Origin of the sequence: Longimycelium tulufanense (assembly GCF_014645795.1) — a bacterium.
Lineage (GTDB): Bacteria > Actinomycetota > Actinomycetes > Mycobacteriales > Pseudonocardiaceae > Longimycelium > Longimycelium tulufanense.
The window spans coordinates 1-57,671 of record NZ_BMMK01000016.1 but is presented as its reverse complement, the minus strand read 5'-3'; the positions used below and the strand labels follow the sequence as shown (position 1 = coordinate 57,671).

Here is a 57,671-nt window from a genome sequence, read left to right as displayed (position 1 = left end):
GTTGAGTTTGGCGGCCAGGTCCTCGAGCGTGGCGAGCACCTCGCGCTGGTTCTTGCCGAGCCCGAAGACGGCGTGGCGCCGGCCGACCCACGTGGCCCACAGGTCGACGTTCTCCCGGTGCCCGTACGCCTGCGCCTTGAACTGGTCGCGCCAGATCCACTCGGGGTGTACGGCCGAGTCCAGCACGCTGCGGTTGAGGTGTTGCGGGAAGAGGCTGCCGTAGACGGCGCCGAGGTAGGTGCCGTAGGAGTAGCCGAGGTAGTTGATCTTCTGCTCGCCGAGCACGCCACGGATCACGTCCATGTCGCGGGCGGTGTTGGCGGTGTTGACATACGGCCGCATGCCGCCGGCGGCGCGCTCGCAGCCGGCCTCGACGGCCTGCGCGTCCGCGGCCCAGGCGGCCAGCTCGCCGTCGGTCGGCCGGGTGTTGAACTTCATCAGCTCCGGCGTGAGCTCACACAGCAGCTGGGTGGACCTGCCGACACCGCGCGGGTCGAACCCGATCAGGTCGAATGCCTTGGCCGCCTTGGTGTGGGTGAGCACGCGGGGCAGTGTGAGCCCGCTCCCGCCGGGGCCGCCGGGATTGAGCAACAACACGCCGCGGCGCCGCTCCGGGTCGGCCTTCTTGCGGCTGACCGCAAGGGACAGCCGTTCTCCGTCGGGGTTGGAGTAATCGAGGGGAACGGTGATGTCGACGCACTCCAGAATTCCGTGGCACGGTTCCCAGGTGACCTGCTGGTCATAGAACTGTTGCAGCCCGGCGGGCACCGCATTCGGTTGTGCGGCCGCGGTCCCCACGGAGAGCTGCGCGCCGAACAGCGCAGCAACACCTGCGACAACCGCGGTCCCGCGACTCACCCGGGTGGATAACTTCCTGCGTCTGATACCCGATGGCAAAACGGACCTCCTCGCTGGCGGGGTTTCACCAGATCCGTGTTGCCGCAATCTATTGGCCAATTCCGGGCGCGGTCACTAGGCATATCCAGCAATAGTCATAAACACGCAGCGCGACGAGTGGGCGGTTTTATGACAGAAATCCAACGATCGGACTGGAACATGTGGGTCGCGGGGTGAGCGCAGGCGGCCGCAACCATCACGACGGGTGCCGGGCGGACGGGTGGACCCGCCGGCCACGCCCCCGGTCCGCGCCGGGCCGGCACCGGTTCGGCTCGCGGGGCGCGGGGATCTCGGACCGCATCGGGTCGAGCCGCGGGCCCGGCCGCACATCGGCGCCGGCACCAACCTACGTCGGCGCCCGGGAGGGCTCATTGTTGACCCATTCGGCTAACGGCGTCCCGCGGAACGGACCCACGACGACCGCGGCGGGTGTGGTGCCGCGTTCCCAGCTGCTGCAGCCGTGGGAACGGTGAGGACCCCGCCGGCCGGCGCGCGATATGCGGCCGCGCGTTCAACCCCCGGGCTGAGGTGGCCCCCCGCCGGCCGGGGCCCGGGGGTGGCCGCGTGCCATGCTGGCTGCTATGAGCAGAGCGGCCACCTCCCACCCGAGCAGTGGCCATCCCGAGGTGTCCGCGGAGACCCTGCGGAAGCTGGAGCGGGCCTCCGGCGGGATGGCCGGCGCCAGCGTGGCCGCCATGGAGCGGGAGCTGCCGTGGTTCCGCCGGCTGTCGGCCGACCAGCGCGCCAGCGTGTTGCTGGTCACCCAGACCGGCGTGGCCGGGTTCGTGGCGTGGCTGCGCGACCCGCAGCAGGCGATCCGGCTCACCGCCGAGGCGTTCCGCGGGGCACCCCGCGACCTGGCCCGCTGGGTGAGCCTGCGGCAGACCGTCGAGCTGGTGCGCATCGCCATCGAGGTCTTCGAGGAGCAACTGCCGGCACTCGCGGCCGACGACGCCGAGCGCGCGGTGCTCACCGAGGCGGTGCTGCGCTACGGCCGGGAGATCGCCTTTGCCGCGGCCACCTCCTACGCGGCCGCCGCCGAGGCGCGCGGCGCGTGGGACGCCCGCCTGGAGGCGCTGGTGGTGGACGGCATCGTCCGGGGCGACGCCGAGGAGTCCCTGCTGTCCCGGGCCGCGGCCCTGGGCTGGGACCCGGTCGCCGAGGCGACGGTGCTGGTCGGCAACCCCCCCTCCGAGGACCCGCCGGAGGTGATCTACGAGGTGCGCAGCCGCGCGGCCCGGGTCGGCCGGCCGGTGCTGATCGGGGTACAGGGTTCCCGGCTGGTCGTGGTGCTGGCCGGGCCGGTGGAGGGGGCGACCGGGCGGGAGGTGCTGCCCCGGATGGCCGAGGCGTTCGGCGAGGGGCCGGTGGTGGCCGGGCCGACTATGGCCAGCCTCGCCGACGCGCACCGCAGCGCCGCGGACGCGTTGTCCGGCCTGCGGGCCGTCGTGGCGTGGCCGGCCGCGCCCCGGCCGGTGCGCTCCACCGACCTGCTGCCGGAGCGGGCGCTGGCCGGTGACCCGGAGGCCGAGCGCCAGCTAGTGGAGCGGGTGGTCCGCCCGCTGGTGGAGGCCGGCGGGTCGCTGCTGGAGACGGTCGACGCCTACCTGGAGGTGGGCGGGGTCCTGGAAAGCTGCGCCCGCCAGCTGTTCGTCCACCCCAACACGGTCCGGTACCGGCTGCGCCGGGTGACGGAGCTCACCGGGCGCAACGCCTCCGACCCGCGCGACGCCCTGGTGCTGCGGGTCGCGCTCGCCGTCGGTCGGCTGGCCCGCGCACGCGGGTTCTGGTGACCGCGGCCGCACCCTTCGCGATCCCTCGCAGAACGTGCTGCGACGAGCCGAGGCACCCTCGGTTGCGAAACCTCGGTCGGGGCGTGCTCACCAGGAGTCGAGGTGGCCGGTGGACCAATGGGCAACCGGGCGCCGGCCGCCTGCTGGCGCGCCCGGCACCCCGCACCGCATTGGTTCGAAGCTTCCCGCCCCCGGACCCACGCCCGGGCTGGCCCGGCTGTCCGTAACGGCGCGCTTCGGGGGAGAGAAACTCGGGCGTACGCAAGAGTTTCTCTCCCGTCCGGTTACTCCCCTCCTGGGCGGGTTCGAGGAACACCATGACGATCTTGGAGTGCTCCGGCTCACCCTTTGCCCGTGGATTGCCAGAAGGTTTCGAACCAACAAGGAAACCCGTGGTCAACCGCCTGATAGGGGGAGTAGGTTGTAGACACTCCACAAGTTCGCCCGCTCGACTTAGTCCGCGTCGGCATCCCTGCCGACGGGGTTGACCGTGTTCAGTTGACGGCGTGATCGCGCTACTCGCGCCTGGGCAGGGCTCGCAGGCACCCGGCATGCTCTCCCCCTGGCTGGAACTGGACGGTGCCGCCGAGCGGGTGGCCGGCTGGTCGGAGACGACCGGCCTGGATCTCGCTCGCCTGGGCACCACCGCGGACGCCGAGGAGATCAAGGACACCGCCGTCACGCAGCCACTCGTCGTTGCGCTGGCCGTGCTGGCGCACGAGGAGCTGGCGCGACGCGGTGTGCTGCCGGCCGAGCTGCTGGTCGCGGGACATTCCGTGGGTGAGCTGGCCGCCGCCGCGGTGGCCGGGGTGCTCACCGCCGACGACGCGGTCGCGCTGGCCGCGGTCCGCGGCCGGGAGATGGCCGCCGCCTGCGCCCTGGAGCCGACCGGCATGTCCGCGGTGCTCGGCGGCGAGGCGGACGTCGTGCTCGAGCACCTGGAGGGCCTCGGGTTGACCCCGGCCAACATCAACGGCGCCGGCCAGATCGTGGCCGCCGGCCCGCTGCCCGCGCTGGAGAAGCTGGCCGCGGACAGGCCGGAGGGGTCGCGCACGGTCAAGGCGCTTCCGGTTGCGGGCGCGTTCCACACCCGTCACATGGCGCCCGCCGAGGCGGTCCTGCAGGAACGCGCCGCTGCGGTGCGCGTCACCGACCCGCGGCATACCCTGCTGTCCAATGCGGACGGCGCGGTGGTGACCGAGGGCAGGGATGTGTTGCGCCGCCTGGTGAATCAGGTCACCCGGCCGGTGCGGTGGAACGCGTGTATGGCCACCATGTCCGGACACGGGGTCACCGCCATCGTGGAGCTGCCCCCCGCCGGGACCCTGGTGGGGCTGGCCAAGCGGGAGTTGAAGGGAACCCCGACGCTGGCGGTGAAAACCCCGCAGGATCTGGACGAGGTCGCCACCCTGGTGGCCGAGCACGGAGGGACGACGTGACGCGACCCCAGCTTCGGCAGCACACCGGCCCCGCCGCCACCCGCCTGCTCGGGTTCGGCAGCTCGCAGGGCAACCGCGTCGTCACCAACGACGACCTGTCCCGGCGCGTGGACACCTCCGACGAGTGGATCCGGCAGCGGGTCGGCATCATCGAGCGCCGGCTGGCCGATGAGGACCAGTCCCTGGTGGACATGGCCGTGGAGGCCGGGGCCAAGGCGGTGGCCAACTCCGGGCTGGCACCATCCGATGTGGACACCGTCATCGTGGCGACCTGCACGCTGCCCGGCTTCATCCCGAACGCCTCGGCGCAGACCGCGGACCGGATCGGGGTGAAGGCGGCCGCGGCGTTCGACCTCAACGCCGCCTGCGCGGGCTTCCCCTACGCGGTGAACGTCGCCTCGGAGCTGGTCCGCGGCGGCTCGGCGCGGCGGGTGCTGGTGATCGGCGCCGAGCGGTTCACCGAGTGGATCGACTGGGACGACCGGGCGAACTGCATCATCTTCGCCGACGGGTCGGGTGCGGCGGTGCTCGGTCCGGCCGACGAGCCGGGTGTCGGCCCGCTGGCCGCGGGCAGCGCCGGGGACCTGGTCGACATGATCGGGCTGACCGAGCGCGGTCACATCTACCAGGAGGGCCGCTCGGTCTTCCGGTGGGCGACCACCCGGGTGGCGCCGATCGCCGAGCGCGCGGTCGAGCTGGCCGGCCTGCGGCTGTCCGACATCGACGTCCTGGTGGCGCACCAGGCGAACCTGCGGATCGTGGAGTCCCTGGCGAAGAAGTTGCGGGCCAGGGGCGCGCGGGAGGACATGGTCGTCGCCGACGACATCGTCCATTCCGGCAACACCTCGGCCGCGTCGATCCCGATCGCCCTGGACCACATGAAGTCCGCCGGCCGGATCAACACCGGGGACGTGATGTTGCTGGTCGGCTTCGGTGCGGGGCTGTCCTACTCGGCGCAGGTCGTGATCTGCCCGTAGGAGCGGGGAAGGAACTTTCCGTTGCGGGCGGGGCGCCCGGGGCGGTGGGAGCGAACGAGAAAGGGAACAGCACAGTGAGCAACGAGGAGATCCTCAAGGAGCTTCGGGCGATCGTCGAGGAGGTCGCCGGGGTCAGCCCCGAGGACATCACCGAGGAGAAGTCCTTCGTGGACGACCTGGACGTGGACTCGCTGTCCATGGTGGAGATCGCGGTCCAGGCCGAGGACAAGTTCGGGGTCAAGATCCCCGACGACCAGCTGGCCAACCTCAAGACCGTGGGCGATGCGGTGAGCTACATCGCCACCAACAAGTGAGCACCACCAATGACGTCGTCGTCACCGGGCTGGGCGCGACCACGCCGCTCGGTGGCGACGTCACCACCACCTGGCAGGCGCTGGTCGCCGGGCGCAGCGGCGTCCGGAAGCTGGAGGCGGACTGGGTCGACCGCTACGAGCTGCCGGTGCGCATCGCCGCGCAGCTCGTCGTCGAGCCGACCGAGGTCATCCCGCGCGTGGAGGCGCGCCGGATGGACCGCTGCGAGCAGGTCGCGTTGGTCGCCGCCAAGCAGGCGTGGGCCGACGCCGGCCTGGACGGCGAGCAGCCGCAGGTCGAGCCGGAGCGGCTCGGCGTGGTGATCGGCACCGGCATCGGCGGGGCGATGACCCTGCTCCAGCAGGACGACCTGCTGGAGACCCAGGGCATCCGCAAGATCTCGCCGCTGACCGTGCCGATGCTGATGCCCAACGGTCCGGCCGCCTTCGTCAGCCTGGCGTTGAACGCCCAGGGCGGCGCGCACGCCCCGGTGTCGGCATGTGCCTCCGGGGCCGAGGCGCTGGCGTGGGCGTGGCGGATGTTGCGGGCCGGTGAGGTCGACGTCGTCGTGGCGGGCGGGGCCGAGGCGTGCATCTCGGCGCTGCCGCTGGCCGGCTTCGCCCAGGCCCGCACCATGAGCACCCGCAACGACGAGCCGGAGAAGGCGTCCCGGCCGTTCGACGCGGAGCGGGACGGCTTCGTGCTCGGTGAGGGTGCCGGCGTGATGGTGCTGGAGCGTGCCGAGTTCGCCCGTGCCCGGGGTGCCCGGGTCTACGGTCGGCTGGCCGGCGCGGGCACCAGTGCCGACGCCTACCACATCACCGGCCTGCAGCCGGAGGGCAAGGGTGCGGCGCGGGCGATCGCGGCCGCGCTGCGCACCGCCGAGCTGGACCCGAAGGAAGTGGGGCACGTCAACGCGCACGCCACCTCCACCCCGGTCGGTGACGTGGCCGAGGCGGCCGCCATCCGCCTGGCCATCGGCGACCACCCGGTCGTCACCGCGCCCAAGTCGGCGCTGGGCCACCTGCTCGGGGCGGCCGGTGCGGTCGAGGCGATCGCCACGCTGCTCGCGGTCCACGACGGTGTGGTGCCACCCACCCTGAACCTGGAACACCAGGACCCGCAGGTCCGGCTCGACGTCGCGGCCGGCACGGCGCGACGCACGGAGCTGTCCGCCGCGGTCAACGACTCGTTCGGTTTCGGCGGGCACAACGTCGCGCTCGCCTTCACCTCGGCGTAGCGGGGCGCGGCACCGCGCCTGCGCCCCGGCGCCGGGAGGCGATATCGCTGCCCGCCCGATTCCCCACGCGAGGAGCACCCATGACCGCTGTGGTCACCCGACCCGACCCGAAGGACACCGCCGGCGAGCCCGATCCGCGGGACCCGGAGGTCCGGCTCGCGCAGCTGCTGGACGTCGACTCGATGGCGCCGTTGCGCCCGAAGGACGCCAGCGGCGTGTATGCCGTCCGAGGCCGGATCAACGGGGCCAAGGCCGTCGCCTACTGCACCGACGCCACCAAGATGGGCGGTGCGATGGGTTCCGAGGGCTGCCGGCACATCGTCGAGGCCATCGACACCGCGGTGAAGGAGCGGGTGCCGGTGATCGGCCTGTGGCACTCCGGTGGTGCCCGGCTGGCCGAGGGCGTGGAGGCGCTGGACGCGGTCGGGTCGGTGTTCGCCGCGATGGTGCGCGCCTCGGGGAAGGTGCCGCAGATCTCGGTGGTGTTGGGCCCGGCCGCGGGGGGCGCGGCCTACGGCCCGGCGCTGACCGACATCGTGATCATGGCGCCGACCGGCCGGGTGTTCGTCACCGGGCCGGACGTGGTGCGCAGCGTGACCGGTGAGCAGATCGACATGGAGGGGCTGGGCGGCCCGGACGCGCACGCCCGTAAGTCCGGCGTGGTGCACGTGACCGCCGACGACGAGGCCGACGCCTATGCCCGGGCGCGCCGGATCACCAGCCTGTTCTCCCTGCCCGGAGTGTTCGACCTGCACCGGGTCCGCAACGACAACGCCGACCTCAAGGCCATGCTGCCGGCCTCGGCGCGGCGGGCCTACGACGTGCGGCCGCTGGTGCGGCGGATCCTGGACCACGACGAGACCAGCTCCAGCTTCGAGGAGCTGCAGCCGAGATGGGCGCCCAACATCGTGGTCGGCCTGGGCCGGTTGGCCGGGCGCACGGTGGGCGTGATCGCGAACAACCCGCTGCGGATGGGTGGCTGCCTGGACTCGGCGAGCGCGGAGAAGGCGTCCCGGTTCGTACGGATGTGCGACTCCTTCGGGGTGCCGCTGCTGGTGCTCGTGGATGTGCCCGGGTATCTGCCGGGCGTGGGCCAGGAGTGGGACGGCGTGGTCCGGCGGGGTGCCAAGCTGCTGCACGCCTTCGCCGAGGCGATCGTGCCGCGGGTGACCCTGGTGACCCGCAAGGCTTACGGCGGTGCCTACATCGCGATGAACGCCCGCTGCCTGGGTGCCACCTCGGTGTTCGCCTGGCCGGACGCCGAGGTCGCGGTGATGGGGGCCAGGGCCGCGGTGGGCATCCTGCACCGCAAGAAGCTGGCCGCCGCGCCCGAGGAGGAGCGCGAGGCGTTGCACAACCAGCTGGCCGAGGAGCACGAGCGGATCGCCGGCGGGGTGAACCGCGCGTTGGCGATCGGCGTGGTCGACGAGGTCATCGAACCGACCCAGACCCGGTACCGGTTGGCCGAGTCGTTGGCCGCCGCCCCGGCGGGTCGCGGCGCCCACGGCAACATTCCGCTGTAACGCGATCTGACGCTTCCGGGCCCTCGTTCCCTGTTTCCGCAGGGAACGAGGGCCCTTTCGGTTGGTGGTGCCATTGCCGCTGAACCGATCGGCACGGCGGTGCGTACCTCGTGGCGAAGGATCACTCGTGATCCGCCCGCGGTGTCGTGTCCGCCGTCCGGCGCCGGCGAGCGGGCGAGGCGCGGCAGCCGATGAGGAGAGTCCATGGGATACCGCCGGCAGACCGGGCACGTCCTTGTCGCCCTCGCCGCGCTCGGCGCGCTTTCCGCCGGGTGCGGCACCGGCGGTCAGGGACACTCCGGCCAGTCCCCCGCCGAGCTGTTGCCGTTCAACTCCGAGCAGTTCGCCCCGGCCAACCTCGAGGAGCTCGCCGCCAGGGCGGGTTGTGAGGACCTGGAGGTCCAGGTGAACGCGGAGTCGATCCGATCGGGGTACTGTCACAGCGGGCAGGATCAGTTCGTGCTGACGACCTTCACGACGCAGAAGGGTCAGCAGGAGTGGACCGACCAGGCGCTGGGCAGCGGTCAGGTGCTGATCGGGAACGGATGGGCCGCCGGTGCCGAGGCGGAGATGCTGCAGCAGCTCCGCGACAAGCTGGGTGGCAGCCTGCAGGGCGGTGGCCACCACTGAGCCGGCGGGGCGTCGTGGTCGCGCGGATCGCCGCCGATACCCGGGCAGGCGGCGCGGTCGCGGACGGCGCTGTGTCAGTGGCTGCCCGGGCAGCGATCTCAGCAGCTCTCCTCCACGACGTTGTTCCACCTGGGAGAGCCGAGCCGCAGCTTCCCGTTCTCGGTGGCCAGCGGGAACACCGCGCGCGACCGGTGACAGAGGACCGCGGGGGCGGACGGGTCCTTGCCGGGCTGGGTGACACGGAAGGTCACCAGCACGCGCCCGTGGGGGCCCGGTGCCGACTCGACGCGACGGATGACGACATCGTGGGTCTGGATGCCGCCGACGGCGGCGAGCCACTGCTGCACGGACATGGAGCGTGCCTCCCGTGTGGTCACGGTGTCGCGCCACATCGCGTAGTCCTGTCTGTTCCGGGACGTGACGTAACGCTGTACGAGGTCGCGTACCTCCTGCCCGTCGGGGTGGGCGAAGGTGTCCGCGCTGACCCGCACCTTGGCGTTGCCGTCCGCGTCGGCCGCATCATCGGCGCCCGACGGGGCCACGGCCACCGGGTCGCGCGCCATCCGGTACAGCTGCTGTGCGGCGAGTCCCCCGCTGACCGCGAGCAGGGCTGCCGCCATGACGACGGGCAGCAGCCACCGCGTCTGCGAGGACATCCTGATCCGCACGTCAGGAGCGTGCCACACGGCACGGCGACGGCGGCGCCGGTGGCGGGGTACCGGTGGCGCGGAACACGCCGCGGGACGCCCTCGCGGTCCGGGATCAGCCCACCCGGTGCAGCCAGGTGACCGGGGCGCCGTCGCCGGCGCGCCGGAACGGTTCCAGTGCGTCGTCCCAGGCCGCGCCGAGCAGCTCCTGGACCCGGTGGCTGAAGTGCTCGCCACCCCGAGCGGTGTCCACCAGGGACCGCAGCTGGTCCTCGGTGACCACGATGTCGCCGTTGGCGCTGGTCCGTGCCCGCCACAGCCCGAGTCCGGGCACGTAGCAGAACCGCTGCCCGTCGACCCCGGGGCTGGGGTCCTCGGTGATCTCGAACCGGAGCATCGGCCACGAGCGCAGTGCGCGGGCCAACTCGCCGGCGGTGCCGGCGTCACCGGTCCAGGCGCACTCCGTGCGCAACTGCCCCGGGGCCGCGGGCTGCGCCGTCCAACGCAGTTCCGCGCGAGCCCCCAGGGTGCCCGAAATCGCCCACTCGACGTGCGGACAGACCGCAGACGGCGACGAGTGGACGTAGACCACGCCACTGGTGCTGCCACGGGTGCTCACTGCTGACCTCCGCTGCTCGACGAGGGACGTCTTCCCCTACGACCTCGCCGGCCACGGTGGCCGATGCCGGTAGCGATCACCCGTGCGGCAATTCTGCCGTGCCGGTGGGCATTCCGCCACAAGAACGAACATCACACGAACGTGGCGGTGACCAACCGTGTTCATCGGCACGACGACGAGTGGTGATCACAGGACGTGATCACGGTTGCTCTCTGTGGGTGGTCGCACCCCGTGACACCGCCCCGGGTCGTGCCTTCCTCCACTCCGGTGCACTTGCCCGGCCGTCGGGTGCCACCCGGCGGCACGTGGTATGGCGCAAGGCGACGCGCCGTTGTCCACACCGGACAGTTGAGTTACACCCGACCGTGCGATACCAGCCCACCCGACCCGGTCAGCACGATCCAGAACACCACGCGAAGTCAGGACGCCCCACCCGTGCCCGATAATGGGTGGCACCCTGAAGAATGACATAGGTCACTCCGGGTGAGAGCTACCGGCCACCGGCACCGCACCCGTCCCCGTGGCGCTACGGTTCCGGCCGACAATTCCGGCTTGACGGGCGGAACACCCGCGAACCACGCCGCGGGAGGAACTGCCCGGCCAACGGTTGCGTGCGCGAGCACTGGGAGGTAGGAGTGCGGCTGGTCCGACTCGGGACGGAGGTCTCCGGCGTCGGCGCGGACCTGCGTGGGGTGCTGGCCGCCTGCGGCGCCGGCGACGGCGTGCTCGGCGGAGTCGCGGTGCTCGGCTGTACCCCGCGCGGCTGTGACCGCCGGCTCGATGCCGTCCTGGTGCACCCGCGCGGCATCCTCGTCGTGGTCGGGGTGGACCTGCCGGACCCGGCGTTGAAGTTGTCCGCACCGCTGCACGGAACCTGGCGGGTGGACGGGTGGGAGCTGGTGCGCCCGGACGGTGTGCTGAATCCGGCCAGCGAGGCGCTCGCCGCGACCAATGCCGTCGCGCAACTGCTGCAGGACGCCGGTGCCGAGCCGCTGCCCGTGAGCACCGTGGTGGCGGTCGGCCCGTACGTGGAAAAGGTGGTGCAGCCCACCGCGGACCTGCTTCGCGGGCTGCGCGTGCTCCATCCCACCGCGCCGTCGCTGATGGCCGCCGCGCGTGAGCTGGCCACGGCGGATCACCCGTGCAACGTGGAAGAGGTGCAGCACATCCTGAACATCCTCGGTGCCCCGGCGGATGCGGTCCGCGTCGCCGAGCTGACCGCCGAGGGGTTCCCGGACTGCGTGAGCCCCACCCTGGCCACCGCCAGCACGCTGATGATCCCCCGCGTCGCCGAACTGCCGGTGCCCACGCCCACGCCCGGGACGGGGCGCGTGGTGCCCCGCTGGATGCCGGTGACGATGCTCGGCGCGGCCGGCGTGTTGCTGGCGGCCGTGCTCGTGTTCGCCGTGACCACCGCGCGCGGGGAGAACCAGCAACAGAACGCCGCCGCCACCCCCACGGCCAACGAGTCCACTGTGGACGGTGTCCGGTTCGTGCGGCACTCCTCGGTGCGCGACGACGAGTGCGCCGGCCACGCCTATGGCGATGTGCAGGTGTGGCTGGCCGGGAACCGGTGCGTGGGCATGGTGCGCGGCCTGCTCGAGGCGACCGGTCCGGCGGGGCGGGCCGGGGTGTCCGTGGCGGTGCTGGGTTTCGCCAACGCCACGGCGGCCGAGGAGTTCCGCAAGGTGCTGGCGGTGCCCGGGGGTGGCGGGATCGTCGACCTGGTGCGCGAGGGCTACGGGTGGCCGGCTGGCCCGCGCTCGTTCTCCGACGCCGCGTTCGTGGTGACCCGCGACGGGGAGCACGTGCGGGTGGCGCAGGCGGTGTGGCTGGCGGACTCGTCGAGCCCGGACGACGCGAGCCTGCGGTGGGTCGCCGAGCGCGCGCTCCGGGTCCCGCTACCCGGCTAGGACATCGTGCTGGGCGCACCGTCCTGTCCCCGAAGGGCCACTAGCGCTTCTCGAAGGCCACGAACCGCGTTTCGTCGGGCTTGCCGCCGGGCACCGGAACGAGGGTGATGCCGGAGCGTGTGGCCGCCACCGGCGGCGCCCAGGTGCCTTCGGCGCGGACCTCGCCGGACCGCTCGTCAACGGCCACCGCCCGGCTACCGGTGGTGCCGTAGGCGATTCCCTGGGAGGCGAAGGAGAAGGTCACCGGCTCGGGGTCGACCGGTCGTCGCCACAGCAGGTCCCGCGAGGCGCGGTCCACGCCGAACACCGTGCCGGTGCCGGAAATCCCGTACACCACGACCTTGTTGGTGGCGCGGTCGGCGACGGCCATGGCATCACCGCCTCCTTCGGGCACATCGGTGACCAGGGCTCCGGTGTGCATGTCGTGGATGCTGTGGCCGACCACCCGGTCGTCGTCACCGACAACCCACTCGACGAAGAACAGCCGGGGATCGCCCGAGGCGGCGGATCGATAGCGGGGGCGGGCGTCCTGCCCGGCCACGCTGTCCGGTGCCAGCAGAGCGGCGGGTCCCCACCGTTCCGCACCGTCGCGCGCGTCGATGGCGAGCAGCTTCCGCTCCCGATCGACCAGCACGGTGCCGTTGTACTCCTGCAGCACCGTCGTGCCCGGCTGGGATTCCACCACGACGCGCCCGCTGTGGCTGTCGAGAGCGGCCCGGGGGCCGTCCGGCCCGCCGCCCCTGCTCACCAACAGGCCCGGGCCGACCAGCTGGCCGGGCACCTGCACGGGCCCCCAGACGCGGGTGCCGTCCTCGGCGTCGTAGCCGCTGGCCACGGTGTGTGCGACCACGTCGCCGGACCGGCCGGGCTCCTGGTCGAGCACGACCACCACGTTGCGGTCACCGGCCCGGCTGATGCCGAAGTTGGCGCAGCTGGGGTTGGTGTGCACGACCCATCTGGTGCGCCCTTCGGCGTCGACGCCGGCGACCGTCAGCTTGGGCTCGGCAGGGGTGGGGTGGATCAGGCCGACGAACATGTCGTCGACGGCCCGGGGCGGGCTGGAGAAGGGCGCCTGCCACAGCGGGTCGGGGCGCAGGGTCGCCGGGACGGCGGCGGTGGCCACGGACGGGGGCGGGGTGGGTTCGGCGACCACCGCGGCCGGGGTGTTCTCGGGTGTGCTCGGGTGGCCGCAGCTTGCGGACAGCGCGGTGAGCAGGGCACCGATCACCAGGCGGTAGCGGGGCACGGTCGTCCTCTTTCGGAGGTCGGGGATGGTCGGCTGTTGTGGACTACGGCTGCTCAGTCCCGGGAACTGGCGTGCTCCCGGTGTGGCGCCGCAGGTGTCTCCCCCGTCGTGTCCTCGTCGGCGTGGCTCGGCCGCCGGCGACGCAGCCGCAGCACGGTGACCACCGCGGCGATCACCGCGATGGTCAGCAGCACCGCCGTCTGCGGCACCGCCTCGGCCACCCGACGCACCCACAGCTGGGCGGCGTACTGCTGGTCGACGTCGAACAGCCCGCCCAGTCCCCCTGTGCCGTCGGTCAGCAGGAACACCAGACCGATGGCGATGAACAGCAGCCCCGACGCGAGCGAGGTGCTGTGTGTGCGCAGCGGGCCGAGCCGGAGCTCGCGCCCGCGCAACCAGCCCTTGCGGCCGAGGTCGAAGCGATCCCACAGCGCGGCGAGTCCGAACAGCGGCACGACCATGCCCAGCGCGTAGATCGCGAGCAGCGTGGCGCCGTAGGCCGGGTCACCGCCGGCGGCCGAGATGGTGAGCACGCTGCCCAGGACCGGTCCGGAGCAGAAGCCGGCCAGCCCGTACACCGCGCCCAGCGCGAACACCGAGGCGGCCGACGAGATGCGCACCCGGCCGGCCAGCCGCTGCGCCGCGCCGGAGCCGAAGCCGCGACCGGCGATCTGGAGCACGCCGAAACCGACGAGCAGCAGGCCGCCGACCAGCACCACCTGGTCGCGGTGGGTGTTGAGCAGCCCGCCGACCAGCGAGGCGGCCGCGCCCATCGGCACCAGCGTGGTGGCCAGGCCGAGGTAGAAGATCCCCGTGCGTGCGGCCAGCCGGCCCGGCCGGTCGAAGGCGTAGGCGAAGAAGGCCGGCAGCAGCAACGCGGAGCAGGGGCTCACCAGGGCCAGCACGCCGCCCAGGAACGCCCCCAGGTAACCGATGCCGGTCACCGACCGCCCCGGGTCTGCTCGATGAGTGCGACGAACTCCTCCAGCGGCTGGGCACCGAGCAGCGGGTGGCCGTTGACCAGGAACGTCGGCGTGCTGGCGACCCCGATCCGGTGGCCCTCGGCGGCGTCGGCGCGGACACCGGCGCGCAGCTCGGGGTCGGCCAGGTCGGCCTCGAACCGGGCCATGTCGCCGACGCCGATCTTGCCGGCCAGCTCGAGGAGCCGCTCCTTGGGGAAGCTGGCGTGCCCGGACCGCGGGGCCTCGGCGTAGGCGAGGTTGTGGAACTCCCAGAACTTGCCCTGCTTGCCGGCGGCGCGGGCGGCGACCGCGGCGGTCTCCGACTCCGCACCGAAGATCGGCATGTCCCGCCACTCGATGCGCAGCACGCCGCTGTCGACGTACCGCTTGATCAGCTCCGGCTTGGTGTCGGTGCTGAACTTCGCGCAGAACGGGCAGCGGTAGTCGGCGTACTCGACCAGCACCACCGGGGCATCCACCTTGCCCAGGGCATACGGGTCGTTGGCGTCCCGTCGGGCGAGGCCCTTGACCGGGCCCTCGCCGGGCCGGGACGAGCCGCTGGCCTCCGTTTGCCCGGCGGCCTGGTGGGGGGCTGCCTGCCGGGTGTCGTCCTGGGCGCCCCGGTTGGCACCCAGGTAGGCCAGTGTCACCGCGACGACCACGATCAGGGCCGGCACCAGCCAGCGCCACGTCTCGTTCCGTCTGTTGCCCTGTGAACTCATTTCTCCCACTCATCGCGATCGCGCCAGACGGTCACCACGGTAGTAGGACCACCAACGCTCGGTACCGGTGGTGATCCGTCGGGGTGAGTTGTCCCACCCCGGGGACCCGGAAGATCAACCGGATGCCGGATCGGCTATGGTGCTGACACCGGGACCGCCCGCTTCGTGGCGAGGCCGCGTCTTTCCCAGGTAGGTAAGGGTGTTCTGGGTGAGCGCAGGGAGCCGCGCCGGGCGGGAGGGCAGGCCGGTGTCGCCAATTCCCTGTATTCCGCCCTACGAAAGTTGGGGTGCTGACCCGACGCAAGACGGTACTGCTGCCCCTTGTTCGCTCCCTACCGTCTTTGCACCCGGTTCGAGGGCACCGGGGCGGTAAGGGAAGAGACGGTAGGAGACCGCCTCCACCACGCAGCAGCGGCATCCCCTGCCGGGCACAACCGACGCTGTGCCCGGCCGCTGCTGCACCGACCGCGGCCACGGCGCCCGCGGTCGACGCGGAGTTTCCTCACCCGGGCTCGCCGCGGCGTTTCCGGTGCGAGACCCATGCGAAGTCGACGATCCCCACCACGGCCAGCACGGCCATGATCACGGCCAGCCAGCGGATGCCGAGGGTGTAGGCGAAGATCGCGGCCAGGGTCCAGACCACCACCCCGATGCCGGCGAGCCACAGCCGCAGGGTCAGGGCGCTGAGCGCCGGAGGCGCGCCGCCGAACCCGGCGGTGGGGTCGTGGTAGCCGTACAGCCCGCGCTGGTACTCCTCGCGGGTCGGCCTGCGCCGCCGGTCCCTGGCCATGGTGGAGGGGTACCCCGCGCGACCGATGTGCACGCCGTTGCCACTGGCGATGGTTGCCGGATTACTGCTCGGCTGCTCGGCGGAAAAACCGTGCCCGGGTTGTCGGTGTCCGATGAGATCATTCTTTGCGCGATTTGCACTGAGGGCTCAGATCTGAGCGTAGAGTTCGTCGGGATCGAGCCAGACCGGCACACCGTCGATCTTGACCAGGGCGGCTCCCCCAGACCGGCCAGGGCCTGCTCGACGTAGGTACCGTCACCGTCCAACTCGAAGCAGTGGACGGTCGGGGGAGTTCCACGGCTGGGCTCAACTCGCCAGAAGTGGGGAACACCCGCCTCCGCATAGGCAGTGGGTTTGATCATAAGGTCCTGTTTGCGGCTGCGCGGGCTGACAATCTCGACAGCAAGAACGAGGTCCCTGGCTACGACGGCCACTGTGCCGTCCCTTTGCCTACGAAGGACGAGAACATCAGGGATATACCCATGTAACGTAGCGATCTTGGCGCCGACGGCGGTACCTGCGCGCAGATCGTGACGACCATGTTCACGCAGAGCCGTGGCGAGGACGGTCCGAAGCTCGTCACCGATGGCTTGATGGGCGTAGCTGGGTGCTGGCGACACGCGGAGCACTCCGTCGATCAGCTCGACGCGCGGCCCATCTGGGTCGTGGGGCAGTTTCTCCCACTCATCGACCGTGAGCCGGCCGCGGGGCCGATGCTGGTGTGCACTCGTCACGAGACTGCTCCCGCCTTCGGTCGTGGGACTGGTTCCAGTGTGGCGCGCGCGATGTCGACGGAACGGACACCAGTCGCGCACGCTCCGTGACAGCTTTCTTCGCTCAAGCTGATCGACTCGCTCGAACCACTGCTCGATGTCGGTCGCACCACGGCGACCACTGAACGATTCGACCTTCAGGTACGGCGAGGCCCCTCGTCCGCGTGGGGGACGGGCGAGGGGCCTCGGGAACCCGGTTCAGGCGGGGCGTTGCCGGGCAAGGCCGACCCGCTCGGCGAGGTCTTTCGCGGCTCGCCCGGAGCGCAGCGCGGCGCGCTGAAGCGGCACGAGCCGATCCCGGGTGCGCTGGGAACGGAGCGTCCCGGCAAGGTCGAGGGCCTTCATACCCAGGCGGCTGCCCTCGCCGATGTCACCATTGCGCAGGTGCGCGGCGGCCAGTTCGGTGAGATCGATGCTGTTGCGGCGCACGTTCGTTTGGTTCTTGCTGCTCAGGCAGGCGCGGAGCGCGATGATGGCACGGTCTTCGTTGCCGAGGTGAGCCCAGGCCAGTCCTTCGGCCACGGCCAGTTGGGGGAGCCCGAAGCGCATCCAGCGGGGTGTGTTGTCCGGGGTGGCCCGCTCGAAGTGCTCTCGGGCGTTGTCGATCGCGCGGAGGGCGGCATCTCGGGCGTGGAGTTGGGCATAGGCACGGGCCTGGTTGATCTCGAGGAGAGCGAGTAGCAGCGGCATGCGGGCGCCCATGGCCGGCACGTGGGCGAGTTGGTAGAGCTGCAACGCTGCGTCAGGAGCGCCGTAATGCGTCTCCACGCGGCCAGCGGTGTAGAGGAGATGCGCTTGGAGTGCGGGGTGTTCGCCTGCCTTGGCGTGTTCCATCCCCTTGAGCAGGTGGTCGCGAGCAGTGTCTCGCGAGCCCGCATCGAATGCGGCTTCTGCGGTCTTCTCCTGGAGTCGGGCGAGCGAGCCGAGCAGCGCGCGGCGGACCGGGTCACTGGTACTGGCCCAGAGCAGTTGCTCTGCCCAGGCACCCTGCGCCCGGAGCGCGGGGAGGACAAGCTCGCCGCCATGCTGGCCGGCCAAGGAGTGGAGCCTCGCGGTGGCTGCCTCGATCTGCTGTACATCGGCCATGCCGACACGGTCCGGAACCGGGGCACAGGGAATGCGCGGCTGGAAACTGGCGTCGACCTCACCGAAAACGGCCACGCCGAGGACGATTCGACCCGCATGCGCGAGGAACCGTCGTCGCTTCACATCCTCGTCCTCCTCGTCCTGCGGACATGGTCCGCAGCCAGGGGAATAGGCGAGACCCATGTAAGCACGAGGGATCCCGAGGCCGGTAGCGATGCGGTCGAGCAGGTCGTATGCCTGGACCTTGCGGGTGCCGGTGACGATCTCGGACACCGATGACTGGGCCACTCCGGTGAGTGTGGCGATGTCGCGCTGGGGCAGTCCTGCGGCCGCCAAGGCGCGGAAGACGGTGCCCACGTCCCGAGCCGCCAGTGCGTCGCGGATGTCGGGGCGCTCCCAGAACAGAGCAAGGTTCAGGCCCATGGGCCGACGGTAGCGACGCGGAAAGCGCTGTGACGACTCGGTTTCAGAGAGCTGATCAGGACTCTCGAACCAAAGATCGCCCTTCAGCGCGCCCTACCGACCACTCGTCGCAAAGATCCAGGACACGACCCGGGAATGTCGGGCTCAGCAGCCCGGAATTTTCGGCTCGGGCAGCGGCACGCCCGGCTTCAGGCCGCGGCGAGGCTGGCCGCCATGCCGAGCAACGCGATCCCGCACCCGCGCTCGAAGAGCCTGCGCGGCCGGGGCCGGGACAGCCATCGGGTCAGCAGCCGGACCGAGGCCACAACGAGCGCCAGGAAGAGCCCGAACAACACGACCACGGTGGCACTGAGCGCGGCTGCCTGCGGGACCGGGTCGGCCGCGGGATCCATCGCCTGCGGGACGATGGTCAGGAACAGCAGCAGCACCTTCGGGTTCAGCACGTTGTTGGTGAGCCCGCGCAGGAACGCCGCGCGTGGCGTGCGGACCTTCCCGGTCCGGACCGCGGCGCTGGGAGCCGCACCGCGTCCGGCCTTCACCAGCACGCTGATCCCCAGGTAGATCAGGTACGCGGCACCGATGATCTTCACCGCGGTGAACGCGGCGGGCACCGCGACGAGCACGGCGGACAGCCCCGCGGTGGCGGCCACCGAGTGCACGACGAGCCCGCTGGTGCAGCCGGCCGCGGTCCACCATCCCCGTCGCCGGTCCAGCACCGCGTTGCTGGTCACCAGGACGAAGTCGGGCCCGGGCACGATGAGGATCACCAGCATCGCCGCCAGGAACGACCCCCAGTGGATGTGCCCCCACACCAGATCCATTCCGACACACCTCCCCGCACGCTCGTCTCGACATGGGGAGGATGCGTGCCCGGAGCGGTCCTTCGCCCGGTTGCCCGTACCGTGCACGACTATGAGCGATTTCGTCGAACTGGATTCGGTCGACTGGCGAATCTTGGAGGAGTTGCAGAACGACGCCTCGATCGCGAACAAGGATCTGGCCGCCAGGGTGGGCGTGGCTCCGTCGACGTGCCTGGACCGGGTGCGGCGGTTGCGGGACAGCGGGGTGGTGACCGGCTACCGCGCGGAGATCGATCCGCGTGCCGTCGGGTTGGGGCTGGAGGCGATCGTCTCGGTCAACGTACGGCCGCACTCCCGGGAGGTGGTCGACCCGTTCCGGCGATTCGTGCTGTCGCTCCCGGAGACCCGGGCGTTGTTCCACGTCAGCGGGCAGGCGGACTTCCTCATCCACATCGCGGTCGAGGACAGCCGGCACCTGCAGCGCCTGCTGGTGGACAAGGTGGCCAGCCGCCCAGAGGTGCGGAACCTGACCAGCTCGATCGTGCTGGAACGCGTCCACACCAGCGCGCTGACCGTGCCCCCGGGACGCCTGCGCGCACCACGCCGCCGCCGGGCCGCACGCTGACGGCTACGGGTCAGACCGCGTGGGCCTCCGGCGGCGCGGTGCGAACGATCACGTCGACCGCGTGGTCGATGTCCGCGACGGTCAGGTCCGCCCGCGCCGTCAACCGCAGTCGGGAGACCCGGTCCGGCACCGACGGCGGGCGGAAGCAGCCCACCGCGACCCCGTGGTCCCGGCACGCCGCGGCCCACTCCACCGCCGCCTGCGGCGAGGGCGCCCGCACCGACACCACGGCCGCCGCCGGCTCGCTCACCGCCAGGCCCGCCGTACCCAGTCGGCACGCCAGCTCCCGCGCCACCGCGCACACCCGTTCGGCCAGCTCCGGCTGATCACGCAGCAGATGCAACGCACCCAGCGCCCCGCCAGCGGCAGCCGGTGCGAGCCCGGTGTCGAAGATGAACGTGCGAGCCGTGTCGACGAGATGGTCGATCACCCGTCGCGGGCCGAGCACCGCACCGCCCTGTGCGCCCAGCGACTTCGACAACGTCACACAGGTGACCACGTCCGGCGCTCCGGCCAGTCCGGCCGCCCACACCGAACCGCGGCCGCCCTGCCCGAGCACTCCGAGCCCGTGCGCGTCATCGACCACCACGGCGGCGCCGTGCTCCCGCGCGACGGCGGCCAGCTCCCCCAACGGCGCCAGGTCGCCGTCCACCGAGAAGACCCCGTCGGTCACGACGAGGGCCCGCCGCAACGTCCGCCCGGCAAGGGCGTCCCGCACCGCGTCCGGATCCGCGTGCGCCGCCACCTGTGTGTGCCCGCGCGACAGCCGGCAGCCGTCGATCAGCGAGGCATGGTTGTACTCCTCGGACACGATCAGCGTGCCCGGGCCGGCGAGCGCCGCCAGCACCCCGAGATTCGCGGTGTAGCCGGAGGAGAAGACCAGGGCGGCCTCGGCCCCGCAGAAGTCCGCCAGCTCGCGCTCCAGCTCGGTGTGCAGCGTGGTGGTGCCGGTGACCAGCCGGGATGCCGTGGCCCCCGCGCCCCATCGGCGGGCCGCCTCGGCCGCGGCCTCGCACACCCGGGGGTCGCGGGCCAGGCCGAGGTAGTCGTTGCCGGCCAGGTCCAGCACCGGATCGACGACCGGACGCGACCGCAGCCGGCGGGTCAGGCCGGCGCGGGCCCGCGCGGAGGCACGGACGTCGAGCCAGTCGAAGGCCGCGGCGGGGTTGACGGAGGTCACCTGGCCGGCTTCTGTCATGCGCGACAGTGTGGCATCGGTGACGTCCTCATCCGAGTGGCGGGCGTCACGACGGGCCGCGCGGCCGATCGGGTTACGGTCCCCAGGTGCGGACCGTGGACCTCTTCGACGACGCCTTCGTTCGCGATCCGTATTCCGCCATGTCGGCACTGCGGGAGCACACGCCCGTCCACTACGACGACGCCACCGGGTTGTGGCTGGTCAGCCGATACAACGACGTTCGCGACGTCCTGCTGGACGCCGAGACCTTCCGCCCGGACAACGCGCTGACGGCGGTCACCCCGATCCCGGTGCCCGCGCTGCGGGTGCTCGCCCGCGCCGGGTTCGCCCTCCCGCCGACGCTGGCCAACAACGGGACCGAGACGCATCCGGGCCTGCGTCGGCTGGTCGCCCGGTTCTTCACCGTGCCCCGGGTCGCCGACGCGGTGCCGCTGGTCGAGCGGATCGCGGCCGACCAGCTCGCCGCGGTCGAGGCGGAGCTGACCGTCACCGGCGAGTGTGACCTGGTTCCCGCGCTCACCCGGGACCTGCCGTGCCGGGTGCTGCTGACGATGCTCGGCCTGTCCGATGTCGACCTACCGGCGTTGAAGGCGTGGAGCACGGCGTCGCTGGAGCTGTTCTGGGGCAACCCGGACGCCGAGCGGCAGCAGGAGCTGGCCGTGGCGGCCGGCGAGTTCCACCGCTGGCTGGCGGGCCGCGTGCGGGCCGCCGGCCCGGCCGGTGACGACCTGTTCTCCGCCCTGGCCCGGCATCGGCTGCCGGACGGCAGCCCGCTGGGTGTCAAGGAGGCCGTGGGGGTCTGCTACTTCCTGCTGATCGCCGGCCAGGAGACCACCACCCAGCTGCTGTCCACGGCGTTGCGGCGCCTGGTCGCCCGCCCGGAGCTGTGGCGCGCGCTGCCCACCGAGGCGGGGTTGGCCGAGGCGTGCGTGGAGGAGGTGCTGCGCCGGGAGCCACCGGTCACCACGTGGCGGCGGGTCACCTCCCGGCCGACCCGCCTGGGCGGGGTCGACCTGCCGGCCGGCGCACAGCTGTTGCTCATGCTCGCCGGAGCCGGCTCGGACCCGGAGGTGTTCGACGACCCGGAGCGGTTCTGCCCGGCCCGCCCCAACGCCCGCCGCCACCTGGCGTTCGGCCTGGGACGGCATCTCTGTCTGGGTGCGGAGCTGGCGCGGGTGGAGGCCGCCGTGGTGGTGCGTGCGGCTGCCGAGCGCCTACCCGACCTGACGTTGGTCGACGACGACCCGCCCATGCTCAACCTGGTGTCCTTCCGGGCCCCGCTACGCGTCCGAGTCGCATACGAATCGTCATCCGATGGTTAGCAAGGACCACTACCTTTTGTGATCACCTACGCAGAGCCGCATGGGTGCTGACGGAGGGCGGCCATGACGAGGACCACCGACCCGACCATGGCCCTGCGCGACCGGCTCGTCAGCAGACTTGTCGACAAGGGAGCGCTCACCTCCCCGGAATGGCGGGCGGCGTTCCGCGCGGTACCCCGCCACCGGTTCGTCTCCCGGTTCTGCGTCCCCGGCCCGGTCGGGCACTACCTGCATTACGACGCAACCGATCCGGACCGTCGCGGCCGCTCGCTCGCGGCTGCCTACGACGACGTCGCGCTGGTGACCCGCTTTGATGCCAAGGGCGTCGCGACCAGCAGCAGTACGACGCCGAGCCTGATGGCGATCATGCTCGAGGCGTTGGGTGTCGGCGAGGGGCACCGCGTCCTGGAGATCGGCACCGGCACCGGCTACAACGCGGCGCTGCTCTGCCATCGGGTCGGCGAGGAGAACGTCACCACGGTGGACATCGACCCCGAGGTCGCCGACGACGCGCGGAACGCGTTGGCCGCTTTCGGTTTTCGGCCGACCGTGGTGTGCGGGAACGGGGCTGCCGGCTATCCGGATCGGGCTCCCTACGACCGCGTGATCGCCACCTGTGGTGTCAGCTCCGTGCCTTATCCATGGGTGCGACAGGTCAGGCAGGACGGCTCGATCGTGGTCAATGTCGGGTTCGGCCTGGTCCGGCTGCTGCGGTCCGCCGACGGCACCGCCACCGGAGGCTTCCTGCGGGCTCCAGCCGGGTTCGTCGCCATGCGCGAGAGCGCCGATCACGTGGTGTGGACGGGGCGGGACGTGCTGCGTGTCGGATACGGGGAGGGGGCGGTGCGTGGCCACGAGCTGCCGGAGGGCCTGCATCACCCGACGGTCGCCTTTCTCGCCTCGGTGCTGCTGCCCGGTGTCCATCGGGTCACCGTGCACCGCGATCCCGCGGTGCACGTGCTGGTCGACCCGGTGACCGGCTCGTGGGTGCGGGCCGAGGTGACCGCGCCCCGCCACGTCACGCTCGTCGAGGACGGCCCGCGCCGGCTGTGGGACGAGCTGTGCCGGATGGTCGGCGACTGGCACCGGCTCGGCCGGCCGGCACATCACCGCTACGGGCTCACCGTGACCGAGGACCGCCAGTGGCTGTGGCTGGACCGGGCCGACGGGGAGTATCGCTGGGAGATCCCGATCCAGCCGCGATGAGCCGGCCCCCGGGGATTCCTGCCGGTCGGCCGCCAGCGGAGGGCTGTCCGGGCGGGGAGCGGCCAGGACCGGCCGCGGTACCGGCTGGTGCGGCTCGGTGCCGCACACTGGACGGCGTGGTAGCGCTGCGGCGGGTGGTGGAGTCGGTCGGGCCGCCCCTGGCGACGGTGGTGGTCCCGCCGGCCGGCCTGGACGCGCCCGTCGGTGACGTGGTGATCGCCGAGCCGGACGCCCGGCCGGAGACCCACCCCGGCGACCTCGTGCTCGGGGTCGCCGTGACCGGGGTCCCGGCGGCGACCAGGCTGGTCGAGCAGTGCCCCGAGGCGGGCGCGGTGGTGCTGAAGGAGCCCCTGGCCGCCGAGGAGGCGGTGCGGCGCGCCGCCCGGCGATCGGGGGTCGGTCTGCTCTCCGTCGCCCGGCACGCCGCCTGGACCCAGGTGCTGTGGCTGCTGCGCTCGCTGCTGGACCTGGAGGCGACCAGCGCCCCGGACCTGGCCGGGGGCGGTGAGTTCTCCGACCTGTTCACGCTGGCCGACGCGATCGCCGCGGTGGTGGACGCGCCGGTGACGATCGAGGACGCCGGTTCCCGGGTGCTGGCCTACTCGTCCCGGCAGGACCGTGCCGACCCGGCCCGGGTGGCCACGATCGTGGGCCGCCGCGTCCCGGACGCCACCCTGGCGCAGTTCCGGCGGCGGGGCGTGCTGCGCGAGGTGGGCAAGGGCGCCGAGCCGGTGTTCGTGCCCGGGCTGGAGGACGGCACCCTGCCGCGGCTGATCATGCCGGTCCGGGTGGGCTCGGAGCTGCTGGGCTCGATCTGGGCGGTGGTCCCCGGACCGGTCTCGGCCGAGCGGGCCGCGGCGTTCGCCGACACCGCCGCGGTGGTGGCGTTGCATCTGCTCCGGCTGCGGGCCGGCACCGACGTGGAACGCCGGTTGATGCGGGACCGGGCCGTCACCGTGTTGCACGGCTCGGGCGATGTGGCGTCGGCGGCGGCCAGGCTCGGCCTGCGCGCGGGCTCGCACCGGGTGGTGGCCTTCGGGCTGCGCGGGTCGGGCGCCGCCCTGGCCGAGCAGGACGAGGCGTTGCGCCTGGCGCTGTGGGAGCGGCTGCGCTCGGCCAGTGGCCTGCCGGCGCGCACCCCGCTGGCCGAGGTCGGCGGCACCGTGTACGCGATCGTGGAGTGCGAGCGGCCCTCGGACGTGGTGCCGAGGTGGGAGTGGTTGTCGCGGGCACTGGCCGAGCTCGCCCCCGGCGTGCAGGTGGTCGCCGGGATCGGTGGCCCGGCCGCGGAGTTCGCCGGCCTGGTGCGGTCCCGGGCGCAGGCCGACGAGGTCGAGGCCCTGCTGCGCTCCTCCCCCGGCCTGGGCCGCTGGGCGCGCTACGAGGAGGTGTGGGCGCGGCTGGTGGTGCGCCGGGTGGCCACCTCCGAGGTGTTGGCCGCGCTGCTGGACGCGGGTCCGGTGCGTGCGCTCCGGGAGCACGACGCTGTCCACGGCACGCAGTACGTGGAGACGCTGGCCGCCTGGCTGGCGCACGCCGGCGACCAGAGCGCGGTCGCGCGCCGGCTGCACGTCCACCGCAACACCCTGCGGTACCGGATGCGCCGGATCGGCGAGATCGCCCCCATGCGCCTGGACGACCCGGACGTGCGGCTCGCGGTCCAGCTCGAGCTGGCTGCGTTCGGTGCCCGGTCCGACCGGGCGTGAAGCGACCTGTGCAGGTTGCACCAACGGCCCCGGGCAGGTTGGTGCGGCCGCGCCGATGACACCCCGCTCGGGTGAACCGACCATCGGGGCAACCAAGAGTTGAGTCTTTTTCCCACAAGGAGTCCCCCGATGAAGGTCGGCGTCCCCCGCGAGGTCAAGAACCACGAGTACCGGGTGGCCATCACCCCGGCCGGCGTGCTGGAGCTCGTCCGGCACGGCCACGAGGTGTTCGTCGAGCAGGGCGCCGGCCAGGGCTCCTCGATCAGCGACGCCGAGTACACCGCCGCGGGTGCGCGGATCCTGCCCACCGCCGACGAGGTGTGGGGCACCACGGACCTGGTGCTGAAGGTCAAGGAGCCGGTCGCCGAGGAGTACCACCGGATGCGGCCCGGCCAGACCCTGTTCACCTACCTGCACCTGGCGGCCTCGCGCGAGTGCACCGACGCGTTGCTGGAGCGCGAGGTCACCGGCATCGCCTACGAGACCGTGCAGCTGCCCAACCGCGCGCTTCCGCTGCTGGCCCCGATGAGCGAGGTTGCCGGCCGGCTCGCCACCCAGGTCGGCGCCGAGACGCTGATGAAGTCCCGCGGCGGCCGCGGGATGCTGCTGGGCGGTGTGCCCGGCGTGCACCCGGCCAAGGTCACGATCCTCGGTGCGGGCGTGTCGGGCATGAACGCCGCCGCGATCGCGGTCGGCATGGGCGCCGACGTGACGGTGCTCGACCTGTCGGTGGACAAGCTGCGCTCCGCCGACGCCCTCTACCACGGCCGCCTGCGCACCGTGACGTCCAACGTCTTCGAGGTGGAGCAGGCCGTGCTGGAGGCCGACCTGGTCGTCGGCGCCGTGCTGGTGCCGGGTGCCAAGGCGCCCAAGCTGGTGAGCAACGACCTGGTGAAGCGGATGAAGCCGGGCAGTGTGCTGGTGGACATTGCGATCGACCAGGGCGGCTGCTTCGAGGACTCGCGGCCGACGACGCACGCCGAGCCGACTTTCCCGGTGCACGACAGCGTCTTCTACTGCGTGGCCAACATGCCGGGCGCGGTGCCGCGCACCTCGACCTTCGCGCTCACCAACGTCACGCTGCCCTACGCCGTCGCGCTGGCCAACTGCGGCTGGCGGGAGGCGTTGCACGCGGACCAGGCGCTGGCGCTGGGCCTGAACACCCACGCCGGCCGCGTCACCAACCAGGCGGTGGCGGAGGCGCACCGCCTCCCGCTGACGACCGTCAGCGAGGTGCTCGCCGGCTGACTCAGTCCATTGGGGGCGCTTCCCCTCCTGCGCCGGGGGGGAAGCGCCCCGTGCGCGTTTCCGGGCCCGGGACCGGGTGTCCGAAGTGGACTTGATCACTCGCGCTGTGTCGGGCGTTGCGTGCTGTCCTGCCGGCGCGGCAACGGGATACCCGTGGGGTCGGGTTGCGGTGGGCGGGTGAGGTAGGGCCCGGACAGCGTGGTGAGCGCGAGCAGTGGTGCGGAAAGGGGTATGAGGACCACGATCGCGGCGGCCCGCCCCGCGGCGAGGAACACGTCGCGCGGCAGCAACCGGGCCCGGCGCACGACAGGCCGGCGCCGCCACGGGACCGACAGCAACAGAAGTAGCCCGACGACCACCACGAAGGCGAGAACGGCACGGCTGGATGCGCCCGGATAGCCCAGCGCATCGGCCACGGTCAGCACCACCAGCCAGCCGAGCGCCGCGGGCAGCACCGCCCGCCGATGAGCGATCGCCCAGAGCGCACCACCGGTCCAGGCGGCGATCCCGACCACCGTCCCCCGGTGCGGGGCGGCGAGCCAGCCGCGCACCGCATCCAGCCAGGCGGTGGGCGCGTCCGCCCACACCAGGCCGGCACGGACGAGACCGAGCGGGGAGCGGCCGCCCCGGAACTGGTCGACCAGCCAGCACAGCCACACCACCGAGAGCAGGGCGCAGAACACGCGTTGCCAGCGGGGCGCGCCGAGGACCCGTTGGACCAGCTCGACCCACTCCGCCCAACCCAGTCGCCCGGACCACGCCACCGGCACACCCCCCGACCCCGCGTCCGGCCACCCCGGGTGGCCACCCTTCGTAGTGTGCCGGTCACAGCACGGATTCGCAGCACCGTTGCGCGAGACACGAGTGCCCCGAGGCCGGTCTCGGTCCGGCCTCGGGGCACGTCGTTTGCGGTGCTCGGGGTCAGTCACCGGTCGCTGTCCGGACAGTGCCGTCGCTGTCCGGACGGCGTCCGGCCAACCGACCGGCCCGTGTCGGATCAGTTCCGGCGACGCAGAACCGCCCGCACCCGTGGGAAGGCGAGCGCGGCAACGCCACCGGTGAGCAGCACCGCGGCGAGAGTGATCAGCCAGCCGGGGTCCGCGCCGGTGGAGGCGAGCCCGCCGCCGGGCGGCGCGTCGTCACCCGGCGCCGGGGCGGCCATCGGGGTGGGTGATGGGTTGCTCGTCGAACCGGGCCGGCTGGAGGCGGTGGGCGGGGTGCTGTTCGGGGTGACGGCCTCCGCCGGAGCGGCCGGGGTCGTGTCGGCGGGCTCCGCGGGGGAACCGGGCCGCTGCGCGGGCGTGACCGGCACGCTCGTCGGCGCGGGACGGGCCGGCTGGGCACAGGCGAACCAGTGGCTGATTTGAGCGGGCTTGCCGCTGGGGTTCATCGGCGAGTGCAGCCGCTTCCACGGCAGGTCACCCAAAGCGGAGGGCAGGTAGCTGTTGTAGGCGTTTCCGCCCTTCACCACGACACCGGTGATCGTGTGGCCATCCGGGACCTCGGTGATGTCGAGGTAGGTGTTGGTCTCGTCGACCGTATAGGTCACGTCGATCTTCTTGCCGACGAGGTTGACGTCGGAGCAGCTGGTCGCGTTGCCCGGGGAGGCCACGGCGCGGGGGTCGCCGGACTTCGGGGACGCGATCGGGTCGGCGAGGGCGAGGCCGGGCGTCAGGCCGGTGCACACGAGGCCGGCCACGGCCAGCGCACGGCCGAGGGCGGACAGCACGGAATGGTGCTGCATCGGGGTTTTCTCCTGAGATGTCGGGTTTCAACGGTGTCCGGGGGGGGCGGACTCCGGGAAGCTTCCGCCCAATCAATGGATTCGGCACGCAGAAGGTTCGACGGTTGACCGGTTCGTTAGTCCTTTGTTGCAGAACAGGACTGCGACCGGGTGAGGACGGGGTGCTCCACCCAGCGGCGACCGGGTGGGCCGGGGTGTCGGGGACGTGGTGGCTGAGCCGGCGTTGCGGGAGCGCTGGAGGTCACGGCGGGCGCGCTCCTGGCTCGATGGAGCGCACCCGGAGGACAGGCCGAGGTGTTCACTCCGGCCGGCAAACCGAGAATCGCGCTGGTCGCCGCAGTACGCGCTCGGTGGCGGCCCGGTCGACCGTGCTCAGCGCCTCGGTGTGCAGGTCGCGGGGCGCGTCCTCGGCCAGTTCGCCCCGCGGGAACCAGTAGCCAAGACGGTCTGCGCGCACGGCCTGAACGCCGGGTTCGGAGGGGCTGGCCCGTCAGGACGCGGCCTGCTCGCGCGATGCCTCGCCGTTGCCCGCGGTGTCCGGCCGGGCCCGCTGGGCGGTCTCGTCCAGTTTCTCGGTCAACCGGTTGACGAGCTGCTCGACCCGCTCGGGGTCGGCATCACCGAGCGCCTCGCGCACGACCGTCGCGACGGTGGGCTTGAGCTCCTCCACCAGCCTGTGCACCTCGATCAACCGCTGTTCCACGCGATACAGGGCCAACGCCTGCGCACCGGCGTGCCGGACCCCCTCGATGCCGTGCTGCCACCACTCGTAGATCTCGACCAGGCGTCGGCGGTCGTCTTCGGTGAACATGTCGTCCTCGCCCTCCGTCAGCTCGCTCAGGGGACGCATCGCCCGGTTCATGTCCACGCTCCCGGCGATGCCGTTCACCCTCCCGGAGCTGGTGTACTGGTGCATCACCACACGAGGGGTCACGTGGCCGGGCTGGCCGGGCGCGCGCCCGTAGTGCGCCACCCACCACCAGATGTTGTTGGCGTCGGCCCACGGCTCACCGAGGTGGCCGAGCAGGAAGTTGGTGGAGGCGTAGACCATCACCCGGTGCCGGCCCAGCCGGTCGCGCAGGCGCGCGACGAAAGCCGCGCACCACGCACGCAGGTCCCCGCCGGTGAGCTCGATGTCCAGGCAGGGCGGCAGGAAGCCCGGTCCGTGCGCACCCAGCCGGTGGAGGTGGCGGGCGAAGGAGTCCGCTTCGGCGGTGGGTGCGTTGCCGGTGTCGGGGCGGGCGAAGTGGTACAGGCCCGGCGCCAGCCCGGCGCCGCGTGCGCCCTGGAACTGCGAGTCCAGCGTCGGGGAGGTCCAGCCGACGCCCTCGCTGGCCTTGATGTAAGCGAACTCGATGCCCGCGCCGCGAACCGTACCCCAGTCCGGGTTGCCCTGGTGCGACGACACGTCGATGCCGGTGCTCACGCGCTCCTCCCTTCGCAACGCCGGGGACGGCGATGTTCGGGTGGCTGTGCGCGAGTGTGCCCGCCAGTCCCCGGACAATCGCGGAGGAGGAAGCCGAAATAACCCGGAGGGCCCAGGGAAGTCGCATGAATGACCGACCATGTTCGGGTGAGACGAACGTGGTCTGCTGGAGCAGGCCCGGCATGAACCCATCGGGAGCGAGCCGCCCCCCGTTACATCCAGTGTGGACGAGCGTGTTTGCCCGTGGGCGGTCGAGCTGTCAACCCCTTTTCATTTCCTGTGGACAACCGTCGAGAGCTGTGGATCGACATTATTGCCAGCGTCGCGTTCGCGGTAGGCTCGGCTGGGGCTCGCCCCCCGAGGCGGGAGGGGACTACCTTCGCACTGGCTGCAGAACCCCGACGACGCCACCCGGCTTTCCGGGCCGAGCACCGCACGTGTGCCGGGCCAGGCAGTTGGCGTGCCTGCGGTAGGAAGGGCGTATGCCGAAGTCGGGCCAGAGCGGGGTGGTCCTCCCCGTGCCAGCAGCAGATCCCGTGCTGGATCGAGTACGGGAACGCTACCCCGGCCTGGTCCGGGAGGTCCCGGCCCACGTCTCGGTGCTCTACCCGTTCCTGGACGTGGACGTACTCACGCCGGATGACCTCACCGCGCTCGACGACATCTTCACCAGCCAGGCCCCACTCGACGTCAGCTTCGCCACCTGCGCCGGCCACGGCGGTTTCGTGTACCTGCCACCCGAGCCGGTCGAGGCGCTCGATGCCCTGTCCGTCGAAGTCCAGGAACATTGGCCACAACTGCTGCCCTACGGCGGCGCGTACGGACGGCCACGGCCGCATCTCACCATCGTGATGGGTGCCGACGAACCCACCGCCGCACGCGTCAGCGAGGACGTGCGAGCGCACCTACCGCTACACGCCACCCTCGGCGAGGCGTGGCTGGTCGTGTTCACCGATCATTGGTCGGTTCACCGCCGTTTTCGCCTGGACGGCCGGTAAAGAACGTCAACGTGCGGGCTCGACGGACGCCGCCTCGCGGGCAAAGGCCCGGGAAACCCGTGTGAGCCACGCTGTCTCACCACCGAGGTCGTGTTCCGGCCCGGCTTCGGCGGGAACAACACCTTCGACAACGGCGATGCCCTCTGCTCGCCGCCGCAGGGCGAGCGCGATGCCGGCCGCCTCCACGGCGGCATCGAGGTCGGTGTCGGTGAGCCCGGTCTCGCTCGCACGAGCACGATGCCCCGCGGTGGCCGCAGGATCGCGGTAAGGGTGCAGCAGGAGCAGGCCGTCCCTGATCTCGATGACCCGTCGATACAACCGGAAGTCCATGTCCCGACGGGGAATCCGGCCCTCGACGGCCTGCGGTGAGGTGAGCGCGATCTCCGGGAAGGCGTCGTGGAGCGCCCGCCACAGCGGGTGCAACCGACGGAAGGCACGCCACCGGCTCGGCCAGAGCACGGCGGACTCCAGCCGGGGCCCCACCGCCGGCACCGCCGCACCGAGGATGATGCCCAGCACCGCCAGCGCGGGCATTCCCACGGCGAACGTGCAGTCGACCGTGGCGAACGGCCCCGCGCACCTCGGTTCGGCGATCGTCCCGGCGACGAGCTCGTCGACGATCAGCACCACCTTGTGCACGAGGTAGGCGACGCCGAGCGTGCACCCGATCGCCATAACGGCCAGGCCGATCCGCAGGTAGCGACGGCTGTAGCGGATCGAGCGCATGCACAGCCAGAACACGTCACCCACGGCCGCACCGAGGTAGGCGGCGTAGACGAGGGGGTAGACGGCCAGCATCGGCTGCTCGTGGTAACGGAAGAGGCCGAGGCCCTCCGGCGGGTCGCTCAGCAGGAAAGCCGTCACCATCACCGCGAGGGCGACGAGCAGGGCCACCAGCCGCGGTCGGACCCGGGCGCGGACCTCGTCCGCCGGATGCGCCACGTACAGCATCAGGTTGAGGAAGCTGAAGGCCGCGACCAGCGTGCAGACGTTGGACAGCAGCCGGCCGAGGCTGGGCAGGATCCGGCTGAGCACCTCCTGGCTGCCCGGGGCGAGGAAGACGAAGGCGCTGCCCAACGCCACCAGGATCACCGTCATCGGCCGGTGGGTGGGCTTGCGCCGGCCCCGCCGGCCGGAGGTCATCAGCAGCACGGCCAGGGCGTAGGCGACCAGGGCGACCGCAAGGAAGAGCAGGTCGACCATGAGGCTACGGCCCGAAGATGTCCTCGACGCGCGCCAGCCGCGCGGCGAGGTCGGGCGGAAGCGGGCGATCGGTGAGCTGCGAGCGGCGTTGCTCGGCGTGCTGCATGATCAGGCAGGCGATCATCTCGGCCTCCTGCTCCTCGGTGCTGGAGTAGGCGGACCGACCGAAGAGGTGCTTGATCAGCTCCGGGCGCACGTGCGGGGCCAGCCGCTGGGCGTCGCCCACGGTGAGCAGGCACTCCCCCTGGTGTTCGGAGATCATGTGCCCGATCTCGTGCAGGATGATGTGGTCCTGGTGCAGCGAGCTGGTCTGCGTGGCGTAGGCGATGACGTCACGGTCGCGCTCGGCGATCCACATCCCGCACGTGCCGCCCGCGACGTGGGCGGTGGGCTGCAGCCGGATGGGCCGACCGCGGTCCCGCTCCAGCCGGTCCAGCAGCACGTCGAGATCGAACGGGACGGGGAGACCGATCCGGGCGTCCAGATCGCGCACCCGGGCCGCGCTGCGTCGCCGGAGCTCGTCGTATCTCACGACCTGCTCACTCCTCCCGAGGAGCGGGCTGCGGGGTGGAGCCCACGCGCGGGCGAGCCGCATGCAGGCGACGCGACCCATGTCGCGTCGATTATCGGTCATCCTGTCACGAGTCCCCGCGTTCCTCCTCGCCCGTTCGGCGGCGGCGATCCGAGCGGTTCTCGTACCGACCCAGCTCGGCGATGATGGCCGCGACCGAACGGCGTGCCTCCGGGCTCAGCCGCATGGTGCGCAACGCCACGTCGCGCACCTCGGCGTCGCGCATGGCCTGGAGGAACTCGATCTCCTCGTCGACAATGCGGGCCTGCTCGTCGTCGAAGAAGTAGGCCACGGGCACGCCGAAGAACCCGGCCAGTGCCTCCAAATGGTTCTTGGTGGGGTTGTCCCGCAGGCCCTTGCGCAGTTGCCAGAGGTAGGCCGCCGAGATGGTGGGACCGCCCCGCGCCTTGATCGCCTGGGCGACCTCCTCGTGGGTGTAGGGGCCGCGGCCGGCCGGATGGACCACGCGCAGCAGGTGGTCCAGCTTCTGCGCCAGCGTTCGTCGCTCCGCCATCGCCGTCCATCCCTTCCGCACCGACCCGCTGCCGGCTGTCCGCCCCCGGTACCCGGCCCCGCCGCCGGACCCCACTGCCCCTCCGCCGCGCGCCCGGACGTGCGACGAAGCACCCCGGGCGCGACCACCGGGGCCGGTGTGGGTGCCGGCCCCTCAGCGTAGCCACGGAGGTCGCCTGACGTAACTACTAGCTTATGTGCCCCTCGTGCTACTAAGCTGCCATAAATGGGTGAACCGGTCCGGCTCCCACTGGGGGTGGAGTTTGGCTCGGCCGCCCGTTGTGGGGAGGGGAGCCGCCGCGCCCGGCCGCCGCGGGCGCGGCGGCCACCACACGTGTCCCGCCCGCGGAGCAGTTGCGCGCCCCGAACCACCGAACGACGGAGTTCGAGCGACCGCGAACGCGGCGGCGCCGGGAAACCGGCGCAGGTTGCCGGGATATCAGCGAACGAGACGGAAGAGAGGGGGCCGGCCAGAGTCCGCGACTGGGGGTTCCGCGCCTGGCCGGCCTCCCGACCTAGCGGCAGCGCGAGGGGGAGGCGCGCGCCGCGAGGGACACTCTACGCCATGATCGCGTCCGCCACGCACGGTATGGGCGGAGTCCGTGCGGTCATCGCTGGAAGTGGCGTGCGCCAAGGCATGAAGCCGCAGCTTTCCGGCTTCGCCGGCACGCGGTCATTTCCCGCCCCGCTTTGCCCACAGGACACTGTTTCCGCAGCGCAGCAACGGTGTGGGCGCGGAGGCCCGGTTCCGATGCACAATCCGCAGCTCGCAGGTGGCAACCGGGGCGCGCGTCGCAGTGGTGCTACGCCGCGTGGCAGGGCGCAACCTCCACTACGACCTCTACGACAACTACGACCTCAGGGCGCTGCGTCGATGCCGCGGGCACCGGAGGCGGGAGAGGGCCCTACACGGCGCTTCTCGGAAACATCGTCCCCGCTCGCGGTGTCGTTCACCTGTGGGTCTCCTGCCGCCTCGAACGACGCGAACCGGGTCTTCACCACCACACGCCTCACCCGAGCGCCGGCCTGTTCCCGTAGTGCACGGAATCGCCATAATTGGCGCGAAGCCGCCTGACGGTGAGGATCACCGTTTCCACGTAGTTGCCAACCCGGATCGTGTCCTTGTTCGATCGGAACAGACCTTTCGACGTAACCACCTTGGTTCCCTCGGACGCCACACCGACTGCCGTATTGCTCCGCACGGCGGGTGATGAAAGATTTCAGTCACGGTTAGCATGATCTGGGGCGCGCGATCACATTGTGACGGGTTGGGAGACTCGCATGCGCAAAATAGCGTTCGTACTCGGCCTGGCATTGGTGCTGTTGGCCGCACCACTACAGGCACAGGCCACATACCCCAAGATCACGGATCCGCCGAAGGACAAGATTGTCATCGAGCTGGTGACGATCAACGGTTCCGGGTGCAAGCGGGGGACCGCCGAGGTGGCGACCTCGCCGGACAACACCGCGTTCACCGTGACCTACAGCGAATACCTCGCCCAGGTCGGCGTGGGTGCCAAGCCGACCGACTTCCGGAAGAACTGCCAGCTCAACCTGCTGGTGCACGTGCCGCACGGGTTCACCTACGCGATCGCCAAGGCCGACTACCGCGGCTTCGCCCACCTGGAGAAGGGCGCGACGGCGCTGCAGCGGGCGAGCTACTACTTCCAGGGGATGTCGCCGACGGCACGCGAGGACTACCACCTCAAGGGCCCGATCAGCGACAACTGGCAGGCGACCGACGTCACCGACGTGGCACAGCTCGTCTATCACCCCTGCGGCGAGAAGCGTAACTTCAACATCAACACCGAGCTGCGGGTGAACGCGGGAACGTCGGACCCGAAGAGCACGACGAGCTTCATCGCCATGGACTCGACCGACGGAAGCATCAAGACGACCTACCACTTCGCGTGGAAGCGTTGCTGATTCTTCAAACATCAAAAGAATCATGTTCACCCGCAGAAACTGACTAGTCCGTTCGAGGGGCAGGCACGACTCGGGTTGACCGCGGTTGTTGTCAACCGCTATGGCCCGCCGAGCGTGCCTGCCCCGACCAGTGGGCGAATCCGGACCTCCGGCCCACCGCAGCCCCACCCACCTCGTCGCGCGTGAGTGCTCGTCGGTGCCTGACATCGCCGGCGCCAGGTCCAGCCGTGACAGCGACCCCCGACCTGATTTCGGGAACGACGGGACTGATTCGAAAATCACGGTGCCTGCCCCATGCACCGTAGGCACTGCCGGCGAAATGCCGCCGGAGGATCTCCGCCTCGCGGCACGCGGGGTGCGACCATCCCGACCTGCCGATCCAGCCGCGCGAAACAGGGACTTTCGCCAGCGTATCTACCCAGGACGATCAGGAACGTTCCACCGGAGTCGACGGACGCGGGAGAGCGAGAGTTTTTCTCCCCGTGGAATCGCCATCGCGTCCCCTCCCCCATCTCCAGTGGGGTCCGTCGCGCGTGACAGCCCGGAGGCCCCGCCTCCGCGCGCCGGGACGCGGGCGCCTCGCCAGGTGCGGAACAGCGACGACGCCGCCACCCCGAGCAGGACCACCACCGTCCGCACCCGCTCGGTGACGGCACGTGCCCGGTACCCAGAATATCGCCGGCCCCCGGCGAACACTGTTTTCGTACTCGACATATCAGGCTTACCGGATGTCAACACGCGATCCGACCGGAAAGACAGCGTGAGACAAAGGTAATTCAACAGTAAAAGAACACCGGGCCAGTATTCAACCACACAGAACGGTTGGCGACGCAAGGACCGCTATGTATGATTCGGCGCGTTCGTAGCTGTCAAATGTGGATCTCGGGAGATCGTTTTTCCCGCATTGGTTGAGGAACGCCTACGACGGCCTGTTGACTTGGGGGACAGCCGTGAGTTCTTCGTCGTCCGCCGGCCAGCAGCTCGTTCCCTCGGCCGCGGCCGAGGGAACCGGCATCCTGGTCGATCCCCGCAGCATCGGTGACCTGCGCGCAGAACTCCAGCTGGTGGAGTCCGCCGGGATGCGCTGGGACCTGCTCGCGGGCACCGACGCCGGCCGGGGCACCGAGCTGGTGCTCACCGCCGGCTCGCACCGCGACATCAACCAGGCGATGCGGATCGTCCGCACCGCCACCTCGGTCGTGGTCGTGGTGCCCGACCTCGACGGCCGCCTGTCGGCGTTGTTCATCGAAGCCGGCGCCATGGCCGTCTGGAACCGTCTTGTCGACCCACGGGGCCTCCCGGCACTGCTGCGCCGGCTCGCCAGCCGGGAACCCCGGGAACCCGCGCTCCGGGCCGACGAGCTCCAGCTGCTGTCCCTGCTGTCCACCGACGCGACCATGCGGGACATCGCCAAGCAGTTGTTCATCTCCGAACGCAGCTTCTACCGCAGGCTCAAGAGCCTGTACGTCAAGCTCGGCGTCTACAGCCGGTCCGAGGCTGTCTACCGCTACCTGGACGGACACCACCCGCATGTCCCAACGCTAGCGAGCATCCGTCCCCGGATCCGATGACATTTGTAACCACTCCGCGGGACGGATGTCATGCATGATCGGTGACGGAGCCCATCGGTGCGGGCGGGCCGGCCCGCATAGCTTCAGGATGTGACCACAGTGGATGTTGGGATGACACCGGTACGCGTCGGCACCGCGATCACCTTGCGGGGCTTGCGCAAACGCTACGGCGACGTGGTGGCCGTCGACGGCGTGGACCTAGTCGTCGCCCCGGGAGAGGTTGTCGCCCTGCTCGGTCCCAACGGGGCAGGCAAGTCGACCACGATCGACATGCTCCTGGGACTCACCGCACCGGACGACGGCGACGTCAGCGTGTTCGGGCTGGCCCCGCACGAGGCGGTGACCCGCGGTGTGGTCGGCGCCATGTTGCAGGAGGCCGCGCTGCCGGAGGACGCCACGGTCGCCGAGGTTGTCGGCATGGTCGGATCCCTGCACGACGATCCGCTGCCCACCGCGGAGGTTCTGCGTCGGTCGGGGATCGTGGATGTGGCCAACCGGCGCTGTGCCAAGCTTTCCGGTGGGCAGCGGCAACGCACGCGGTTCGCGATCGCGCTGGTCGGCAACCCCGACCTGCTCGTGCTGGACGAGCCGACGACGGCGATGGACGTCTCCGCACGCAAGGAGTTCTGGACCTCCATGCGGGAGTTCACCGACCAGGGCCGTACCGTGTTGTTCGCCACGCACTACCTGGAGGAGGCCGAGGAGTTCGCCGACCGGGTGGTGCTGATGCGCGGCGGCAAAATCGTCGCCGACGGCACGGTGGCCGCGGTCCGCGAGGCCGCGTCCGGGCGTACCGTTCGCGCGACCCTGCCCGGAGCCGACCGGGAGCGGCTGGCCGCGCTGCCCGGGGTCACCGCCGCCTCGGTGCGCGGTGACCGGATCGAACTGGTCTGCACGGATGCGGACGCCGCCGCCCGCGCCCTGCTCATCGAGTTCCCCCGCGCCAAGGACCTCGAGGTCAGCTCGGTCGGCCTGGAAGCCGCCTTCCTCGCGCTGACCTCCGAACAGGAGCAGCGATGATCCACACCGGCTACCTCGTCTTCGAGCTGCGCCGTACGATGCGCTCGACCCGGTTCCTGGTCTTCACGGTCGCGTTCCCGATCGTGTTGTTCGTCTTCTTCTCGCAGCTGTTCGGCAACGACACCCCCGACAACGCCGCCGGGATCGACTACCACTCGGTGATCATGATCAACATGACCGCGTGGGGTGCGATGTCGGCCGCCCTCTACAGCGGCGCCCGGGTCGCGGTGGAACGGGGCTCCGGCTGGCAGCGGCAACTCCGGTTGACCCCGCTGTCCGGCGTCGGTTACCTGACCGGCAAGGGACTGTCGGGGCTGGGCGTCGCGCTTCCCGTGGTGATCCTGGTACCGCTGGTCGCGATCACCACCCAGGGCGTGCGCCTGTCGGGCGCGCAGTGGGTACAGGCGACCGTGGGAATCTGGCTGGCCGCGATCCCCTTCGCGTTGCTCGGCCTGTTGCTGGGCCAGCTCGGCACGTCGGACTCCATGCAGTCCATCACATCGATGTTGATGATGGTGCTGGCGATCCTGGGCGGGTTGTGGGTGCCGATCGAGGTCCTCCCCGACTGGATGCACCAGCTCGCCAGGGTGTTGCCCAGCTACTGGATGAGCCAGGTCGGCCGCAGCGCGGTGGACCACCACGAGGCGCTGTCGAGCTGCGCGCTGGTGCTGGCGGTGTGGACGGTGGTGCTCGGTGGCCTGGTGGCGCTGCGTTATCGCAGGGACAGCGCACGCGGATGAGTCAGGGCGCCGTTCCGAACGTGTTCGAGCGGGCGTGGTGGTACACGTGGCCGCAGTGGCGGTCGATGCGCGGCCGATGGGCCCCCGGCCGCGCGTGGCGGACCATCGCTGCCGCACCGTTCGCGATCTACCTCGTGGGGCCGGTCCACCAGGTGTTGTCCGAGCCGTATCCGACGTGGCTAGGCGCGGTGGTCGTGCTCGACGCCGTGTTGTACGCGGCGTGTTGGCTGACCATGCTGGTCCTCGGCCCCGCGGCCGGCCACCGTGCGCGGCTCGTCGGTTCGGGGACGCTCCTCGTGCTGGGATTGCTGCTCGGGGTGTTGCTCGGTCCACGTTTCCTGCTGTACCTGACGTTCACTGTCAGCGTGGCGCTGATGGTGCTGCCGCGGTTGATCAGCATTCCGATGACCGTCGGGTCGGTGCTGGTCCTGCTGGTCTCCACGGCGATCGTGGACGGGCGACCGGACGTGGAGTCCGCCCTGGTCCTCGGTGCGGTTGCCGCTGCCACCTTCGGCATCTCCGCGCTGATCTGGACCAACGCGGATCTGCGCGCGGCCAGGGACGAGATCGCGGAGCTCGCGGTGGCCCAGGAGCGGGCCCGGCTCAGCCGGGACCTGCACGACGTGATGGGCCACAGTCTGACCACGATCAAGCTGAAGGCCGGGCTGGCGCGGCGGATGTTGGAGGACGGGGTGGACCCGCAACGTCCGGTGGCCGAGCTACGCGCCATCGAGGAGTTGGCCGGCAACTCGCTGGCCGAGGTGCGCGCCACCGTCTCCGGCTACCGCAAGCCCTCCCTGGCCGCGGAGCTGGTCAACGCCGGGGCGGCGCTGCGGGCGGCGGGGATCGAGGCGGAGCTGCCGCGCAGCATCGACGAGGTGGACCCGGTCGTGCGCGAGGCCTTCGCGTACGTACTGCGGGAAGGGGTGACCAACGTGATTCGGCACAGCGGGGCCAGCCGGTGCCGGGTGGCGCTGACGAGGTCGAGCATTGAGGTGGCCGACAACGGCAACGGTCGCCCGACCGGGCCGGGGGCCGGTAACGGGCTGCTCGGGCTCACCGAGCGGATGGCGGCCGTGCGGGGGAGCCTGGACGTGGAATCGGTGCCGGGCCAGGGATTCCGGCTCAGGGCGGCGCGGTGATCAGGATCCTCCTCGCCGACGACCAGGCACTGGTGCGGGGCGCGTTGTCCGCGCTGCTGGGCCTGGAACGGGACATGGAAGTCGTTGCCGAGGTCGGCACCGGGGACGACGTCCTTTCCGCCGCCGAACGCACCAGACCGGACATTGCCCTGCTGGACGTGCAGATGCCCGGTCTGAACGGGATCGACGCGGCGGCCCGGCTGCGGCAGGCCGTGCCGTCCTGCCGGGTCATCATCTGCACCACCTTCGGTCGTCCCGGTTACCTGTCCCGTGCGATGGCGGCCGGCGTGGCGGGTTTCGTGGTCAAGGAATCCTCGCCGGAGAGCCTGGTCGACGCGGTTCGCCGCGTCCACGGCGGACTCCGTGTGGTTGACCCGACTCTTGCGGCCGAATCACTGGTCAACGGAAACTCCCCGTTGAGTGAACGGGAACGGGAGATCCTCAGTGCCGCCTCCGATGGTGCGACCGTCGCGGAGCTGGCCAGGAGACTGAACCTGTCCGAGGGCACCGTGCGGAACAAGATATCCTCGGCGATCGGAAAAACCGGCACGCGAACCCGCGCCGAAGCCATCAGAACGGCCGAGGAGAACGGCTGGCTCTAGGTGAGAAGTGGTCGATACCGGTTACGTGCAGCTTCCTCGAAGCACCCGCAACGGGCGCCACGAGCTACACCGGGTGTGTGCGAGCCGTGGCAACCCTCGACACGATCGTCCCCTGAATCCTGCGAATCAACTCGATACGTCGGAACCGCTGCCGACCCGCAGCGACGAACCCGTCTCGATTCTCCCGGGTCCGACCCCACGTCATCCCGCTGACCTGCGCTTTCTTCCCCAGATCGGGCCGAGCGCACCGCTGGCGATCAACGGCACCAGGATGTACCAGAACGTGTGGTTCTTGACCATCAGCACGATAGCGACAGCCCATATCGCGACGAGCGCGATCCCCAGCAGCCTCTTCCCCATGTCGCGTCCCTTCGTGGGCGCCGAAAACGTTCCCGCCATTTCAGGCTAGCAGAGGAACACGAATGTGGCCCGCACTGCCGCATGGGGCAGTGCCAGATCTGACAGTGCCCGACAAGACCTTTTTCTTCCCTCTCCGCCTGCACCGGAGGTAGCTTCCGCTCATCGGGTTTCAGCACCCACACGGTGCCTGGTTGACCGAGCTGGGGGATTTGCGGATGTGCTCTGTCCAGGTCTCCGCACGCGACGCCGGTGCGGCGGCACACAGAGGTGCGCTCACCGCGCTTCGCGTGTACTCGCACGCGGACTCGCTGCGCGATCTCGTTGCCGGGCTGGCTGACGTCGGCGCCTGGCTACGCCACGAACACGGTGTCTACACGGTGTTTCTGCAACGCGGTTGGCTGCACGGCTCGCACGTCGACCTGGTCACCCGCGCCGAGCCCGGCCGGCACGTGCCGGAGGACGAGCTGCGTGAGCGGGTGCAGGCCGTGGCCCGCGAGTTGCCTGAGGGGTATCGGAGCGAACAGGACTATCTGCGCACTGCTGCCGAGTTCGGTGCAATGGAACAAGTTCCGCCACCGTACCTACCGCTGTTGCCGCACCGCACGGTTTCCGAAGTGGCTGACAGCGAGGTCAACCCCTGGCAGGGCGAGGTCGCTCCGCTGCGGGAGAGCGCACTGGCCAGAATGTTCGAGCCGGTACGACTCACGCTCAGCGTGCCGACCCGCTCGCAGGTGCTCAGCGGGGTGGCCGAGGCGTTTGCGGCCTTGGCCGAATCCCATCCGTGGGGTATCGCCTTCGGCAGCTTCTCCTTCCGTTCGCACGCGGAGGCGTTCCTGCATTGGCAACGGGGCAGCGCCGACGTGCGGATCCACTTCGACCACCGCCTGGCTACGGATCGACCCCGGGTCGAGCGCGTGGTGCGCGCGGTGCTGGAGGGTGGTGAAAGCTGCCTCGCCGCGCGGTGGCGGAGTGCCTTCGCGTACTGCGCCGGCCAGTTCGACGCCGCCGTCGAGAGCGGGGTTCTCAATGACGAGGTGGTGGCCTCGTTGGCTCCCAGTGGGGACGCCACCGTCACCACCGACACGTTCGACCCGAGCAAGAACAACCGTGGCCCCAGCGAGTTCCACGCCGCAGTGACGGCCTCCCGGGTAACCAGCAGTCCGGGAAGCTGGTTCATCGGATACCGGTTGCTGCTCAACCTGTTCTACCGCCAGCTCCCGCTGCTCGACATCTCGCCACTGCAACGGTTCTACCTCTGCTATGCGCTGGCCGAGGTCACCGATGAGGTCACCGGCGAGACCTGGCGTGAACGTCTGGAACGGGTGTCGTCATGAGCTGGGTGGTCGAGGTCGAGGGGCTCGTCAAGCGATATGGCCGCAAGACGGCCGTCGACGGCGTCAGCTTCCGGATCGCGCCTGGGGAGGTATTCGGGCTGCTGGGTCCGAACGGTGCGGGCAAGACGACGATTGTGCAGATCCTCGCCGGACTACGGCAGCGCGGCAGTGGCCAGGTGTCGGTGCTGGGACGCGATCCGGCCAAGCCGCGCCGCGCCTGGCGGGACCGGATCGGTGTCGTGCCACAGTCGACCAACGATCACGCGGACTGGCGGGTGGGCGAGCTGGTCGGGCTGTTCGGCCGTTTCTTCGCCGATCCGCTTCCGGTGTCCGAGGCCCTGGCCCAGGTCGGTCTCGCCGACGAACACGACCAGCTGGTGCGCAAGCTCTCCGGCGGCCAACGCCGCCGGCTGGACGTGGCGATCGGCGTGGTCGGCCGACCCGAGCTGCTGTTCCTCGACGAGCCGACCACCGGGTTCGACCCCGAGGCACGCAGGGAGTTCTGGCGCTTCGTCCGCGAGCTGTCCGGGCGCGGCACCGCCATCCTGCTCACCACGCACTACCTGGACGAGGCCGAACAACTGGCCGACCGGGTCTGTGTGCTCGATCGAGGGGTGATCCGGCAGCTCGCCACCCCGGCGGAACTGGGCGCCCACCGCGACGACGCCGTGGTGAGCTGGACCGGGCCTGCAGGGCCGGAACAGGTGCGCACCGACGACGTCAACGCCGTGCTCCGTGGGCTCGTCGATCGCTTCGGCTGGCAGGTCCAGGACCTCCAGGTCCGCCGGCTGTCGCTGGAGGAACGCTATCTGGACCTGATCGGGAGGTCGTCGTGACCACCGCGGTGCCCAGCAGCGTCGGGATGGGCGTGGCACGGGCAGCCGGGGAGATCCGCGCGTTCGCCCGCAATGTTCCGGCGCTGGTGTTCAATGTGGCGCTGCCGATCGTCCTGATGCTCATGTTCGGCACGCTGTTCTCGGGCACCGTCGGTGACACCGGAGTGCCGATGCACGACGTGGTGGTCTCCGGGGTCGTCGCCTCCGCGATCATGTCGGCTGCTTTCGGCGGGATGGCTTTCGGGATCAGCATGGATTTCTCCGACGGCACGTTCACTCGCCTTTCCGCGACTCCCTTCACGCTGTCCTCGTACTTCGTGGCCAAGATCGTGTTCGTGTTGGCGCTCGCGGTGGCCCAGGTGGCCGCGGTGCTGGTGGTCACCGTGCTCGTGTTCGGCTTCGTGCTGCCCGGCGATCCGGCGCGCTGGCTGACCTTCGGCTGGGTGTTCGCGCTGGGCATCGTGGCCACCGCGCTGCTCGGTGTACTCGTCGGCTCGCTGGCCTCGGACGGGCGTAGCGCGGGCGGCGTGATCCAGTTCCCGTTCATCGTGTTGCAGTTCATCTCCGGCGTCTACTTCGTCTTTACGGGGCTTCCGAACTGGCTCCAGTACGTCGGGGCGGTGTTCCCACTCAAGTGGATGGCGCAGGGGATGCGCTCGGCCCTGCTGCCCGACGCGTTGGCCGTTGCCGAGCCCGCGGGGAGCTGGGAGCGCGGCACTGTCGCGATCGTGCTCTCCTGCTGGGCGGTCGGCGGGTTCGTCCTGGGTTCCGCCGTGCTGCGGGCCAAGATTCGGAGGGCCTTCTCATGACCACCGCGGAACTGACCGCACGCGCCATCGAGGTTCAGCAGCCGCCCGCGCCGCACGGTGACATCTGGCTGTGGCGGGCCAACCCGCTCACGCGGCAACGCATTGTGTACGAGCCGCTCGTGATGATGCTCAATGAGCTGTGCACGTTGGAGCAGGAGCTCAACAGACTCGCTCCGAAGTGCTCCGACGAGCTGTACTCCGTGATCGGTACTGCCGAGGGTAACCGGCGCAACGCATTGATGAAGCTTCGTCGGGCCATACACAATGGACGGTCGATCAAGGCGGCGCCCAACGACCCGCCGTCGGCCACCCGACGGTGGCTGGAGCTGGCCGGGCGAAGGGACGCGCTTGCCGAACAGGTTCGCAAGGACTACCCGGAGGCGATCGAGCACGAACGCCAGATCGTGCGGGATCTGCTGGCCGACGAGGACCTGCGGTGTGCGCTGGCACTGGCCTCGCCCGAGATCTACCACGCCGCGGTTACCTACCAGAAGCCGATGACTCCGCGGATGCGCAAGTCGGAACGTGGCCTGCTGCAGTACCTGACCAGGGCGATGGTCCGCACCTCACCGCTGTCCCGGTTCACCGCGGTCGGTCTCGCCGTGACCTCGCCGGAGGGCACACCGCTCGGTGACTTCGAGTACCAGGGCGCTACCTCGCTGTTCTCCTTCGACGTCGCAATGTTCAACTATGTCGCCAGCGGCATCGGCACGGTCGCCGAGGACCCTTGGCTCCAGCGGGCACCGTCGTTGCGGATCAACCCGGACTCCACAACCGTGACCTTCCTGCGCACGGCGGGTAGCGAAGCGCGTCGGCTCTCGGCACCGCTCACCGACACCCTGCACGCTCTGCTGCAGCTGGCAGCCATGGGGCCCCGGCGCGCGAGCACACTGACCCGCGAGCTGTCCGAGCAGCTACGGATCGACGGCAACGACGCGAGCAGACTCGTCGGTTCGGCGTTGCGAGTGGGCATGTTGTGCTCGGTTGCGGGTCCGGACTCGGCGCTACCACCGCTGCAGTCGGACGTTGCCCGCGGCTTCGCCGATACGCGGCAGGGCACCCTTGCCGAGCTGTCGAGCCAGCTGCGGGCGCTGTCCAGTGACTCACCCGCCGACCGTCGCCACCGGCTCGACGCGATCGCGGAGGTCACCGCTTCGCTGTCCCACTCGGTCGGGCGACCGGCTTTGCTCACCGTGAACGAGGACTACATCGGTGCACCGCGGCAGATCTCACCGGAGAACTACCGCGAGGCGCTCACCGACCTGAACAACACTGTCGAGTTGCTCTCGGTCTTCGACCGGATGCACGACGTTCGGGCGTTGGCTTCGGCAGCGTTCGTCGAGCAGTTCGGCGCCGGGGCCAATGTTGCGTTGACGGACTGCGCCGAGGGCCTGGTGACGACGGTGTACCGGCGCGAGCAGGTACTCAACCCGGAAGATACGGCGGAACTCGGCCCGGAGGACCAATCATTGGCAGACCTACACCAGCTACGGAATCGGGTGCTCGAACGACTGTACGCCGACATCGACGGTGCTGACGCAGCGGGCGCTCCCGAGGTGAGCTGGAGCTCCGAGGAGCTGGCGGCTCTGGTGGCTGACCTGCCCGCCAGGTTCCGTGCCGAAGCCCTGTCCTACGGCGTGTTGGTGCAGACGGCAGGCGATGACCTGGTGTTCAACGATGCGTACGCCGGCCACGGGATGCTCCTGGGACGATTCCTCGCTGCCGACACCGCGATGAACGGTACCGCGGCGACGCGCCTTGGTGCGCAACTCCGGGACTGGTTCGGCGAGCAGATCGTGGAGGACCGCGGCCTGCACGGCCTGAGCGTCAACCACCACCAGCCGGTGCTCGCGGAGGGGCTGGACGCTGACGACTGGTACTCCATGCGGTTGGTGCACGACGTGGACACCGACCGGTTGCACGTCGAGGACGCTGATGGCCGGCGACTGCGGGTCCTCACGCTCGGGGCGGCAATGCCGGAGCTGTACCCGTACCCGTTGCGGCTGGCCAACTGGCTGGGCACTGGCGGACGGCTGGTGCGTGACGTGTCCGGGCGCTGGCATCAGCGATCTGGTCGTGGCACCGACAACACCGTGAGCGTGCCGCGGTTGCGTGCGGGCAGGGTCGTGTTCGCGCGTCGGCGCTGGTACGGCGGTGCGGAGTTCGACGCGATCGCCCTGCCTACGGAGTTGGATCCCACGGAGCGGCTCCTGCGCCTGAACCGCTGGCGCGCCCTCCATGACGTCAGCGAGGAGGTACTGCTGAAGGCTCAGCCGGTCGCCGGCTTTGCCGGGGCGGACGAGGACTTCGCTGCGACCTTTGCCCAGCGCCGGCGGGGCAAGCCACAGTACGTGGATTTGACGAGCAGCCTGATCACCCATGTGTTGCCGCGGATGATGGGACGCCGCGGCTCCGGCTACCTGGAAGAAGCGTTGCCGTCGGTCGGTTCCTCGTCCCATGCCCTGGAGTGGGTCGTTGAGCTGTTGCGCAGGCCCGGGCAGCGGTTCGGAGGCGATGCCTGATGGAGCTCAAGCTGCGGCCGGGCCTGCACTACGCACCGCTGCCCGGCGGAGTCTACTTCGGCAACGGCACGACGAAGTTTGTCGTCAACGGACCCGCGGCCCTGTCCACTGTGGCTGATGTGTGTGTCCCGCTGCTGGAGCGGGGAACCAGCGAGGAGGAACTGGTCGGGGCGCTCGGTAACGAGTCGGCGTTGCCGATTGTCCGCTACCTGGTGAAGACACTGGACGCGAAGGGCGTGATGCTGCCCTTGGACAAGCTCACCGTGTCGCCGCCCGACCCCGAGGTGTACGAGCGTTACACCGCGGTCCTGCAGTACCTGGAGTCCAGGTCCGAGGACCCGTACCGGGCGTTCGAGATCTTGCGTCATGCCACTGTCGTGCTGCACGGTTCGGGGGCTGCGGTACTGCCGGCCGCCCGCGGCTTGGCCGCGGCCGGTGTGAGTGACATCGTGTTGTCCACGCCCGATGTGGCGCAGGCAGCAGCGACGGTTCGTCGGCTGCCCGAGGTGTCCATGCAGAAGTTGCCTGCTCGTGCGGATGCCGTCGTCGTCGTGGGGGAAGCCCCGGGCCCGCTCCCGGAATCCACGCTCCGGATCCCGGTCCGGGTGGGTGATGTGGTGGCCACGGTGGGGCCTGCCGGTGGGGACGGCACCGAGCTTGCCGAGCGTGCGGCGTTGTGGGGGGATCCCGCTGATCCGATCGCCGAACCGACCGCTCTCGCGCTCGCCGGAGCACTCGCCGGGCAACTCGTGCTGGACGAGCTCGCGGGGCTGGCGGAACCGGGCACCGCGTACGTGTTGTCCGGGCGGACCCTGGCGATGGACACCGTGCATCTTGCCGCGCCCGGTTCCGCACGGGTCGTACCGGTCCAGCTCACCCCGTCCACCGGCACCGACCTGCCCTCGGCCACCGACGCCGTGGCGAGGATGGAGGCGGTCACCGCGAGGTGGACCGGTCTTGTGGAATCGGTGACGCCGCCCGACCTGCCGCAGTTGCCGATCGCCCTGTCGGGGGCCCGGGCCGTCGGTGGCGAACTGGTCGTGCGCTGGGCGGGCGACACCAGCGCGGCGACCGTGGAGGCCGGACTCGCCGCCTTCCGTGCCCACTTCCCGGCCGGTGACGGTGTCGCGGCCGCCGGTCTCACCCTCGACCGATGGCTGCTCGACGGCGCTCTTCAGCTGCTGGCCGACGTCGCCGAACCTGGTGCAGGGGTGGAGTACGCCGACGTGACCGAGGGAAACACACGGCGACTCTGGCGGACGCTGGAGGATCACGAACTCGTCCCCGTGCGGGTACGGCTGGGGCACGTGGCTGGGTTGGGTTGGATGCTCGCCACGCTCCTGGACGCGCGGGACGGGTCCGTTCTGTCGTCGGGCTGGGGCGCGACAACCACCCAGGCCGTGTTCGCCGCCGTCGGGGACGGGTTGGCACGAATGCAGGTCCGGCGGGTGTACGGGTCCGATCTCTTCGGCCGGACCGTGGCCACCAGCGCCTTGAACGAGGCGGACGCCACCACAGTCGGTGAGTTGGTGACACAGGTGGTGAAGGTCTGTGCGCAGCGCGGACAACGTCTGGTTGGTTGGCGCGTGGCCGCGGACGAGCTGATCGGTGAGATTGGGCTCTCTTTCGGCCGAGTTGGTTTCGATGGCTGACATCCGGTTCGGTCCCGGCTGGCGGCGCGGCGATCGGGTGGACGCCCAAGCCCTGGCCACAGCCGGCGGTGACGCCGCGATTGCGGTGAACCGCGGTTGGGATCTGAGCTGGGAACGCAAGACCTGGTCCGAGTCGGCACACCATGGCCGCGCGCACCTCTCCGTTCGTCACCTCGGCGACGAGGTGCTGGTTGGTCCACTATGGATCAATCGGGACGCGGCCGGGTGCAGTGCCTGCGCCGAATATCGGGGGCGGGTCGCGGTCGACCACCCGCTGCTGGATCGGCTCGCCGAGCCCGTCTCGGCGCCGATCTATGGCGCGCCGCTGCTTGATGAGCTGCTGGACATCGTGGTGCGCGAGCGCCCGCTGCGCGCGGGCGAGCTGATCGCGGTGTCCACCCGCAGGGTGGCCAGGCACCGGATCCGACGCAGCCTGCACTGCCCGGTATGCACACCCAGGTTGGAAGGTGCCCGGATCCATCGTCGGCTGTCCCCCCGTCCGACCGCACAGCATCCGCCGGTGCGTGATCGGCGCGAAGGGATCGAGCTGACCGCGAAGGCGTTGCGGAACGAACTGGTCGACACGCGCTTCGGCCCGGTCCTGCAGTTGATGCGTGAGATCAACACGCCGTTCGCCATGACTGGGGCATTCGCCCCTGACTCCCGCAACGTCGGCTATGGACGCGCTGTGGATCTCGCGAGTGCGGAGACCATTGCCATCCTGGAGACCTACGAGCGGATGGGTGGCTTTCCCCATCACCGTGAACTGGTCACGAACACCCCGTACAGACGAGTCGCCAGGTATGCGATCGATCCGGCTCGATTCGGTTCGTACACACGGCAACAACTCGAACACCGCCACTGCACGGTGTTGCCCTACCACGACGACACGCCCATCGACTGGGTATGGGGTAACCGGATCGCTGATGGTGAGCCAATCCTGGTACCCGCCGAGATCGGTTTCTACCTGTACGAGAACGAACACCGGTTGGACTACCACGCGAGTCGTCGGCTGCCCGCCACCCGCCGACGCAATTACTTCGACGAGTCCTCCAGCGGCTGCGCCCTGGGCAGCACCGTCGAGGAGGCCGCCCTGCACTCGCTGCTGGAGCTGGCCGAACGTGACTCGTTTCTGACGTCCTGGCACCGCGGTCAGCCGTTGCCCCGCGTCGATCCGGCCACCGTGGACGATCCGACGAGCGGATCGCTGCTGGACCTGATCGACGCGAACGGGTTCGACACGCATCTGCTCGTCGCCAGCCACGACCTCGGGGTTCCGGTGGTGTGGGGACTGGCGATCAATCGGGCTCGGGCGTTTCCGGCCTCGTACTCGGCCGCAGGATCGGGTGTCGATCCCCTTGGTGCGGTACGTGCGGCACTGTGGGAGCTGGCGCAGATCACCAGCCAGCCGCCGGCGTGGACGGAGGACGACTGCGTCCCGCTGCTGGCCGATCCCTGGGAGATCACCCAGCTCGAGGACCACGTCCGGCTGTACCAGCTGCCCGCAACCCTGCCGATCGTCGAATCGTATCTGGGTGGACCTGTTCTGCCGCTGCACCGCGCATTTCCCGGTTGGCCGGGCCTGCTCGTCGAGGCGGCTGCCGGGGACGTGCTCGGCGCACTGAACTTCGTCGCGAGATGTTTCTCCGCCGCGGGGCTCGACGACATCGTCCTTGTCGACCAGTCCACGGTCGAGCACCGCGACCTCGGTTTTGCCGTGGTCAAGGCGGCCGTCCCGGGAATCGTGCCGATGTGCTTCGGCCATGCCCAGCAGCGCCTGGTCGGATTGCCCCGGTTGCGGGCCGCGCTGGACGACGTGGGAGTTGTCCCGGACGAGCACACCCTCCCGCTCCGACCCCATCCGTTTCCCTGAGAGGTTGCCGTGCACACCGACAAGATCTTGCGGTTCGCCTTCGCACAAGGCTCGGGGAAGACGATCGTCACCAACCCCATCGTGCCCGAACGGGGCGCGAAGACCACCGCCGAACAGCAGCCACCCGGCTTGATGTCCGAGAGCACTCGGCCGCTGCCGTACGGCGTCACCGACCTCCTCTCGGAGGCCGGGTTCCCGAACGGCCGACCATCGGTGTCTGCGGACAACGCCGCGCGATTCGGACAGATGTTGGTCGCGGGTTTCGGACTGCAACGGCGTGAGCCGTCACACGTCTTCAATGACCACCGGGGCTACCCGTCGGTGCGGAGCAAGTTCCCGATCCACATCTATGCGGAGCACGTCGGGAAATCCTGGTGGCTCGACCCGTACCGCCATGCTCTGGTCCAGGTCGGCGAGGGCACCGCGAGTCGCATCGTGCTGGCCGGCCGGTATACGCACCTGCCGTACTTCTACGAGCGACTGCGCGGACCGTTGGTGGACCTCGAACTCGGTGTGAACCTGCGGGCCTTGTATGTCGCGCTGGAACTGTTCGGATATGAGGCGGCTCTGCGCCTGCCCGACGCTGATTCCGTGCGGACCATGGACCGGCTCGCCCTACGGCCGTACGGCGAGTGGGCACTGCCGCTGATCGTGGAACTCGATGCGCCGGCTCCGTCGCCGCCAGCGTTGTCCACCAAGATCGAGCTGCCCGAGCTGGACCCGCATGGCGCCGCGATCCTCAACCTCGTCGTTGGCGCCAACCGTGCGGTTCTCGGGGCACGGCCGGTGCCGGAACTCGTTGCGCCGCAGGGGATCGCTCGCGCAGTCGTCAACTCGGGGAGATCCTGGGCCGAGGTGTTCTTCGACCGCAGCTCGGGACGGGTCCCGCCCCACATGGCAGGGATGATCGCCCGGCGCCGCAGGATGCCAAAGACGGTGGTTGCCGAGCTCGCGGCATGGCTCAGCGTTCCACCGCCGCATCCGGTCATGCGCGAGGTCGCCACCGAGATCACCACGACAGTGACCCTGCAGGACGTCGACGGGTTCGACACCGGGGTGTACCGCTTCCGGAACGGTCACTTGGAGCACGTCGTCGCCGATCCGACGATCCTGCAGCAGCTTCAGACCTGCTACGGCGTCCAAGTCGCCACCGACTTCGACAACGCCATCCGCAACCTGTCCTCGGTCTGCACGTTCTCCGTCAATGTGCCCAGGCTGGTGGACCGTTTCGGCCCCGGTGGCTGGACGCTGGCCCAGTACTGCACAGGCTGGCTGGCCCAGGGCGTCTGTCTGTCCGGCGCCGCACACGGGCTGTTCGCCCGACCCACTAGAGCCTTCGAGGACCTGGACACGCAGTCTGTGCTGCGGCTGCCTCCCGGTGAGCTGACGTTGCTGAGTGTGTTGTCGGGGACGTGTCGGTTCACCGAGCCAATGTTGGACCTGAGGGTCTAGGGGGTGCGCCGTGAGGGAGTGGACCGCGTGGCAACTGCACCTGGCCGCACCGACCCCGGAAATGCACGTTCGGGCGCTGCGCGAGGTGGTGGCTCCGGCTGTCGAGGGTTGCCAGCACTGGTTCTTCCTGCGTTACTGGCAGGGTGGGCCGCACCTGCGGGTCCGGATCGGTGACCTGGACGCAAGGTCAGCGGGCCAGATCGACGCGGAAATGAGGAAGCGGCTGGCAGCCGTGAACCAGCTCGCCGCTGGGGAGACCACGCTGGACGCCGCTACTTACGAGGCGTACGCGGCAGGAATGGGCCAGGCCGGGGAGGAAGGTACGACGATCGAGCCGGGCAGGCTCCGTGCTCCCGGTCTGTACCGGGCGGTCTATGTGCCCGAGTTCAACCGCTACGGCGGTGAGGCGCTCATCCCGCTGTCAGAGCGACTGTTCGTCACATCCAGCCGACTTGTGCTGGCCTTCCTGCAGCGCGAGCCGACCTCACACGCTCAAACCGGCTTTGCCTTGCGCTCCTTGGCGACAGCGTTGGACGTCATCGGGGACCCGGCCGCACGCATCGCCTGCTGCCGGGCAGCGGCCAACTCCTGGCTGAGCTGGCTGCACAGAGCCGGAAGGTCGCAGGCCGAGCTCGATGCATTGGTCAACACGGCCGGCGAGCGAGCGGCCCGGCTGGTGGCGACCGCACCGCACCTTGCCGAGCCGATCACCACCGGCCCGGTCGCCGCATGGGGACGCGAGCTGGCCGAAGCATGGCCCTACTGGCAATCGGTGTCGGAACACGACACGCGGGCACAGCCGAGGTCCGAACGAATCCTGTTCTCGCACCTCCACATGTTCTGCAACCGGTTGGGCATGAGCGTCGCGGAGGAGTTCTTCCTGCACATCGTGCTCGCCGAACTGCTGGAAGCCGCTGAGACCGAGAGGAGCCGGTGATGGCCGAACCGGTCTTTTCCGCACTCGGGCGTCTGGTGACCGACACCGAAACGTTTACCCGGACATGGCCGCGCGAGCCCACCCTCTGGCGCAGCGAAGGCAAGTTCACCGACCTGCTTTCCCTTGCCGCGTTGGACGAGATGTTGTCCGGACAGGCGTTGCGCAGGCCCGCCTTCCGGATGGTTGCCGACGGTGAGGTGCTCGCCGAGCCCGACTACAGCCGGGCGAGCTTGCTGTACCCGGACGTACCCGACACCGGCAGGATGGCGGACCTGCTGGAGCGCGGCGCCACACTGGTCATGCAGGGACTTCAGGAGTACTGGCGACCGCTCGGGGACTTCTGCCGCACCTTGGCGCGAGACCTCGGCCACCCGGTTCACGCGAACGGCTACCTCACCCCACCCAAGGCACAGGGCTTCCACCTGCACTACGACGTGCAGGACGTCTTCATCCTCCAGATCGAGGGTGAGAAGGACTGGGTGCTGCACGAGCCCGTTGTCGAGGCACCATTGCCACACGAGAGTTGGGAGCGGATCCGGTCGGGCTCGGGTCGAGCCGAATTGGTGGCGCCGGGCACCCCTGCCTGGGGTGAGCTCACGCTGCGGCCGGGCGACAGTCTGTGGTTGCCTCGCGGGTGGATTCACGCGGCACGCACGCGCGAGGTGACCTCGCTGCACATCACGATCACCCTGTACACGCTGACGCGGTACTGGGCCTTTACCGAGCTGGCAGCACGGGCCGGACGGGCGTCGGCGCTGAAGGAAGCACTGCCGGCAGCCTTCACGGCCGATGCCGACGCAGCGCTGGCGGAACTGGCCGAGATCCGGGCGGAGGCGGTGGCCTGGCTCCAGGAGACCGACCTGACCGACATCGCGGCCGCGATCCGGTCCTCGGCGTTGGCGATGTTCGCGCCACCGGCCCGGCAGCCCGTCACGGCCGTGCTGGCCGACCCGGACTATCTCACCGCCGAGTTCCGGGTCAGGTCCGAGGGTGTACTTGGCATTGACCTGCACGGGGACGCCGCGGTGTTGCGCATGCCAGGCCGGGATGTACGGGTGCCCGCCCGGATCGAACCGGGATTGCGTCAACTGCTGGCGTCTCGCCGCTGTAGGGCTGCGGACCTGACCTGGCTGGCGGACGACCCGAGCAGGGCGGCCGTACTGCGCAGGTTGCACCGCGAGGGCGTCATCGAGCCCGTCACGAACGAACACGGCAACAGCGAGAAGGACTAGGTGGCAAGACAATGGAGTTCGGGATTTCTCTGTTGCCTGACGTCGACCCGAGCACGCACACCGGTGCGGACTACTACCGTGACGTGTTCGCGATGTCCCGGCTGGCCGACCGGCTCGGCTACAGCCACGTCAAGATGACCGAGCACTACCTGCACCCCTACGGCGGGTACTGCCCGAGCCCACTGACGTTCCTGGCGGCGGTGGCCGCACGGACCGAACGGGTCCGGCTGATGACCGGATGCGTACTGCCCAGCTTCCACCACCCCGTCAAGCTGGCCTCCTACGCCTCGATGGTGGACGCCATCTCGGGAGGCAGGCTGGACGTCGGCTTCGCGAGGGCCTACCTGCCCTATGAATTCGAGACTTTCGAGGTGCCGATGGACGGCAGCCGGGAACGTTTCGAGGCCACCGTCGCCGCAGTGGTCCGGCTGTGGACCGAGGAGGACGTGACGGAGAAGACCGACTTCTTCTCCTTCTCCGACGCCACGATCCTGCCCAGGCCGACGCAACAACCGCACCCACCCGTCTACGTCGCGGCAGTGAAGACCGACGCGAGTTTCGTCCGCGTCGGGCAGCTGGGACACGGCCTGTTGATCACACCGAGCGGCCTGGCCATGAATACCAGGCAGGTCCGTTCCTATGTGGACGCCTTCGAACCGTCCAGCGCGGCGACGCCCCGACCGCGGGTGGTGGCCAGCCTGCCGCTGCTGGTCGCCGAGACCGACGCCGACGCCAGGCGCATGGCCGATCCGCACCTGGCCAGGTACCTCCAGGTGTGGACCTCGGCCACCGACTCGTGGAACGCCTCGGCGTCCCGGGACTACCCCTCCTACACCGGGATGTCACGCTATTTGCGCACTTTGACGCCGCGTGACCTGCGCACCAGCGGTAGTGCGATCGTGGGCTCACCGGAGTCGGTGTTGCGGCGCACCGAGCAGTTCATCGAGCAGGTCGGGCAGGTGGACAGCATCGTCTGGCAGGTCGACTACGGTGGTATGCCCTACGACGTTGCGGCCCGCAGCCTGGAGCTGTTCGCCACCGAGGTGATGCCCAAGCTGACGGCCTGACTTCTTGCGCATCTGGATGTGCCGCACGGGATGGGCGCACGGCAGGGAAGCCAGATGCGGTCACTCATCCTGACGCTGAACATACGTGAGGGCTGGGAACCCCGAGTTCCCAGCCCTCACGTATGCGGGTGGTGTTTCTCAGCAGCAGGACGACGAGGACGAAGAAGAACAGCACAGCCAGTTGCTGTGCGACGCGCCCATCTCGGGCAGGGCCACCGCGTCCTTGACGTCCAGAACGGACAGTTCCTCAACATCGAACGAGGCGAAGTCCTCGTCGGTGATCACGTTGTTCACGGTCTCTCCTGGGTCGGCAGGGTTGGCGACTCGTCAGCAGCAGGACGAGGACGACGACGAGGAACAGCACCACCAGTGCGGCGAGGCCGAGGCGCCCATCTCGGGCAGGGCCACCGCGTCCTCGACGTCCAGAACGGACAGTTCCTCAACATCGAACGAGGCGAAGTCCTCGTCGGTCAGGTTGGTCGGCATCAGGAAGCTTCCTCCCCAGTGATCTGTGGTTTTCGCCGCATGATCTCCGGCTGAGCCGAACCTAGCCGCGGTTTCCGCCGGGAAGCGGCGCTTCGGTCGCCTTCGGCAGCACGACTGACAACTGTGGAAGAAACCCTTGCCCACACCCGCGACATCGGGTATAGCGATTCTTCGCCGACCGAGCTGAAAGCCCCGGTCCGGGCCGGACAGACCGATCCTTGCTTCGGCTACCACACTCCCCCACCTCGGCGGCTTTCGCCCGGCAGGCGACGTGGTTCGCGCTTTCCTCAGACACACAACCCAAAAGGCGACGACGTTTCGCAACCCGAAGCCACCACGGCAACCAGCCGTGAGGCCCCGGGAGCTTCGCCACGCCGAGCGAGTGGGCCTGATACGTCCTGTAGGGACCAACCGATGTTGGTCCAGTGCCAGAGCAACCACGCTGGGTCGCAAGGAACTCGCACCGTGGGGGTCCGCGGGGGCTCGGCCCCCGCGACAAACACAACGGGCGACGCGGTCCGCGCTTTCCGCGGACACACGTCCCCTGAACCGGTGGGCCTAACGCTTCATAACCCGAACACCCTCACTGTGGAGGGGCCTGAGATCCGGATCAAGCCGGTGGGTACTCGCCGCGTGGTGGCGGGCGGTGGTACCCGATGACCCCTGCGATGATCACTATCGACCCGGCCGCCTCGCCAGGCGACGGCCTGGCCTGCGTCATGTGCGAACGTGGCTACCTGCGCATCTGTGGTTCCCGGTCCGTTCCGGCCGGCCGCTCGGCGACCGGCTCCCGGGTGTTCGCCGAGGTCAAGGGCTGTGTAGAGGCGGCCGGCGTCGATCCAGTGACGACCGGGCGCCGTGTGGGTGGTGGTCTCCGGTGATCACAGAGCCGAACGCCCAGACTCCACGACCGAGCCGGGCGCTGTGGATACAGATCGCCGGCGTCGCACTGGTCGTGCTCGGCGCCGCCTACGCCTCTTACCGCCACGGGCGCGAGTTTGCGTTGCGGTTCGGCGCGGACAAGATCACGGCGGCGATCTGGCCACTGATCGTGGACGGCATGTTGATGACCGCCACGGTCGAGCTGTGGAAGATTGGACAGGGCGTACGCAATCGGGCCACCGGTCAGTGGTCGGCTTGGGTGTCTTTCCTGTTTGGGGTCTCCCTCTCGCTTTGTGCCAATTTAGCCGCCGCGCCCGAGTTGAGCATGTTCCCCATTGCGGTTGCGGCCTGCCCTCCGTTGGCGTTGCTGCTGTCGGTGGAGCTGCTGAACCGGGCATTCAAACGCCACCGCACCGAGACCATGTCCGAGACCCGACACGAGACCACCGGGACAACCGAGACGGATGACGAGACCGCACGACCAGTCCGGCTCTCGGTGATCTCAGCCGGGTCTCGGGAGCAGGCGGAGCCGACGGCCGAGCAACGGATGTGGGCTTACTACCAGACCGAGCGGGCCAAGGGGCACACGCCGACCGGCGCGGAGCTGGACCGCATCGCCGGCACCAACAACTACGGCCGCCGCGTCCTGCGACGGTGGCGGGTGGCTGGGCACCTTCCAGCCGCAGGAGATCAGTCGTCGTCATTGCGGGGACATCCGTCCGCGTGATCAAGTGGCAGCGGCGCAGCCAAGCCCGACCCGCCGTGCCGCCGCCACGGCAACTACTGGTGCATGCTCGTATCCCCTGCACGACTGGGCCTCCCGCTTTCGCGGGAGCAGGGCCCCAACAGGTGATCATGTTCAGGATGTCGCCGGTAAGCGTCCTCGGATGGTCTCGCGATGGCCACTGTCAACCGTGACATCACGACACTGGAGTCCGATCTCGCGATCCGCCAGTTCGTCAACGAGTCGCCCATCAGTTTCCGGAAAGCCTCCCGGGGGCCAACGTCAGCCGTCGCTGCCAGAACCCCGGGAGGCTTTCCAGGCTTATTCACTTCCCGAACGTCACTCACCTATCAGGCGCGAGCAGTGCAAAAGTGGCGCGGTGTACTCAATGTCCATCGGATGTCAGACGCACTCATCGTGTGGACGAATACGGTCAACCCTGTTTCCGAACTCCAAGTAGTAGTTTGTCCTCTCTTCGCCGATTCGGTACCTCCGCCTTTCTTGGGGTATGGTGCTGTCCTGCAGGCATACGCCATCCCCTGTGTTCACAATGAACGAGCTAACATGGTCTACCAGGCGCCTGTTCTTGTCGCCGATGAAGACGTTCCCTTCACTCGGGCGCCAGCTGATGCGCGCACCGGTTCCGTTAGGGTGCTCCCACAAGCACACCCAGCCCGGTGTGCAGGAGAGTTCCATGCTTCTGGATGTGTCGGCTGATGCCGGAGCTCCTGTGGCGATCAGTGAGACCAGTGATGCGAACAAGGCGACTGACATGGCTGTGGTTCTTGTCCTCGGCACGCGTCCTCACAACCTCTCGATCAATCGGATAGCGAACTGCGGTGTTCATTCCGCCGGTCTGAAAGGAAGCAATCGCGGCGTTTTCCCGTGGAGGCGTGGTGCCCCCGCCACCGTTGGGCTGGTGGGCGACGTTCCGACTGTGTAGCGGTCGGGCGTTGTGCACGGTCGGTGGATCGACGGTAAACAACAAAGTCTGCACAATCGCTGCGGACCACTGGGGGTGATGGGGTGCCACGGAGAGAGTGCCCACTGGATGCAGGCGACGGCCCATTGCTGCAGTTCGCGCGGGATCTGCGGCTGTTGCGGGAGAAGGTGGGCTGTCCGTCGTACCGGGAACTCGCCGCCCGTGCGCATGTGTCGGCGTCAGCGCTGTCCGGGGCGGCCAGCGGTAGGAAGCTTCCCAGCCTGATGGTGACATTGGCGTTTGTGCGCGCCTGCGAGGGGGATGTCGGGGAGTGGGAACGGCGCTGGCGGGAACTGGTGAGCGAGCTGGCCACGCCCGTCGTCGATGTCGAGGACACCGGGGACGCGCCGTATGTCGGGCTGAGCGCGTTCCGGGTCGAGGACGCCGACCGGTTCTTTGGTCGGCAGCGGCTGGTCGAGCAGCTGGTCCGTCGTCTGCTGCAGGGACGGTTCGTCGGGGTTGTCGGCGCGTCGGGTGCGGGCAAGACCTCGCTGCTCCGAGCCGGCCTGTTGCCGGCGGTTCGGACCGAGACGCTGGTCGACGGGTGTTCCTGGCCGACGGTGATGATGACCCCGGGACCGCGTCCGCTGGAGGAATGCGCGATCCACCTGGCCCGTCTCACCGGCCACACGCCGGGCCAGATGAACGACGAGCTGGCTACCGAGCCCCGCGCGTTGCACCGACTGGTGCGTCAGGCGTTGGCCGATCACCCAGATCCGGTTGAGCTGGTATTCGTCGTCGACCAGTTCGAGGAGCTCTTCACGCTCTGTCAGGAGCCACGGGAACGTGCCCAGTTCCTGGATGCGCTCCTCACCGCCGCCACGGCCCAGGCCAGCCGGCTCCGTGTCGTGGTGGGTATCCGAGCCGACTTCTACGCCCACTGCAGTCGTTACCGGCCACTAGACGAGTAATTCCGAAGTCGGGGTGGTCCCTGGAGACAGGCGAAGGGTGTCCAAGATCGGGTTGTGAC

The 57,671-nt window shown here is 70.0% G+C and carries 55 protein-coding genes (1 of these 55 running past the window's edge); 33 read left to right on the top strand and 22 right to left on the bottom strand.

Translation table 11 applies throughout. The features are described 5' to 3' along the window. On the bottom strand, positions 1-858 hold the 5' portion of the coding sequence (locus IEY55_RS17210) for an alpha/beta fold hydrolase (RefSeq protein WP_229686472.1). It extends 768 nt beyond the left edge of the window; 858 of the gene's 1,626 nt are visible here — the first part of the coding sequence; its start codon is at positions 856-858; its stop codon lies beyond the left edge, outside the window. 620 nt (positions 859-1,478) lie between these two features. Here IEY55_RS17210 and IEY55_RS17205 point away from each other — a divergent pair. From IEY55_RS17205 to IEY55_RS17175, 7 genes are all read left to right on the top strand, one after another. Further along, positions 1,479-2,690, top strand: coding sequence for a PucR family transcriptional regulator (locus tag IEY55_RS17205; RefSeq protein WP_189059058.1), 1,212 nt, complete (start codon positions 1,479-1,481; stop codon positions 2,688-2,690). A 506-nt stretch (positions 2,691-3,196) separates the two neighbouring features. Beyond that, positions 3,197-4,129, top strand: a complete 933-nt coding sequence (locus IEY55_RS17200) for an ACP S-malonyltransferase (protein ID WP_189059056.1) — start codon at positions 3,197-3,199, stop codon at positions 4,127-4,129. Beyond that, positions 4,126-5,106, top strand: a complete 981-nt coding sequence (locus IEY55_RS17195; RefSeq protein ID WP_189059054.1) for a beta-ketoacyl-ACP synthase III — start codon at positions 4,126-4,128, stop codon at positions 5,104-5,106. The genes IEY55_RS17200 and IEY55_RS17195 overlap by 4 nt, the downstream gene beginning before the upstream one ends. Before the next feature lie 74 nt (positions 5,107-5,180). Continuing rightward, positions 5,181-5,420 carry an acyl carrier protein gene (locus tag IEY55_RS17190; RefSeq protein ID WP_189059053.1) on the top strand — a complete coding sequence of 80 codons (240 nt, stop codon included), beginning with the start codon at positions 5,181-5,183 and terminating at the stop codon, positions 5,418-5,420. Next, positions 5,417-6,658 (top strand): beta-ketoacyl-ACP synthase II, encoded by a 1,242-nt coding sequence (fabF, locus tag IEY55_RS17185; protein WP_189059051.1) that lies wholly within the window; start codon positions 5,417-5,419, stop codon positions 6,656-6,658. The genes IEY55_RS17190 and fabF overlap by 4 nt, the downstream gene beginning before the upstream one ends. Before the next feature lie 80 nt (positions 6,659-6,738). Beyond that, positions 6,739-8,181: an acyl-CoA carboxylase subunit beta gene (locus tag IEY55_RS17180; RefSeq protein ID WP_189059048.1), complete on the top strand. Its 1,443-nt coding sequence runs from the start codon at positions 6,739-6,741 to the stop codon at positions 8,179-8,181. 204 nt (positions 8,182-8,385) lie between these two features. Then, positions 8,386-8,811: a hypothetical protein gene (locus IEY55_RS17175; protein WP_189059046.1), complete on the top strand. Its 426-nt coding sequence runs from the start codon at positions 8,386-8,388 to the stop codon at positions 8,809-8,811. Between the two features lie 98 nt (positions 8,812-8,909). Here IEY55_RS17175 and IEY55_RS17170 read toward each other — a convergent pair whose 3' ends face one another. Further along, positions 8,910-9,479: a hypothetical protein gene (locus IEY55_RS17170; RefSeq protein WP_189059044.1), complete on the bottom strand. Its 570-nt coding sequence runs from the start codon at positions 9,477-9,479 to the stop codon at positions 8,910-8,912. A 94-nt stretch (positions 9,480-9,573) separates the two neighbouring features. Continuing rightward, positions 9,574-10,077 carry a DUF3145 domain-containing protein gene (locus IEY55_RS17165; RefSeq protein WP_189059042.1) on the bottom strand — a complete coding sequence of 168 codons (504 nt, stop codon included), beginning with the start codon at positions 10,075-10,077 and terminating at the stop codon, positions 9,574-9,576. Positions 10,078-10,712: 635 nt separating this feature from the next. Here IEY55_RS17165 and IEY55_RS17160 point away from each other — a divergent pair. After that, the gene (locus IEY55_RS17160) at positions 10,713-11,990 is read left to right on the top strand and encodes a hypothetical protein (RefSeq protein ID WP_189059040.1); all 1,278 of its coding nucleotides are present in this window, start codon (positions 10,713-10,715) and stop codon (positions 11,988-11,990) included. A gap of 40 nt (positions 11,991-12,030) precedes the next feature. On the opposite strand, the gene IEY55_RS17155 is transcribed toward IEY55_RS17160, so the two are convergent. From IEY55_RS17155 to IEY55_RS17125, 7 genes are all read right to left on the bottom strand, one after another. Further along, on the bottom strand, positions 12,031-13,236 hold the full coding sequence (locus tag IEY55_RS17155; RefSeq protein WP_189059038.1) for a PQQ-binding-like beta-propeller repeat protein: 1,206 nt from the start codon (positions 13,234-13,236) through the stop codon (positions 12,031-12,033). Positions 13,237-13,289: 53 nt separating this feature from the next. Then, positions 13,290-14,180 (bottom strand): cytochrome c biogenesis CcdA family protein, encoded by an 891-nt coding sequence (locus IEY55_RS17150; protein WP_189059036.1) that lies wholly within the window; start codon positions 14,178-14,180, stop codon positions 13,290-13,292. Next, on the bottom strand, positions 14,177-14,920 hold the full coding sequence (locus tag IEY55_RS17145) for a DsbA family protein (RefSeq protein WP_189059034.1): 744 nt from the start codon (positions 14,918-14,920) through the stop codon (positions 14,177-14,179). Before IEY55_RS17145 ends, IEY55_RS17150 begins: the two co-directional genes overlap by 4 nt. A gap of 502 nt (positions 14,921-15,422) precedes the next feature. Beyond that, a complete protein-coding gene (locus IEY55_RS17140; RefSeq protein WP_189059032.1) occupies positions 15,423-15,710 on the bottom strand; it encodes a DUF6343 family protein in 288 nt (95 codons plus the stop codon). Next, on the bottom strand, positions 15,596-16,444 hold the full coding sequence (locus tag IEY55_RS33025) for a Uma2 family endonuclease (protein WP_189059030.1): 849 nt from the start codon (positions 16,442-16,444) through the stop codon (positions 15,596-15,598). Before IEY55_RS33025 ends, IEY55_RS17140 begins: the two co-directional genes overlap by 115 nt. A gap of 237 nt (positions 16,445-16,681) precedes the next feature. Further along, a complete protein-coding gene (locus IEY55_RS17130) occupies positions 16,682-17,992 on the bottom strand; it encodes a helix-turn-helix domain-containing protein (protein ID WP_189059028.1) in 1,311 nt (436 codons plus the stop codon). Positions 17,993-18,180: 188 nt separating this feature from the next. Continuing rightward, positions 18,181-18,813 (bottom strand): LysE family translocator, encoded by a 633-nt coding sequence (locus IEY55_RS17125; protein WP_189059027.1) that lies wholly within the window; start codon positions 18,811-18,813, stop codon positions 18,181-18,183. A 91-nt stretch (positions 18,814-18,904) separates the two neighbouring features. On the opposite strand from IEY55_RS17125, the gene IEY55_RS17120 reads away from it, so the two are divergent. Beyond that, the gene (locus IEY55_RS17120; protein WP_189059025.1) at positions 18,905-19,417 is read left to right on the top strand and encodes an Lrp/AsnC family transcriptional regulator; all 513 of its coding nucleotides are present in this window, start codon (positions 18,905-18,907) and stop codon (positions 19,415-19,417) included. A gap of 10 nt (positions 19,418-19,427) precedes the next feature. Here the strand turns inward: IEY55_RS17120 and IEY55_RS17115 are convergent, their stop codons facing one another. Continuing rightward, a complete protein-coding gene (locus tag IEY55_RS17115) occupies positions 19,428-20,615 on the bottom strand; it encodes an 8-amino-7-oxononanoate synthase (RefSeq protein ID WP_189059023.1) in 1,188 nt (395 codons plus the stop codon). An 86-nt stretch (positions 20,616-20,701) separates the two neighbouring features. Here IEY55_RS17115 and IEY55_RS17110 point away from each other — a divergent pair, with 86 nt between their 5' ends. From IEY55_RS17110 to ald, 4 genes are all read left to right on the top strand, one after another. Next, a complete protein-coding gene (locus IEY55_RS17110; protein ID WP_229686471.1) occupies positions 20,702-21,937 on the top strand; it encodes a cytochrome P450 in 1,236 nt (411 codons plus the stop codon). A 63-nt stretch (positions 21,938-22,000) separates the two neighbouring features. Next, complete coding sequence (locus IEY55_RS17105) at positions 22,001-23,143, top strand: methyltransferase domain-containing protein (RefSeq protein WP_189059021.1); 1,143 nt, start codon at positions 22,001-22,003, stop codon at positions 23,141-23,143. A 116-nt stretch (positions 23,144-23,259) separates the two neighbouring features. Beyond that, the gene (locus tag IEY55_RS17100; protein ID WP_189059019.1) at positions 23,260-24,849 is read left to right on the top strand and encodes a PucR family transcriptional regulator; all 1,590 of its coding nucleotides are present in this window, start codon (positions 23,260-23,262) and stop codon (positions 24,847-24,849) included. Positions 24,850-24,978: 129 nt separating this feature from the next. After that, positions 24,979-26,097, top strand: coding sequence for an alanine dehydrogenase (gene ald / locus IEY55_RS17095; protein ID WP_189059017.1), 1,119 nt, complete (start codon positions 24,979-24,981; stop codon positions 26,095-26,097). A gap of 95 nt (positions 26,098-26,192) precedes the next feature. Here ald and IEY55_RS17090 read toward each other — a convergent pair whose 3' ends face one another. From IEY55_RS17090 to IEY55_RS17075, 4 genes are all read right to left on the bottom strand, one after another. Further along, positions 26,193-26,861, bottom strand: coding sequence for a hypothetical protein (locus tag IEY55_RS17090; protein WP_189059015.1), 669 nt, complete (start codon positions 26,859-26,861; stop codon positions 26,193-26,195). A 233-nt stretch (positions 26,862-27,094) separates the two neighbouring features. After that, positions 27,095-27,841 carry a hypothetical protein gene (locus IEY55_RS17085; RefSeq protein WP_189059013.1) on the bottom strand — a complete coding sequence of 249 codons (747 nt, stop codon included), beginning with the start codon at positions 27,839-27,841 and terminating at the stop codon, positions 27,095-27,097. A gap of 298 nt (positions 27,842-28,139) precedes the next feature. Then, the gene (locus tag IEY55_RS17080; protein ID WP_189059011.1) at positions 28,140-28,298 is read right to left on the bottom strand and encodes a hypothetical protein; all 159 of its coding nucleotides are present in this window, start codon (positions 28,296-28,298) and stop codon (positions 28,140-28,142) included. Between the two features lie 33 nt (positions 28,299-28,331). Further along, positions 28,332-29,267 (bottom strand): glycoside hydrolase family 25 protein, encoded by a 936-nt coding sequence (locus IEY55_RS17075; protein ID WP_189059009.1) that lies wholly within the window; start codon positions 29,265-29,267, stop codon positions 28,332-28,334. 518 nt (positions 29,268-29,785) lie between these two features. Between IEY55_RS17075 and IEY55_RS17070 the strand changes: the two genes are divergently transcribed. After that, entirely contained in the window at positions 29,786-30,265 is a 480-nt protein-coding gene (locus IEY55_RS17070) for a 2'-5' RNA ligase family protein (RefSeq protein WP_189059007.1), read from the top strand. A gap of 6 nt (positions 30,266-30,271) precedes the next feature. Here the strand turns inward: IEY55_RS17070 and IEY55_RS17065 are convergent, their stop codons facing one another. The 3 genes from IEY55_RS17065 to IEY55_RS17055 form a co-directional block, all read right to left on the bottom strand. Then, a complete protein-coding gene (locus IEY55_RS17065; protein ID WP_189059005.1) occupies positions 30,272-31,468 on the bottom strand; it encodes an MAB_1171c family putative transporter in 1,197 nt (398 codons plus the stop codon). Between the two features lie 4 nt (positions 31,469-31,472). Continuing rightward, positions 31,473-32,000, bottom strand: a complete 528-nt coding sequence (locus IEY55_RS17060; RefSeq protein WP_189059003.1) for a hypothetical protein — start codon at positions 31,998-32,000, stop codon at positions 31,473-31,475. 106 nt (positions 32,001-32,106) lie between these two features. Further along, positions 32,107-32,553 (bottom strand): helix-turn-helix domain-containing protein, encoded by a 447-nt coding sequence (locus IEY55_RS17055; RefSeq protein WP_189059002.1) that lies wholly within the window; start codon positions 32,551-32,553, stop codon positions 32,107-32,109. Positions 32,554-33,842: 1,289 nt separating this feature from the next. Here IEY55_RS17055 and IEY55_RS17050 point away from each other — a divergent pair. The 6 genes from IEY55_RS17050 to IEY55_RS17025 all read left to right on the top strand — a co-directional run bounded on the left by IEY55_RS17050 (position 33,843) and on the right by IEY55_RS17025 (position 39,553). Further along, on the top strand, positions 33,843-34,478 hold the full coding sequence (locus tag IEY55_RS17050; RefSeq protein WP_373290026.1) for a DUF4360 domain-containing protein: 636 nt from the start codon (positions 33,843-33,845) through the stop codon (positions 34,476-34,478). Between the two features lie 950 nt (positions 34,479-35,428). Next, complete coding sequence (locus tag IEY55_RS17045) at positions 35,429-36,049, top strand: helix-turn-helix transcriptional regulator (protein ID WP_189058998.1); 621 nt, start codon at positions 35,429-35,431, stop codon at positions 36,047-36,049. Between the two features lie 111 nt (positions 36,050-36,160). Then, positions 36,161-37,069, top strand: coding sequence for an ABC transporter ATP-binding protein (locus tag IEY55_RS17040; protein WP_189059201.1), 909 nt, complete (start codon positions 36,161-36,163; stop codon positions 37,067-37,069). After that, complete coding sequence (locus IEY55_RS17035) at positions 37,066-37,809, top strand: ABC transporter permease (protein WP_373290023.1); 744 nt, start codon at positions 37,066-37,068, stop codon at positions 37,807-37,809. The genes IEY55_RS17040 and IEY55_RS17035 overlap by 4 nt, the downstream gene beginning before the upstream one ends. Next, complete coding sequence (locus tag IEY55_RS17030) at positions 37,806-38,951, top strand: sensor histidine kinase (RefSeq protein ID WP_229686470.1); 1,146 nt, start codon at positions 37,806-37,808, stop codon at positions 38,949-38,951. The genes IEY55_RS17035 and IEY55_RS17030 overlap by 4 nt, the downstream gene beginning before the upstream one ends. Then, positions 38,948-39,553 (top strand): response regulator transcription factor, encoded by a 606-nt coding sequence (locus tag IEY55_RS17025; protein ID WP_189058996.1) that lies wholly within the window; start codon positions 38,948-38,950, stop codon positions 39,551-39,553. The genes IEY55_RS17030 and IEY55_RS17025 overlap by 4 nt, the downstream gene beginning before the upstream one ends. 201 nt (positions 39,554-39,754) lie before the next feature. Here IEY55_RS17025 and IEY55_RS17020 read toward each other — a convergent pair whose 3' ends face one another. Further along, the gene (locus tag IEY55_RS17020) at positions 39,755-39,913 is read right to left on the bottom strand and encodes a hypothetical protein (RefSeq protein ID WP_189058994.1); all 159 of its coding nucleotides are present in this window, start codon (positions 39,911-39,913) and stop codon (positions 39,755-39,757) included. Positions 39,914-40,104: 191 nt separating this feature from the next. On the opposite strand from IEY55_RS17020, the gene IEY55_RS17015 reads away from it, so the two are divergent. Genes IEY55_RS17015 through IEY55_RS16970 form a run of 10 tightly spaced genes read left to right on the top strand, consistent with a single transcriptional unit; the run spans position 40,105 to position 53,627 of the window. Beyond that, positions 40,105-41,247, top strand: coding sequence for a hypothetical protein (locus tag IEY55_RS17015; protein ID WP_189058992.1), 1,143 nt, complete (start codon positions 40,105-40,107; stop codon positions 41,245-41,247). Beyond that, positions 41,244-42,083 (top strand): ABC transporter ATP-binding protein, encoded by an 840-nt coding sequence (locus tag IEY55_RS17010; RefSeq protein WP_189058990.1) that lies wholly within the window; start codon positions 41,244-41,246, stop codon positions 42,081-42,083. Before IEY55_RS17015 ends, IEY55_RS17010 begins: the two co-directional genes overlap by 4 nt. Next, positions 42,080-42,892, top strand: coding sequence for an ABC transporter permease (locus IEY55_RS17005; protein ID WP_189058988.1), 813 nt, complete (start codon positions 42,080-42,082; stop codon positions 42,890-42,892). Before IEY55_RS17010 ends, IEY55_RS17005 begins: the two co-directional genes overlap by 4 nt. Further along, positions 42,889-45,414: a lantibiotic dehydratase gene (locus IEY55_RS17000; RefSeq protein WP_189058986.1), complete on the top strand. Its 2,526-nt coding sequence runs from the start codon at positions 42,889-42,891 to the stop codon at positions 45,412-45,414. The genes IEY55_RS17005 and IEY55_RS17000 overlap by 4 nt, the downstream gene beginning before the upstream one ends. Continuing rightward, entirely contained in the window at positions 45,414-47,066 is a 1,653-nt protein-coding gene (locus IEY55_RS16995; protein WP_189058984.1) for an amino acid adenylation domain-containing protein, read from the top strand. The genes IEY55_RS17000 and IEY55_RS16995 overlap by 1 nt, the downstream gene beginning before the upstream one ends. Then, positions 47,059-48,939: a TOMM precursor leader peptide-binding protein gene (locus IEY55_RS16990; protein WP_189058982.1), complete on the top strand. Its 1,881-nt coding sequence runs from the start codon at positions 47,059-47,061 to the stop codon at positions 48,937-48,939. Before IEY55_RS16995 ends, IEY55_RS16990 begins: the two co-directional genes overlap by 8 nt. Before the next feature lie 9 nt (positions 48,940-48,948). Continuing rightward, complete coding sequence (locus IEY55_RS16985) at positions 48,949-50,391, top strand: hypothetical protein (protein ID WP_189058980.1); 1,443 nt, start codon at positions 48,949-48,951, stop codon at positions 50,389-50,391. 10 nt (positions 50,392-50,401) lie between these two features. Then, entirely contained in the window at positions 50,402-51,328 is a 927-nt protein-coding gene (locus tag IEY55_RS16980) for a thiopeptide-type bacteriocin biosynthesis protein (RefSeq protein WP_189058978.1), read from the top strand. Continuing rightward, positions 51,328-52,560 (top strand): JmjC domain-containing protein, encoded by a 1,233-nt coding sequence (locus tag IEY55_RS16975; RefSeq protein WP_189058977.1) that lies wholly within the window; start codon positions 51,328-51,330, stop codon positions 52,558-52,560. The genes IEY55_RS16980 and IEY55_RS16975 overlap by 1 nt, the downstream gene beginning before the upstream one ends. Positions 52,561-52,571: 11 nt before the next feature. After that, on the top strand, positions 52,572-53,627 hold the full coding sequence (locus IEY55_RS16970; RefSeq protein WP_189058975.1) for an LLM class flavin-dependent oxidoreductase: 1,056 nt from the start codon (positions 52,572-52,574) through the stop codon (positions 53,625-53,627). 138 nt (positions 53,628-53,765) lie between these two features. Here the strand turns inward: IEY55_RS16970 and IEY55_RS16965 are convergent, their stop codons facing one another. Further along, a complete protein-coding gene (locus tag IEY55_RS16965) occupies positions 53,766-53,921 on the bottom strand; it encodes a thiazolylpeptide-type bacteriocin (RefSeq protein WP_229686469.1) in 156 nt (51 codons plus the stop codon). A gap of 33 nt (positions 53,922-53,954) precedes the next feature. Beyond that, positions 53,955-54,113, bottom strand: coding sequence for a thiazolylpeptide-type bacteriocin (locus tag IEY55_RS16960; protein ID WP_189058973.1), 159 nt, complete (start codon positions 54,111-54,113; stop codon positions 53,955-53,957). 656 nt (positions 54,114-54,769) lie between these two features. Between IEY55_RS16960 and IEY55_RS16955 the strand changes: the two genes are divergently transcribed. Together IEY55_RS16955 and IEY55_RS16950 are read left to right on the top strand one after the other, a co-directional pair. Then, positions 54,770-54,994 carry a hypothetical protein gene (locus IEY55_RS16955; RefSeq protein WP_189058971.1) on the top strand — a complete coding sequence of 75 codons (225 nt, stop codon included), beginning with the start codon at positions 54,770-54,772 and terminating at the stop codon, positions 54,992-54,994. After that, a complete protein-coding gene (locus tag IEY55_RS16950) occupies positions 54,991-55,722 on the top strand; it encodes a DUF2637 domain-containing protein (RefSeq protein WP_189058969.1) in 732 nt (243 codons plus the stop codon). Before IEY55_RS16955 ends, IEY55_RS16950 begins: the two co-directional genes overlap by 4 nt. Before the next feature lie 399 nt (positions 55,723-56,121). Here the strand turns inward: IEY55_RS16950 and IEY55_RS33020 are convergent, their stop codons facing one another. Beyond that, the gene (locus tag IEY55_RS33020; protein ID WP_373290025.1) at positions 56,122-56,415 is read right to left on the bottom strand and encodes a peptidase inhibitor family I36 protein; all 294 of its coding nucleotides are present in this window, start codon (positions 56,413-56,415) and stop codon (positions 56,122-56,124) included. A 330-nt stretch (positions 56,416-56,745) separates the two neighbouring features. On the opposite strand from IEY55_RS33020, the gene IEY55_RS16940 reads away from it, so the two are divergent. Continuing rightward, complete coding sequence (locus tag IEY55_RS16940; protein ID WP_189058965.1) at positions 56,746-57,612, top strand: nSTAND1 domain-containing NTPase; 867 nt, start codon at positions 56,746-56,748, stop codon at positions 57,610-57,612. Positions 57,613-57,671 lie beyond the last annotated feature (59 nt).

Coding starts and splice junctions, on each gene's coding strand:
- IEY55_RS17085 (WP_189059013.1), bottom strand. CDS start 27,841: ATGCAGCACCATTCCGTGCTGTCCGCCCTCGGCCGTGCGCTGGCCGTG.
- IEY55_RS17115 (WP_189059023.1), bottom strand. CDS start 20,615: ATGACAGAAGCCGGCCAGGTGACCTCCGTCAACCCCGCCGCGGCCTTC.
- IEY55_RS17055 (WP_189059002.1), bottom strand. CDS start 32,553: ATGGCGGAGCGACGAACGCTGGCGCAGAAGCTGGACCACCTGCTGCGC.
- IEY55_RS33020 (WP_373290025.1), bottom strand. CDS start 56,415: ATGGAACTCTCCTGCACACCGGGCTGGGTGTGCTTGTGGGAGCACCCT.
- IEY55_RS16995 (WP_189058984.1), top strand. CDS start 45,414: ATGGAGCTCAAGCTGCGGCCGGGCCTGCACTACGCACCGCTGCCCGGC.
- IEY55_RS17065 (WP_189059005.1), bottom strand. CDS start 31,468: ATGGTCGACCTGCTCTTCCTTGCGGTCGCCCTGGTCGCCTACGCCCTG.
- IEY55_RS17140 (WP_189059032.1), bottom strand. CDS start 15,710: ATGGCCAGGGACCGGCGGCGCAGGCCGACCCGCGAGGAGTACCAGCGC.
- IEY55_RS17010 (WP_189058990.1), top strand. CDS start 41,244: ATGAGCTGGGTGGTCGAGGTCGAGGGGCTCGTCAAGCGATATGGCCGC.
- IEY55_RS17205 (WP_189059058.1), top strand. CDS start 1,479: ATGAGCAGAGCGGCCACCTCCCACCCGAGCAGTGGCCATCCCGAGGTG.
- IEY55_RS17125 (WP_189059027.1), bottom strand. CDS start 18,813: ATGGATCTGGTGTGGGGGCACATCCACTGGGGGTCGTTCCTGGCGGCG.
- ald (WP_189059017.1), top strand. CDS start 24,979: ATGAAGGTCGGCGTCCCCCGCGAGGTCAAGAACCACGAGTACCGGGTG.
- IEY55_RS17145 (WP_189059034.1), bottom strand. CDS start 14,920: ATGAGTTCACAGGGCAACAGACGGAACGAGACGTGGCGCTGGCTGGTG.
- IEY55_RS16975 (WP_189058977.1), top strand. CDS start 51,328: ATGGCCGAACCGGTCTTTTCCGCACTCGGGCGTCTGGTGACCGACACC.
- IEY55_RS17035 (WP_373290023.1), top strand. CDS start 37,066: ATGATCCACACCGGCTACCTCGTCTTCGAGCTGCGCCGTACGATGCGC.
- IEY55_RS17030 (WP_229686470.1), top strand. CDS start 37,806: ATGAGTCAGGGCGCCGTTCCGAACGTGTTCGAGCGGGCGTGGTGGTAC.
- IEY55_RS17180 (WP_189059048.1), top strand. CDS start 6,739: ATGACCGCTGTGGTCACCCGACCCGACCCGAAGGACACCGCCGGCGAG.
- IEY55_RS16955 (WP_189058971.1), top strand. CDS start 54,770: ATGACCCCTGCGATGATCACTATCGACCCGGCCGCCTCGCCAGGCGAC.
- IEY55_RS16990 (WP_189058982.1), top strand. CDS start 47,059: ATGGCTGACATCCGGTTCGGTCCCGGCTGGCGGCGCGGCGATCGGGTG.
- IEY55_RS17020 (WP_189058994.1), bottom strand. CDS start 39,913: ATGGGGAAGAGGCTGCTGGGGATCGCGCTCGTCGCGATATGGGCTGTC.
- IEY55_RS17105 (WP_189059021.1), top strand. CDS start 22,001: ATGACGAGGACCACCGACCCGACCATGGCCCTGCGCGACCGGCTCGTC.
- IEY55_RS17120 (WP_189059025.1), top strand. CDS start 18,905: ATGAGCGATTTCGTCGAACTGGATTCGGTCGACTGGCGAATCTTGGAG.
- IEY55_RS17000 (WP_189058986.1), top strand. CDS start 42,889: ATGACCACCGCGGAACTGACCGCACGCGCCATCGAGGTTCAGCAGCCG.
- IEY55_RS17175 (WP_189059046.1), top strand. CDS start 8,386: ATGGGATACCGCCGGCAGACCGGGCACGTCCTTGTCGCCCTCGCCGCG.
- IEY55_RS16970 (WP_189058975.1), top strand. CDS start 52,572: ATGGAGTTCGGGATTTCTCTGTTGCCTGACGTCGACCCGAGCACGCAC.
- IEY55_RS16960 (WP_189058973.1), bottom strand. CDS start 54,113: ATGCCGACCAACCTGACCGACGAGGACTTCGCCTCGTTCGATGTTGAG.
- IEY55_RS17040 (WP_189059201.1), top strand. CDS start 36,161: ATGACACCGGTACGCGTCGGCACCGCGATCACCTTGCGGGGCTTGCGC.
- IEY55_RS17130 (WP_189059028.1), bottom strand. CDS start 17,992: ATGGGCCTGAACCTTGCTCTGTTCTGGGAGCGCCCCGACATCCGCGAC.